The sequence below is a fragment of the Streptomyces sp. NPDC014676 genome (genome assembly GCF_043084105.1).
Lineage (GTDB): Bacteria > Actinomycetota > Actinomycetes > Streptomycetales > Streptomycetaceae > Streptomyces.
This window is the reverse complement of sequence record NZ_JBIBZI010000002.1, coordinates 857731-913656: the sequence shown is the minus strand read 5'-3', so window position 1 is coordinate 913656 and position 55926 is coordinate 857731. Positions and strand designations below refer to the sequence as shown.

Sequence of the window (55926 nt, the reverse complement as noted above, 5' to 3'; positions counted from 1 at the left end):
CCCCGGGGAGAACGACGCCGCGCCGGATCTGACGATCGTCGACTTCGATGCCGAACGCCGGAAGAACAGCTACTCGTGTCTTGACGTGCTGGCGGTGGTCGAGGTCCCGTCGGAACCGGAGGACGAGAAGGACTACGTCCGGAACGTCCGGAAGTATGGTCGCTTCGGGATCGACTTCTACATGATCGCTGATCCCTTCAAGAAGATGGTCACCTTGATGTCGGAGCCGCACGCCTCGGGATACGGGCGGGTCGCCGAGATCCCGTACGGCGAGCCGGTCGGCTTCACACTGGCCACCGGGGAGCGGGTCGTGATCGACACGGGGACCTTCCCGACGCGCGATGCGGGTGGAGCGTGACGTCGGGCTGGTCCCGGGCCGACGCGGGTAGTTACGACGATGTCGTCAGGGTGAGCCCTCGGACACGAAAGATGTGGCTGAGAGGGCGGGGCCACGTGGCAGTGAGCACATCCGGGGCCAGTGCGGGCGTCCGGCGGCAGGCCCTCGTGCCGGACCGTGTGCGAGGGACGATGCCCGAGCACCCATCGGCCGTTGGACTTGCAGGCCAGGCTCGATCAGCCCGCTTGCGGTGTCGCCGCGAATTCCTCGGCGGCCGGGAGTAGGTCGGTGACCAGTTGCCAGACCTCCTTGGCGGAGGGGCCGAACGGTGATGGCTCGAAGTCGTCAGAAGGTCACTGGAAGATCTCCAGCCAGTTCAGCGACCTGTTGAGGAAGGCGCGAACGGCCCCGCCCCGGGTGAGGTTTCGGGTGTTGACGCCGACCAGCACGGCGGCCAGCGCGAGATCGGTGGCGTCGGCCGGACCGAGGACGGTGAAGGTGGCCTTCTTCCGCGCACCGCTGCCCTGCCGGCCGGTCCGGATCTCCACCCCGTCGCGGACCAGGGCGCGGTCCCGGTGCCGACGGCCGGTCGCGAGATAGCGGTACTCCCGTCCGGCGACCCGCAGACGCAGGGCCCGTCCGGCTCTGGTCTGCGCCCAGCGGTTGCGCTGGATACGGATTCCGGATCCGCCGACGCTGAGCTGTGCCATGTGGAGGGACGGCTTGCGTCCGTAGGCCCAGCCGTCGAAGGAGATGGCGGGGACGGTGTCCCCGCTGACCTCGGTGACATGACGGTCGCCGTGCCGCCTCGCCGGGTAGACCACCTCGATCCGCCCGAACTCACCTGCCGTTCCCCGGTACCCGAACCTCCAGGACAGCCGGTCGCCCGACCGGTCCTCCCAGTGTTCGAGTACGTAGGTGTGCCGCTGCATGGTTCCTTCCCCTCGCGCCGCTCGGCGCGGATGTGCCGTCACCGGCGTCAGTCGAACGGGTTGAGGGCGCTGCCGAGTTTCTTCGCGCCGTCGGATATGGCCTCGCCTGCCTTCTCGGCCTTGTCCTCCTTCCACGCCTTGCCGTGGTCCATGGCCGCCAGGTTGGCGACTCCCCAGGCGGTGGCGCCGGCGGAGCCGACGATGCCGGCGCCGCGGATCCATCCGGCGGCCTTCACCGCGTTGGCGAGACCGCCGCGCTGGGCGACGCGGGGCAGGTTGGCCTCGGTGGAGGTGGGCAGTCAGAAGGGCCCCTTGCGCATGTATCCGGCGAGCATCGCCGCCTCGTCGGAGCCGGCGAGCGCGCTGGTCGGCACCCGGGTCAGCCAGCTCCCGGCTTTGGGAATCCGGGACAGTTTGTCCCAGTGGCCGTTGATCATGCGGGCGGTGAAGGTGCCCGGCACGTTCAGCACCTTGGATGCCTTGAAGTACGAGATGAGCGACTTGCCGCCGAGCAGCGCCGTGGTCGACGACGTGAAGAACGCGGACAGGTTGGCGGCCCCCTCAATCCGAACCGACCTTGACTCCGGCCGAGGCTACCCATCGCCCGCGACAACACGTGAGGCACGTGAGCGACGTGGCGGGAGGAGGTGATCGTGGCGTGGGCAGACGGACCGGAGTCTCGGTTCAACGGTTGACGGCCTGAATTTCTTGGACGGTGACCGCCTGGTCGTTGCCGAACGTGCCGTCGGGCAGGTCGCCGCCCGCGCCGCCGGTGCCGGTCCAGGCGATCTCCCAGGTGATGGTGGCCTGGAGGTTGTAGGTTCCGTCGCCGGAGGAGCGGAGGTAGGTGATTCCGCAGGGTGGAGTCCGGTCGGCCTTGCCCTTGGCGTAGGGCTCGCCGATGGAGCCGTCGGCGTTGATGGTGCACTCGCCCGAGGCGGGGTAGGTCTCGGCGTCGTCGGTGCCCGGCTCCAGTTTGAGGGAGACCGGCTTGGCGGTCGTCGTGGCCTGGAGGGCGAAGCCGGGGGCGGCGATGGACGCCGTGGCCTGGACCTCGTCGAAGACGGCCTTGTCGAGCCAGGCCCAGGTCGGCAGGTTCACCTTGGTGGTTCCCTCGGGCTTGAGGCTGACCTCGGTGTCGGGCAACTGCATGTGCTGGTAGGCGAGGGCGGCGAGTATCTCCGGGGTGATGGCCTCCTCGTACTGGGGCGGCGGGGCCTCGCCGTTGTCGACCCAGAAGGGCAGGTCGGTGCAGGAACTCCGCTTGAGGAGGTCGGGTTCGTCCGGGTTCTCGACGGCGGCCCAGAACATCCCCTCGCCGTCCTTCTCGACGTTGTAGTCCTTGTAGCCGGGGGTGTCGGTCCAGCCGTAGTCGTCCTCGTAGTGGCGCTGCAACTCGCTGAGCGCCGCGCCCGCGTGGCCACCCATGCCGGGTGCGCTCATCTGGCTCTCGATGTCCTTGGACATCTTCTTCTTGAAGTCCTTGGCGCCGAGGTACGGGGCGTACCAGCAGGGCGGTGGCGTCCAGTTGACGTCGGAGGACGTCACGTTCCCGGTGCCGCCGTTCTTGGCGACGGAGCCGGAGTACTGAATGCGGGCGGCGGCGTAGATGCCGGTGTCGTTGCTGCCGCCCGACTGCTCGGTGGTGGCTCCCTTGTCGGAGCCCACCGGTTTTGCCGCGTACGCGGCTTCTGGGAGAACAATGGTGCTGAGGACCAGCGACAGCATCGCGGTGCCGATGAATGTGCGAAGTGATCCCCTCACTGGCACTTCGCCGCCTTCGTCTCGACGAACACCTTGGACGCCTGCCACAGGCCGGTGCCGGTGGGGTACTTGACCATAATGATCTTGTAGTGGTCGAAGTCCTCGATGCTGGGCTCGGTCTTGAGGACCTTGTCGGTCTTGATCTCCTTGCCGTAGAACTTTCCGGCGTCCGCGCAGAATGCCACCTCCACCGACTTGCCGTTCGCGGCGGACCGAGTGGTGGCGTCGTAGTGGCGCAGTGTGCCGGTGGCGGTCCAGCCGCCGTCGATCCAGGCGTTGATCTGCGTTTCTGCGTACTTCAGCCCGTCACCGGTGGCATACGCTGCGACGGACGCGTCCTTGGACGTACGTTTGTCGACGCCCCGGTAGATGGCCCGGAAGAAGTTTGCGGCGTCGTCCATGGCGGCCGCCTCGTTCTTGTCCTTCGGCTTCTCCCAGTCGAAGACCAGGTTCATGTCCGCGGGCAGGGACACGTCCACGCCGTCCGGCTTGTCCTCCGCCGGTGCTCCCGAGGGCTCCGCCGACTTGGTCGGCTTCTCCGTCTTTTGGTCGGCGCCGGTGATCTTGTCGCTGTCACCGGACTTGTCGTCCCCGCCTCCGCAGGCCGTCAGCATCAAGGTCGCGGCGGCGGCGAACGCGGCGGCAACGGGCAAAGTACGACGCTTCACAGTGGGCTCCCCGTGGGACGAGACGTTTCCAGTGCGGTGACGATATCGGTGGGGTTCTCGGTTTCACCAACGCGAACTGTCCAATGAGCGGACCGAAATGACAGTCGCCGGGTGCCTGGACGGGGCGTACGGCGGAGAGCCGCTCCGTCTACGCTGCGGTCGTGGTCTTCATCTCGCACCGCGCTCTCCAGGGCAGCCGTGGGCACCGGTTGGCCGTCGGCGTCATGCTCTTCCTCTTCTGGGTCTTCCTGGCCGTCGGACTCACCGCCGCGGCGGTCGCGAGCCGGGTCGGGTGGCCGGCCCGGCTGGGGTTCGGTGCCGGAGCCGTCTCCGCGTATCTGCTCGTGTGGTGGAGCGCCCGGTTCTGGTGGTCGGCCTTCTGCCAGGGGCGGCGTGAGGAAGCGGTGGCCGAGCCGGACGCCTGGCCCTGGCTGTTTCCCCCGGTGGTCGGCGGTGTCGCCCTCGCTGTCTCCGGAGCGGGGATGCTGAGTCGCGGGGACGGCAGTGGGTGGTTCGGGCTGGGGTTCGGCCTGGTGCTCGGTGGTCCTTCCCTCACGATGATGGTCCTGCAGGTGGGGGAGTGGTTCTCCGGGCAATCGCGCCGCGACCCGGTCGTGCCCGCCCGGCCCGTCGAGCCGCCACGACCGCGACGGGACTGGGGGCCGATCGGGAGGTGAGCCCGGGTGCGAGGACGGCCTCCGCGGCTCTCCGCGGTCAGGCCGCGTGGTCCTCGAAGCGGAATTCGGGGCTGGTGCGCGGGTCGATGCGGGCTCCGGCCTCGAGCGCTGTGGCCAGGCGCTCGATCAGCTCAAGAGTGGGGTCGACGGCGCTTTCCTCGATGGCTTCGATGTCCTCTTCGGGGAGCGCCGCACGTCGGGCCAGCTCCGCTGTTGTCCAGCCGAGGGCCGAGCGCCGGTCGTAGACCGCTTGGGCGAAGTCCATGCGGCGGCCTGCGGCACGGTACGCGGGGCCCTCACGGTGTTCCGGCGGGACCTTCCAGCTGGTGTGGTATCCGCTGCTCATCAGGCCTCCTCGTCCCTGCTGTAAACGTCGTGCTCACCGGCCGGTGCGTGTTCCGCCTCGCATTCCTTCCTTGCTCGCTGCGCACGCACGGTTTCGTCCCGCTCCCGCATCCTGGTCTTGCGGAAGACCGTGAGGAGGATCGCGCGGCGTTCCCGAGCAAACCAGTAGGTGACGCGCACCGGCCCGATGCGTAGCTCTCGTAGGCCGTCGCCGAGGTGGCCGGCGAGAGGGAAGGGCAACGCGGGGCCGTCGGTGGCGAGCCGGTCCGCGAAGCGTTCGACGGCTCGGTAGTCCGCATGCGAGAGGGTTTCCAGCCAGGCGCGCACCTCCGGCTCCACTTCGATGATGCAGAGGCCCGGGGCCGGTGGTTCCGACATGACCGTTCCGTTCGTGGCGTGGGTTCGTGGACACGTACGGCGTCCACGCAATCGGGTGACCGTCGACCTGAGGGCCGGATTACCCGACAATCACCCGATCAGGGATCAGTCGACCGTCCCCGCCTTCCGTGCGTTCACCACGAGCCGCGTGAGTCCGTTGGAGCAGAGGTGACTGCAGGCCGTCCGAAGCCCCGTCGATGTGTCAGCTCAGCTTTTTGTTCTGCGCCTTCACCACCGCCGGCGGCAGTTTCGCGTCGCTGGGCCTGCTCTGGGCGATGGAGAAGCCGTTGACCGAGGAGTAGACGGCGACTGACGTGGTGCGGTTCAAATGGAGGGCTCCTCAGGGTGTTTGTGTGGTGTTGTCCCGTGCGTCCCGTCGTCACCGGTCCGGGCGGAGTTCATGGCATGACCGTCCGGCGTCCTCGTGAGTGAATCGTGCAGGGCTCATGTGCGGTGCGTAAGGGGCCGTATGTCATGCGTGTTCGGCCGGGTGGGCCGGCGGTTCGCTCGAGCACAGGTGGTGGGCCGGTCCCAACTGGGTTGTTCAACAGTGAAATTGCAGATGGGTAACGGTGTGCGGAGTGAGGTCCGTGAGGTGGGCTCCGCCTTGAGGGGCTTATGTGTGGCTGATACGGTGCGATGGCTTGACACTCACCACAGCGTTGGCTATTTGCCCTGGTCGGGCAGGTAGGTCCGACCCGTCGTGCATGTCCGTGCGCGAGTGGACGTGGGTGAAGTGTCGGGAATCTCAGGGAACGTGGCAGACATCGTCTTGGGTGTACGGGGAGCGGTTGCGTGAAGATCCAAGAGCGTACGGGGGCGGGCGCCGGCCGTTCCGCGGCACCGGCCGGGCCGGCGGTCGGTGACCGGCTTCCCACTCCGCCCCGCGAGCGCAAACCGGCGTTGGCCGCGCTGGCGGTGCTGCTGATCCTGGTCGGTGCGCTCGGTGCCACGATGCTCGTGCTGCAGGCCGGGGACCGGATCGAGGTCGTGAAGATCACCCAGGAGATCCCGGCCGGGCAGAAGGTCACCGATGCCAACACCACGTCGGTCATGGTCGCCGAGGACCCGAACATCCACTACGTGGAATGGAATCAGCTCGACGCCCTGAAGAAGCTCAAGGCCGTCAGCACGATCCCGGGCGGCGTCGTCGCCGTCGGTGAGATGTTCGGCGACGAGGCCAAGGTCCCCGAGGGCAAGGCCCTCGTCGGGCTCTCCCTCAAGAAGGGGCAGTACCCGGCCGATCTGGAGAACGGTGACACCGTCGCCGCCTACCGCGTCGGCGGTACCTCCGGCTCCGGCTCCGACTCCGACGCCGGCAACGGTTCCTCCGGCTCCGCCGGCGGTGGCAACGCCCTGATCGTGGACGAGGCGCGGGTGAACTCCGTACCGGCAGAGCAGAGCGGCGACCTCGTCAGCAGCACCGACAAGCCCGTGACGGTGCTCGTCGACAGCGCCGACGCCGCGGCGCTCACCCAGGCCGCCTCCAACGGCGAGGTGGCTCTCGTCCTCGTTCCTGGCAACTAGAAGGCGGCACCCGACCCATGGCCCTCATCGCCCTCGCCGCCGACAAGGGTTCCCCCGGCGTCACCACCGCGGCCGTCGCTCTCGCGGCGGTCTGGCCGCGGAGGGTGCTGCTCGCCGAGACCGACCCGGCGGGCGGTGACCTCGTGTACCGCAGTGCCGCCGCGCACGGCGGGCCGCTGAACCCGAACACCGGGATGCTGTCCATCGCCGCGACCGCGCGGCGCGGGCTGGTGCCCGACCAACTCTGGGACCATGTGCAGCCGTTGAGCGGTGGGCTCGATGTGCTCGTCGGGCTCGGGATCGCCGAGCAGGCCGCCGGGCTCGCCGGGCTGTGGCCGACGCTCGGGCACGCCTTCGCCTCGCTCGGCGACTCCCCGCACGCGCCCGCCGACGTCATCGCCGACTGCGGGCGGATCAGCGGGGACACCCCGGCCGTGGAGCTGTTCCCGCACGCCTCCCTCGTCCTGCTCGTCTCGCGTACCGAGCCGGAGGCGCTCGCCCGCGTACGGGACCGGGCCGCCGCTCTCGCCAACAAGTTGCACGGCGGGCCGCGCGGTGCCGCGAACCTCGGCAACCCGGTGATCGGCGTCGTCCTCGTCGCCGACACGGGCAACGCGGCCAAGCTCGCGTCCCAGGTCAACGACATGCTCGTGCACGCGCAGACCGGTGCCCGGGTGGTCGGCACCCTCGCCGACGACCCGGCCGGTGCCGAGCAGTTGGCCGGGCGCAGGCGCGGCCGGCTCGACAAGTCGCTGCTGATCCGTTCGGCGCGCAAGGTGACGGCCGACGTGTACCAGCAGTACGGCGCCGCGTGGGCGGCCCAGGCCCAGGCGCAGGCCCAGGTCCAGCAGCCGCCCCAGGCGCACGGGGCCGGGCGATGACCGCTGTCGACCATCAGCTGGTCAAGCGGTTCCGTCAGGAAGCCGGTGACCGGATCGCCGAGCAGCGCCGCCTCGACCAGGTGGGCGGCGTCACGCCGATGTCCACCGAGGACGAGCGGCAGTACGCCCGTGCCGTCATCGCCCAGATACTGGAGGAGTACGCCCGCGCGGAGATCAACGCGGGCCGTACCCCGCCGGACGCCGAGACCGAGGAGCAGTACGCGGCCGCCGTGCACGCCGCGCTGTTCGGGGTCGGGCGGCTCCAGCCGCTGCTGGACGACCCCGAGGTCGAGAACATCGACATCAACGGCTGCGACCAGGTGTTCGTCGGCTACTCGGACGGGCGCGAGGTGCGCGGTGACGCCGTCGCCGAGACCGACGAGGAGCTCATCGAGCTGATCCAGGTGCTGGGCGCGTACTCCGGTCTGTCGTCCCGGCCCTTCGACTCCGCCAATCCCCAGCTCGACCTGCGGCTGCCGGACGGTTCGCGTCTGTCGGCCGTCATGGACGTGACGCGACGGCCCGCGCTGTCCATCCGGCGTGCGCGCATGGGCAAGGTGTTCATCTCCGACCTCGTCGGCAACGGGACGCTCACCCCCGAGCTGGGCCACTTCCTCGCCTGCGCCGTCCGGGCCCGCAAGAACATCATGATCGCGGGCGCGACCAACGCCGGCAAGACGACCCTCCTGCGCGCCCTCGCCAACGAGATCGCGCCGCAGGAGCGGCTCATCACCGTCGAGCGGGCGCTGGAGCTCGGGCTCGACACCTTCCCCGACCTCCACCCCAACGTCGTGGCGTTCGAGGAGCGGCTGCCCAACTCCGAGGGACAGGGCTCCATTTCCATGGCGGAGCTGGTGCGCCGGTCGCTGCGCATGAACCCCTCCCGCGTCATCGTCGGTGAGGTGCTCGGCGACGAGATCGTGACCATGCTGAACGCGATGTCCCAGGGCAACGACGGTTCGCTGTCCACGATCCACGCCAACAGTTCCAGCGAGGTCTTCAACCGTATTTCCACCTACGCGCTGCAGGCGACGGAACGGCTGCCCATCGAGGCCAGCCAGATGCTGATCGCGGGCGCGGTGAACTTCGTCGTGTTCATCCAGCGGCGCAACGACTACCAGAGCGGCGGCCGCCTCCAGCGCATGGTCACCTCCGTGCGCGAGGTCAACGGCGTCGACGGACGCGTGCTGTCCAGCGAGGTGTTCGCTCAGGCCCCCGACGGGCGGGTCACCGCGCACGCCCCCATAGCCTGCCTGGAGGAACTGATGGCCCACGGCTACCGGCCCAGCGGAACGTGGGGGTGAGCCGGTGATGCGTACGACCACCGAACTCGCCGCGCTCGACTCGCTCGGCGCCATGGGCGGGTTGTTCTCCACCACCGTGCTGTACGCCCTCGGGTGCGGCGTCGCCGTCGGCGGCGGACTCGCCCTGCTCGCCGTCGCCGTACGCGGACTGCCCGCCAAGCCCGAGCACGAGAGGCAGAAGGCGAGCGAGCGGGCGAACGAGCTGGTCCGGTTCGCCGGCCGGCGCGGCTCCCTCGCCGCGCTCGTCGGCCTCGCCGTGCTGCTGCTGACCCGCTGGACGGTCGCCGGCATCGCCGCCGCCGTCCTCGTCTTCTTCTGGGACCGCCTCTTCGGCGGGGCCGGGGAGGAGAAGGCCGCGATGCGGCGCGTGGAGGCGCTGGCCTCCTGGACCGAGTCGCTGCGTGACACCATCGCCGGCGCGGTGGGCCTGGAGCAGGCCATCCCGGCGTCCGCGCGGGCCGCCGCGCCCGTGCTGCGCCCGCACCTCGACGCGCTCGTCGACCGGCTGCGCTCCCGCACCCCGCTGCCCGAGGCGCTCCAGCAGCTCGCCGACGAGATCGACGACGCCTCCGCCGACATCATCGTCGCCGCCCTCATCCTCAACGCCCGGCTGCGCGGACCCGGTCTGCGGCAGGTGCTGGGCGCGCTCGCCAAGTCGGCGCGCGAGGAGGTCGACATGCGGCAGCGCGTGATGGCGCAGCGGGCGTCGACCCGGCGCTCGGTGCAGATCGTCGTCGCCGTGTCGATCGCGTTCGTGCTCGGACTGTCCATCTTCAACCGGGATTTCGTCGAGCCGTACGGTACGGCGGTCGGACAGCTCGTACTGGCCTGTGTCTGCGGCCTGTTCGCGCTCGGCTTCTGGTGGCTGCGCAAGCTGTCCACCATCGAGACGCCCGAACGGTTCCTGGTGCGTGACGAGTCGGCGGTGCGGTTCGTGCGTCCGCGTACGCCCGCTGCCGTGCCGGGTCAGCAGCAGGCGCCGCTCCAGCCGGAAGAGGGGGTACGCCGGTGAGTGACGAACTGACGATGCCGGTCGTCGTCGGCGCGGTCCTCGGACTGGGCGTCTACGTCCTGGTCCGCGCGCTGATGCCGACCAAGCGCAGTGCGCTCTCCCAGGTCGCCCGGATCGACGCGATGCGGGCGCGCGGTACGGCGTACGAGTCGGCCCGGACGACGGAGCGGGACACCGGCCGTTTCGGCTCGCTGCGGGCCGAAGTGGGCGCGCGGGTCGCCGAGTTGTATCTGCAGCAGGGGTGGGAGCAGCGTTCGTTGCGCGCGGACCTCGCCGTGCTGGAGCGCAGCTGGGAGAAGTTCCTGGCGACCAAGGTGCTGCTGGCGGTCGCGGGTCTGTTCTTCGGGCCGTTCCTCTTCGCCATCGTCTGGACGCTCGCCCTCGCCGACAGCCCGATCATCCCGGTCTGGCTGGCCCTGCTGTGTGCCGCGCTGTTCTTCTTCCTGCCCGACCTGGAGGTACGCCGGGACGCCGCCGAGAAGCGGCGCGATCTGCGCCGGGTGATCGGCGCGTACCTGGACCTGGTGTCGATGAGCCTGGCCGGCGGGCGGGGCCTGCCGGAGGCGCTGATGGCGGCGGCCGAGGTGTCCGACGGCTGGGCGACGCAGCGCATCCGCAACGCCCTCGCCGACGCCCGCATCACCGGCATCAGTCAGTGGCAGGCGCTGGGACAGCTCGGGGAGGAGCTGGGTGTGGAGGAGCTCAAGGACCTCTCCGCGTCGCTGGCGCTGGTCGCGGACGACGGCGCCAAGGTGCGCGAGTCCCTCGCCTCCCGCGCCGAGACCATGCGGCACCGCGAACTCGCCGAGATCGAGGGCAGCGCGGGTGAGAAGTCCCAGTCGATGCTCGTGGCACAGCTCCTGCTGTGCGCGGGGTTCCTCGTGTTCCTGATCTTCCCGGCGGCGATGCGGGTGTTCCAGGTGTGAGAACCGCGACCCCTGAGCCGTACGTCAGAACTTCCGTGAACCGAATTCGAGAGGACAACGCGTCATGAACGGACGTACCTTCCACACCGGCATCCCTGCCGTGGACTTCCTGGTCACCTTCATGCGGGCCCGCGTGGAGCGCGCCCGCTCCGGCGAACTGGACCGCGGCGCCTCCGCGGTGGAGTGGGTCATCATCTCGGCGGTCGTCGTGGCGATCGTCGGTGTGGTGGCCGCCATCATCAACACCGCGCTGAGCGACGGCGCCAACAAGGTCGGCGACTGCATCAAGGGCGCCAACGCGAGCGGCACCTGCTGACGGCCGTCACTTCTCCCACGGGGATGTCGGTGCGCGTACGCCGCTGGGTACGCCGACGGGTGGAGGCCGCCTCCGCCCGCGGCGATTCCGGCATGACCGCGATCGAGTTCGTGTTCCTCACGCCCGTCCTGTTCTTCATGATCTTCGCGACGGTGCAGTTCGCGCTGTACTTCTTCGCCGATCACGTCGCCCAGGCGGCGGCGCAGGCGGGTGCGCGCAAGGCGCGTGCGACGGCGGACGCCCAGCCGGGCGGCTGGCGGGGCGAGGCACGGGGCGTGGTGGACAGCTACATCCAGCAGCTCGGCCCGCAGCTGGTGCTGGGCCCCGACGTGAAGATGCTCCAGCCGGAGCAGAACACGGTGGGCGTGGAGATCACGGCGCGCATCCCGACGGTGTTCCCGGGCCTGGATCTGACGGTGCACGCGCAGTCGGTGGGGCCGGTGGAGCGGTTCGTGCAGGAGGGGGAGAACTAGATGGGGTTCCCCCTGGGGGACGGGCGGCGGAGAGAAGCGGACGACCGTGGGCTGTCCACGGTCGAGGTGGTCATCCTCGCACCGGTGATGATCATGTTCATTCTCGTCCTGGTGGCGTTCGGACAACTGGTCGACGGACGTGGCGCGCTGGACGGTGCGGCGCGGGACGCGGCCCGTGCGGGCTCGATCCAGAAGGACCACGGTACGGCGATGGCTCAGGCACGTGCGGTGGCGGAGGCGAACCTCGCGGACGTCTGCTCCGGTCCGGTGAGCGTCGTACAGACCAGCCAGGGCTTCGAGCCGGACACCATCTTCACGGTCGAGGTGAGCTGCGAGGTGCGGGGCCTCGCCATGCTGGGCCTGGACATCCCGACGACCCTGAGCGCGAGCTTCAGCTCACCGCTGGACCCGTACCGGAGGACGGCGTGAGAGCGGCGCGCGCACGTATGCGGAGCTGGCTGTCGGACCGCCGTACGCGGCTGGACGACCGCGGCTCGGGCGCCGGCGCGGTCATCATCTTCGCGCTGGTGTTCCTGTCCCTGGCGGCCTTCGTCATCGACGGCGGGATGTCCATCTCCAAGCGGGAGCGCGCGGCGGACATCGCGGAACAGGCGGCCCGCTACGCCGCCCAGGACATCGACCGCGAGGCGCTGTACGACGACGTGGGCGGCCCGGCGCCGATCAACTACGAGAACTGTGACGCCCGGGTGAAGGCGTTCGCCCGCGAGATGGACATGTCCGGTGCGGACATCGCGGCGACCCGCTGCGTGGCGGCGACCGTGGACGCGGTGGAGGTCGAGGTGCAGCTGACGTACGCGCCGGTCTTCACGGGTGTGTTCTACGGCGGGGACGTGGTGGTGCGCGGGCAGGCGGTCGCGGAGAACGAGGTCGGCTGAGGCCGCGGCCGGCGCCGCCGCCAAACCTCCCGCGGACCTGCACACCGTTCACCGCGGGGCCGCACGGAAAAGGGACGGAGCGCGCGGATCGGCCCGGGCGCGGGGAGCGTGCCACCGGAAGCCCTCCGTGACCGGTGGGTAACGTGAAGGTACGGGCCTTTTCCATGACCGCATTCCCACATTCATGGATTCGACGGCGCGGCGGGGGTGTGCGTCGGTCGTGCGCCGCTGGTCGGCCGTTCCACGGCGTGCTTGGATCAGTGCGCGGCTCCCCGATCCCATTGTTCCGGATTCCCCCACCCCGGATTTCGGGCGTGCCTTTCCGCTCCCGTTCGTCGAAACAGAAGGGAAAGACCTGTCATGAACTTCGTCCCCCAGGTCGAAACTGCCGAGATCTCCGACGCGGACCTGGACAACGTCTCCGGTGGGCAGTCCGTCTCCGCCGGCATCGACGCCGGTGTGGCCGTCGTCGCGGACCACGGGTCCTTCGGCGTCGGCGTGTACGCCGAGACGGGCCCGCTCTGCGTCTCCGCCGGTCTCGGCGCCTCGGTGGCCCACGAGGGCGCCGTGCGCACCACGATGCTCTGAGTACCGCTTCCGACGTGAGCCGGGGCCCGGTCTGTTCGCAGACCGGGCCCCGGCTCATTTGTCTCCGAGCCCGTCCCTGCTGCCTGACTTGAGGGATTCGACGAACGTGTGGAAAGCGGGGGTCGGGAAGGAGAGGGGGCCGTGGGTGGGGTGTTTGGAGTCGCGTATGGCGATTCGGGTGTGCAGCGGTGCGATCTCCACGCAGGTGTTGCCGTCGCCGCCGCCGGAGAAGGAGGACTTCCGCCAGTGCAAGGGCTCGGTCATGGCTCGTCTCACAGTTCCTTCGACAAGTGGTGGATGAGCTCCAGCGAAGCCGCGGGGTCCAGCGACGCCCTCTCCACTTTACGGAACAGTGTTCGAAGTTGGTTGAGTTGAGGTTCTGCGTCGATGAAGGCGGTACCGGTAGGGAAGTCCCGCAGCACGGTGTCCAGTTGGGGCACGGGACCGCATGCGTGCATCATCGAGGCGTCGGTACCGGCGAAACCGTCCTGGTCGGTGGGAATGACGCGTACGGTCGCGTGACCGTCCTCGATCTGCGTCAGGATCCGGCGGAGCTGCGCCTGGGCCACCCGACGGTCGGCCACGCGGACCCGGAGGGCGAACTCATGAACGATCGTTTCGTACGGTGTCGGGTTGTCGCCCTCGATCACGGCGCGCCGTCGCATCCGGTGTTCCACGCGAGGCACCAGTTCGCTCTCGGGTAGGCCCGGCATCATGTAGGTGTACACCGCGCGGGCGTAGTCAGGGGTCTGAAGCAACCCGGGAACGTGCGTGATCACGATTTCGCGCAGGGCCGTGGCGTGGTGCTCGACCTCGGCGGTGTCCAGGAACACCGGGGGCAGTACACCCCGGTACTCCTCCCACCATCCGCGCGTGCGGTCGGTGGCCATCGCGACGAGTGCGTCGATCAACCCTTCGTTCGTGCAGGCGTAGTGCGCCGCGAGGCGACGTACGCGCTTTTCGCTCACACCCGCGACACCGGACTCGATCTGGCTCATCTGTACGGAGTCGGCGCCGAGCAGCTCCGCGACCTCTTTCGACTTCATGCCCATCGCCTCGCGCAGTTTGCGCAGCTCGGCGCCCAATCGCACCCTGCGGGCCGTGAGGTGTCTCTTCGGTGGCAACTCATGCCTCCTGGTCCCAAGTGCCTGGCCCACGTACCTCGTTCGAGGGTCAGAATACGGCAGGCGCTTGCAAGTTCCTAAAGTTAGGAAATACCGTCGGTGACGTGCCGTACACGGTGCGGAACTGTCCGGTGCCGGAAGTGCACCGCTTCGTCACGCCTTGACGGAGCGGCGGTGCCACCGGTCGACATCCTCTTCTTTGAGCGGAGTTCACGCATGCCCGAAAGCGAGCCCATCGACTCGGCGACCTCCTGGGAGTACACCCTGTCCATCCCCAACGACCCACGTGCCGTGACCATCTGCCGCCGCACACTGCGGCTGATCCTCACGATGCACGGCCTGATCGGCCTCGTCGACACCGCCGAACTGCTGGCGACGGAGCTGGTCGCCAACTCCGTACGGCACACGAAGGGGCCGGCGGCGCTGCGCGTGCGCTGGGCGGACGGTGTGCTGCGGATCGGCGCGTGGGACACGGACCCGGAACCGCCCGAGCCGCCGGTGTGCTGGGAGCGGCTCGCCGAGGCGGAGGAGGGGCGGGGGCTCGCTCTGGTGCGGGCCTGCGCGGACCTCTGGGGCTGGCAGCCCCACGCGCGGGACGGCAGCCGAGGCAAGTACGTGTGGTGTGACCTCGCGGCGGCCTGACACGTTGATCACACAGGCCGGGAAGAGGGTCGGGAAGAGGGCCGGATCGAGGATCGTGCCGTGATGACGCTGCGCATCCTGGAGTGGCGGGGAATTCCCGTGCCCGACGTCGTACGGGAGCGGGTCCAGGCCTGTACCGACCTCGATCAGCTCGAACTCCGGGCCCAGCGGGCCGTTCACGCCACCCGGGCCGAAGACCTGTTCAGCGGTTGAGCGACCGGTCCTGTGGTGCCGTCGGGGAAGTTGCGGCGGGAGGAGGCCTTCGACTGGGGCCGTTCGAGTCAATAAGATCCCCGTAGGCTCAGCAGACCCTCCTCCCACACGACCCCAGGACACCCGCCATGCCGCGACGCCGCAGTCCCAGCCCGTCCAGCTCGACGGCTCCGAGGAACCGGACGCCGCAGCCGGTGCGGGTGCGGCGACGGTCGTTCGGGGACTTCGTCAAGGCGTTCCTCGCCTTCGTGGCGCTGGTCGCGCTGCTCGTCGGGGTGCCGTTCGCGCTGGCCGTGACCGCCGGCTGGCCACTGCCGGGCACGTTCGAGCCGATGGAGTGGCTCAAGCAGGACATCTCCGTCCAGACCTTCCTCTCCATCCTGACCTTCGTCGTCTGGCTCGCCTGGGCGCAGTTCACCGCGTGTGTGCTCGTCGAGATGAAGGCCGCGCTGTCGGGGGTCGGGGTGCCGGGGCGGATGCCCGGGGCCGGGCCCAGTCAGCTGCTCGCCCGGCAGCTCGTCGCCGCCGTGCTGCTCGTCGGCGCGACCGCCGCCAGCTTCACTCCGGGGATCGGCCAGCTCGGGCAGAGTCTGGAGGGGAACCAGCGGCCCGCCGTGGCCGCCGCCCAGCAGACCCCCGGGTTCTTCGCCCAGCAGCAGGAGCAGGCGGCCGGTACCGCCGCCGCGCTCACCGAGCAGGCGTCGCACGCCGAAGCCGCCGCGAGCAGTGGTGCCAAGCAGCGGGGCGACACGAAGTTCTACCGGATCCAGCCGCCCGAGGGACGTCACCACGACTCCCTGTGGGAGATCGCCGAACGGCACCTCGGCGACGGGCGCCGGTACAAGGAGATCTTCGAGCTCAACAAGGACCGCACCCAGCCCGACGGTTCCAAGCTGTCCGAGGCCAGTCTGATCCGGCCCGGCTGGATCATGGAGATGCCCGGCGACGCGCGCGGCGGCGACCTCGTCGAGATGCCGGACGAGGCACCCGAGGTCTCGCCCGAGGTGCGGCAGCAGATCCGTGACTACGACAGGACCGGGGAGCACGCGCAGGACGGTGGTGGCAGCGGCGGCGGTGCCGCCCATGTCTCCGTTCCCGAGCAGCGGCCCGCCCCCGCCCCCGCGAACGACGACGCCGGTCACCGGCAGCACGCCACCCCCGCCCAGGACTCCTCCTCCTTCGGCCTCCCCGAAGCCCTCCTCGCCGCGCCCCTCCTCGCCGCCGGTCTCCTCGGCGCGCTCGGGCACCGGCGCCGCCAGGCGCTGTGGCAGTCGGCGTTCGGCGGCATCGGCGGGCGGCGCGGGATGGAGCCGCCCACGCCGACCGGGGACGCCCTGGACGTCCAGGACGCGCTGCTGGTCGGCGCCGACCCCGAGGGCGTACGGCTGCTCGACCGGTCGCTGCGCGGGCTCGCCGCGTCCCTCGCCGCCGAGTCCCGCCCGCTGCCCACCGTCTACGCGGCCTGGCTCACAGGCGGCGACCTGCACCTCCAGCTCGCCCAGCCGTCCGGGAAGCCGCCGGCGCCCTGGCAGCCCGGACAGGACCAGACGTTCTGGACGCTCGCCAAGGACGACGCCGCACGGTACGAGGACGTCGACACCGCCGCCCCCTACCCCGGCCTCGTCAGCCTCGGCACCATGGACGACTCCCGGCTGCTGCTCAACCTGGAGTCCGTCCCCGGCATCGTCTCGCTGAGCGGCGCCGAGGCCGACCGGGCCGCCGTGTTCGCCTCCGTCGCCGCCGAGCTGGCCACCAACGGCTGGTCGGACCGGATGACCATCACCCTCGTCGGATTCGGCGAGGACCTCACCCCGCTCGCGCCCAGCCGGCTGCGCCACCTCGACGGCATCGAGGCGCTGATCGAGACCATGGAGGCCGAGACACGGCAGCGGCGCGGCGCGCTGGGCGCGGCCGGGCACGACTCCGTGCTCACCGGACGCACCGGCCCGGCCCAGCACACCCGTTGGGCCCCGCACCTCGTACTGCTCGCCGCCGAGCCGTCCGCCGAGGACGCCGTCACGCTCGCCGAACTCGCCGCCGACGCGAGCCGCCTCGGCATCGGCTACCTCGTCGGCACCGGCAGCGGCGAACTGCCGGGCGCCGCCTGGGAGATGGAGATCACCGGCGACGGCAGGCTGCTCGCCCCCCTCCTCGGTCTCGAACTCGACGCCCAGTTGCTGCCCGCGGCCCAACAGCGCGCGGTCGCCGAGCTGTTCTCCGACGCCGACCCCGAGCGCGGACCCGACGGACCCGGTGACACCCCGCCGTTCCTCGTCGACATCAGCGAGCAGGGGCGGCCCGCCGTCTACGCGCGCCTGGTCGGACCGTACGAGATCATCGGCCTGGACACCCCCGACGGCGAGCGCAGCGCCCTGCTCCACGAGGCGCTCGCGCTGCTGCTCCTGCACCGCGAGGGCGTCCACCCGCGCGTGCTGTCGTCCGCGCTGTGGCCGCGCGGCGTCACCGACGACGTGCGCGAGGCGCTGATCGAGCGGCTGCGCGCCTGGCTCGGCACCGACCCCGACGGCACCCCCCGCCTCGGCACGGACTCCACCGGACGGCTCACCCTCGCCAAGTCCGTCGTCTCCGACCTGGACGTGCTGCGGTCGCTGTACCACGAGGCCACCCAGGGCAGGGGCGTCGACAGCCGGGCCGTACGCGGCCGGCTGCTCACCGACGCACTGGTGCTGGTGCGCGGTCCGCTCCTCGCCGACCGGCCCGAGGGCCGCTACCGCTGGCTCACCCACGAGATCGTCGACGCCCAGCTCCCGCTGCTCGTCGCGGACACCGGACTCGCGCTCTCCGAGTTCCACCTGGAGAAGAACCGCGCGGAGAAGGCCATCGAGGCGCTGAACGCCGCGCTGCGCACCGCCCCGGCCGACGAGCGGCTGTGGAACGAGCTGCTGCGCGCCACCCACGCCCTCGACGACCCCGCACGGCTCACCGCCCTCGCCGCCGACCTCGTCGGCCGCGCCGGCGCCCGCGGGCTGCCGCCGCGCACCGAGGCGCTGCTCGACGAACTGCTGCCCACCTGGCGCGACACGGTCGCGGCGGCCGGATGACCGAGCATCTCGACGCCCTGCTGACCGTCGCCGCCGCGCTGTGGGGCGCGGTGGCCGGTGCGGTGCTGCCCCGCGCGGCCTACCGGTTCTCCGTCCCGTCGGGGGAGGAGTGGCGGACGGCCTGCCCGGCGGGGCACCCGGTCGGCGGCTGGCTCGGGCGGGCCCGGTGCGGGCCGTGCGCGGGACCGCCGTACGGACCCGGCACCGCTCCCGCCGTCGTCACCGCCCTCGTCTGCGCCGCCCTCGCCGCCACCACCGGCACCCGGCCCGAGCTGTTCGTCTGGCTGCTGCTCGCGCCCGTCGGCGTGCTGCTGGCGGTGGTCGACTTCCGGGTGCGGCGGCTGCCCGACCCGCTCACCCTCCCCTTCGCCGGGGCCGCCCTCGTCCTGCTCGGCCTGGCCGCCCTCGCCCCCGAGCACGCGGGGGAGTGGACCACCGCCCTGCTGGGCGCGCTCGCGCTGGGCGCCGGCTACTTCGTGCTGTTCCTCGTCAACCCGGGCGGCATGGGCTTCGGCGACGTGAAGCTCGCCCTCGGCGCGGGCGCCGTCCTCGGCTGGTACGGCTGGCCGACCGTGATGCTCGGCACCCTCGCCGGGTTCGTGTTCGGGGCGCTGTACGGGGGTGCCCTCGTCGTCGCCCGGAAGGCGGGACGCAAAACCGCGATCCCGTTCGGTCCCTTCCTGATCAGCGGGGCCTTCGCGGGGCTGCTGATCGGCGCGTACGCGGCCTGACGTCAACCGGCACAACCGGCTGACGTACGCTGGATCGGTCCGTCCACAACGCTTCCGAAAGGGACGCCGGTGACCGAGAAGGCCGACCTTCAGACCGTCCTCGACCGTGCCGCCGCCGGTGGGCGGATCACCCCCGAGGAGGCCCTCGACCTCTACCGCGACGCTCCGCTGCACGCGCTGGGCGCCGCCGCCGACGCCGTGCGCAGGCGCCGGTACGCCGGTACGGAGCACATCGCGACGTACATCATCGAGCGGAACATCAACTACACGAACGTGTGCGTCACGGCGTGCAAGTTCTGCGCCTTCTACGCGGCCCCCAAGGACACCGCCAAGGGCTGGACCCGCGACCTCGACGACATCCTGCGCCGGTGCGCGGAGACCGTCGAGCTCGGCGGCACGCAGATCATGTTCCAGGGCGGGCACCACCCTGACTACGGCGTCGAGTACTACGAGAAGCACTTCGCCGCCATCAAGAAGGAGTTCCCGCAGCTCGTCATCCACAGCCTGGGGGCGAGCGAGGTCGAGCACATGGCGCGGATCTCGGGCGTGAGCGTCGACGAGGCGATCACCCGGATCCACGCGGCCGGCCTCGACTCCTTCGCCGGCGCGGGCGCCGAGCTGCTCCCCGCCCGCCCCCGCAAGGCCATCGCGCCGCTCAAGGAGTCCGGCGAACGCTGGCTGGAGATCATGGAGATCGCGCACAACCTCGGCGTCGAGTCCACGTCCACCATGCTGATGGGGACCGGCGAGACCAACGCCGAGCGGATCGAGCACCTGCGCATGATCCGTGACGTGCAGGACCGCACGGGCGGCTTCCGCGCGTTCATCCCGTACACCTACCAGCCCGAGAACAACCACCTGAAGGGCCGCACCCAGGCGACCCTCTTCGAGTACCTGCGCATGATCGCCATCGCTCGGATCTTCCTGGACAACGTGGCGCACATCCAGGGCTCCTGGCTGACCACCGGCAAGGAGGTCGGCCAGCTCTCCCTGCACTACGGCGCGGACGACCTCGGCTCCATCATGCTGGAGGAGAACGTCGTCTCCTCCGCCGGCGCCAAGCACCGCTCCAACCGGCTGGAGATCATCGACCTGATCCGCAAGGCGGGTCGGGTCCCGGCCCAGCGGTCGACGACGTACGAGCACCTCGTCGTCCACGACGACCCGGCGAACGACCCCGTCGACGACCGCGTGGTCTCCCACATCTCCTCCACCGCCATCGAGGGCGGCACGGCCCACCCGGAGCTGAAGCTCCTGGCCTCCAACTGACGTCCCCGTGCTGACCCTTCACACCGCCGACGCCTCGCCCGAGGCCTCCGTCCTGGTCGACGGCGCGCACATCGCCGCCGTCGGCCCGTACGAGCGGTTGGCCGCCGGTCATCCGGACGCCCGGCTGCGGCGGTGGCCCGGCATCCTGACGCCCGGTCTGCTCAACCCCTACGGTCCGGAACTGCTGGAGCAGGCGTACCACCCCGACCCGCGCGAGGCGGACCGGCTCGGTACCGAGCCGGTGTTCGGGGAGCGCGCACGGACGCTCCTGGCCGCCGGACCGTCCGCGCGGGGCGCCAGCGCACGCCGCGGAGTACAGCGCATGCTGGCGCACGGAACGGTCGCGGTCGCCGGTGAGCTGCGCGGCCGCGAGGCCCTGGACGCGGTGCGCAGGGCCGGGCTCGCCCTGGCGGGGCGTCCGCCCGCACTGCCGGGGCCCGCGGCGCTCTCCCCGGTCCCTCTCGTGCTGCTGCCGGGCCTCGGCGCCGGGAAACCCGCGCGGTTCGCGGTGTTCGACGTGCCCGACCGGGACGCCCTCGTGCGGGACGGCGCGTCCACGTGCGTGGCCACCGTCGTGGGCGGCCGCCTGGTGTACCGGCGGCGCTGACCCGTGGTGACGCCGGCTCCGTGGTGACGCCGGCTCCGTAGGGGCGTGGCCCTCACCCCGCGAACGTCTCCCCGAACGCCCCGTCCTCCTGCTCCACCCCACTGCAATTGGTCAACGCGTCATCCGCGGAGGCGTCTTCCCCGCACTCCGTGTCCCGGAACGTCGACCACATCGACACCCACGCGATTCCCTTCTCCTCCGCGAACGCCCGCACCTCCGCCGCGTCCGCGAGCGTGAACGTCTCCCCCTCCACGTCGTTGACGCCGATCATCGAGGTGAGCGCCATGCCCCGCCAGACATCGGCCTCCGACAGCCCGAAGACGTCCTGGAGCTGGGCGTTCGCCGCCTCGGCGGAGGTGAGGGCGTACTCGCCCATGTCACCGTCGTAGGACTCGCCGTAGTTCATCGTCATGAGGTTGACGGTGGTGACCTGGGCGCCGTGGTTGTTCGCGGACTCCAGCAGGGCCAGTCCGTCCTCGTCGAGCCCGGACGGCATGACCGGAAGGGTGAACGACACCTCCAGGTCCGTACGTTCCTCCTGGAGCAGCGCGATCGCCTCCGAACGCAGGTCCACGGAGGCGGAGTCGGCGAGTTCGTCGCCCTCGATGTCGAAGTCGGCGCGGGTGGCGCCGGCCGCGTCCAGCGCGGTGCCGTACGCCTCCGCCAGTTCCTCCGCGGTGTCGCAGGTGGCCGCCAGTTCGTCCCCGGAGGCGCCGCCGAAGGAGACCCGGACGTCGGCGCCGGACCCGGTGAGCCCCGCGATCCGGGACGTCACGCTCTCGTCGTCGATGTCCTGGGTGCCGTTCCAGTACGGGGTGCAGCCGCTGCCGGAGGAGATCACGAACGCCAGGTTGTACGTCGTGGGGGAGCCCGCCGAGTCGGTGCCGGAGGCCGCCGAGACACTGACGTACGGGGCGTACGCGGTGACCGGCGCGGACGACGACGAGGCGGAGGGGGCGGGATCCGCCGGGGCCGCGTCCGTCGTGGTGCCCCCGGCGGAACAGCCGGCGGTGGCCGCGGCCAGGGCCAGGGCCGGGAGGAGGGCGAGCCCGGCAACGGACTTCAGTGGACCGCGCATCGTGCTCGTTCCCTTCATGAGACATCGGGTGGACGGCCAACGTGGCACACGGGTCTGTGCGCTTTCTGAGGATGTACGCCCGGTTCCCGGACCATTCTCAGGGGACGGAGAGGTTCGCGGCCTTCCCACGGGAGACTCACAGGGAACACCAGGTTTTCCCTGCACAACGGCCTCTACCGTCCGGGCCATGCATTCCGATCCCGCCATCGAAAGCCGCGCCGACGTGCGCGGCCGTCGCCGCAAACGCCGCAACGGGTCCGGCGAAGGGCCCGTCTTCGTCGACTCCTCCGGACGCCGGGCCAGGCTGCTGCGCCGGATCGGCCTGCTCCTGGGAACCGTCTGCGCCGGCTACGCGGTCGTGCTGGGTCTGACCTTCATGGGCATCGGCACCTCGGTCACGCCGGCCTCGCTGCTGCCGTTCGGAGGCGGACAGGGGCAGGCAGAACCCGGTGGCGGCGCGGGCCCGAGGAACGGGGTGGCCCCGACCGGCACCCCGCCGTCCCCGCCGGCCGGCACCCCGGGCGCCACCGCCGTCCCCACCCCCTCGGCGACGTCATGACCGCCGCGCCCCCCGCGCGCGGCCGGCGCCGCGCCCCCACCCGCATCGAGCGCGCCGCCGGGCGGGCCGCCGCACTGCACCGGCCGCGGGTCCTCCTCGCGCTGCTGCTCCTGCTCGCCCTGACCTGCGTGATGCTGCTCGACGGCTATCTGCGCGCCGAGGTCGGCGACGACCAGCGGGTCCGCACCGGGGCCTCGGCCTCCGAGGTGCCCGACGAGATCCTCGACGGCGGCCCGATCCTCTCCTTCCCCGGCGGGCAGGCCGAGACCGTCTCCGTCCCGGACAAGACGATCGTGCTCACCTTCGACGACGGACCGGACCCCACCTGGACGCCGAAGGTCATGGAGGTCCTGGAGGAGTACGACGTGCCCGGCACGTTCTTCGTGGTCGGCTCGATGGTGTCGCGCCACCCCGACATCGTGAAGGACCTGGTCGACCAGGGCCACGAGATCGGCGTCCACACCTTCACCCACGTCGACCTGTCCTACCAGAGCGCCTCCCGCGTCACCCGCGAGATGGAGCAGACCCAGCTCGCGCTCGCGGGCGCGGCCGGGATCACCACCACGCTGTTCCGGGCGCCGTACTCCTCCAAGCCGGACGCCATCGACAACTACAGCTGGCAGGTCTACCAGCAGCTCGGCGAGGACGGTTACACCAGCGTCTTCATCGACACCGACAGCGAGGACTGGAAGGAGCCGGGCGTCTCGAAGATCGTCGAAGGGGCCACCCCGGAGGACGGGGAGGGCGCCTCGGTGCTCTTCCACGACTCCGGCGGCGATCGCACGCAGACCGTCGCGGCGCTGGCGACGTACATCGAGAAGATGCGGGCGGAGGGGTACACCTTCACCACCGTCAGCGGGGCCATGGCCGAGCAGCAGTCCGCCGGCGGGTCCGGAGCGGGCGGGTCCGTAGCGGGCGGTCCCGGTGCCGCCGCCGGCGCTCCGTCCGGCACCGGCAATCAGCTCCAGGCCTCCCACCGCACAGCCACCGGCACCACCCTCTACGAGGGCAAGGCGCTCATCGCGGCCGTCACCGTCGCCGAGTGGACGGTGCCCGCGCTCTCGGCCGGCCTGGTGATCGTGGGCGTGGCCGTCATGGGGCGGTTCGGTCTGATGCTCGTCCTCGCCCGGCGCCACTACCGCCGGCGCAACAGACGCCGCTTCGGCTGGGGACCGTCCGTGACCCGGCCGGTCAGCGTGATCGTCCCGGCGTACAACGAGAAGGAGTGCATCGAGAACACCCTGCGGTCGCTGGCCGGAAGCACCCATCCGATCGAGATCGTCGTCGTCGACGACGGCTCCACGGACGGCACGGCGGAGCTCGCCGAGGCGCTCGGTCTGCCCAACGTCCGGGTGATCAGGCAGGAGAACGCGGGCAAGCCGGCCGCCCTGAACAACGGCATCCGCAGCGCCCGGCACGACATCGTCGTGATGATGGACGGCGACACCGTCTTCGAACCGGACACCGTGGGCCGTCTGGTGCAGCCCTTCGCCGACCCGTCGGTGGGCGCCGTCGCGGGCAACGCCAAGGTCGGCAACCGCTCCACGCTCATCGGCGCCTGGCAGCACATCGAGTACGTGATGGGCTTCAACCTCGACCGGCGCATGTACGACCTGCTGCGCTGCATGCCGACCATCCCCGGAGCGATCGGCGCGTTCCGCCGCGAGGCGGTGCTCCAGGCGGGCGGGATGAGCGAGGACACCCTCGCCGAGGACACCGACATCACCATCGCGCTGCACCGCGGGGGATGGCGGGTCGTCTACGAGGAGCACGCCCGCGCGTGGACCGAGGCCCCCCGGTCGCTGCGGCAGCTCTGGTCGCAGCGCTACCGCTGGTCGTACGGCACCATGCAGGCGCTGTGGAAGCACCGCGGATCCCTCACCGACAAGGGGCCCTCGGGACGGTTCGGGCGGGTCGGCATGCCGCTGGTGGTGCTCTTCCAGATCGTCACGCCGGTCTTCGCGCCGCTCATCGACGTGTTCACCGTGTACTCGATGCTCTTCGTCGACTTCAAGGCCGCCCTGCTGGCCTGGCTCGCGGTCCTGGGCGTGCAGCTGGTGTGCGCCGCGTACGCCTTCCGGCTCGACCGGGAGAAGTACCGGTACCTGCTGATGATGCCGCTGCAGCAGTTCGCGTACCGGCAGATGATGTACCTCGTCCTCATCCATTCCTGTGTCACCGCGCTGACCGGCGGCCGGCTGCGCTGGCAGAAGCTGAAGCGGACGGGTGAGGTCGGGATGCCGTCGGCGGGGACGGGCGGCTGATGGGGGCGCACCGCAAGGGGGCCGCACGGGACACACGGGCCGCACGGGCCGGACGCCCGGAACCGGCGGCCCCGGCCGGCCCGGCGGCCGCCCCGTCGTCCCCGGCCGGCCGTGACGGGTACTTCGACCTCCTGCGCGCGGTGGCCCTCGTCCGGGTGGTCGCGTACCACACCTTCGGCTGGGCCTGGGCGGGGATGGTCTTCCCGTCGATGGGGGTGATGTTCGGGCTGGCCGGCACCCTGATGGCCAGGTCGCTGCGGCGCCCCGCGCTCACGGTGATCCGGGGCCGGGTCCGCCGCCTGCTGCCGCCGTTCTGGTTCTGGGGCTTCTTCGTGGTCACCGCGATGCTGGTGCACGGCTGGGTGCCGGGGTGGCGGATCGTGTACTGGATCGTGCCGCTCGGCGACCCGCCGGGCAGCGCCTGGGCCGAGCAGGCCTGGGAGATCGTCTGGTACCTGCGGACGTACCTGTGGTTCGTGCTGCTCTCCCCGCTGCTGCTGCGGGTGCTGCGGCTGTCGCCGGTCGTGGTGCTGGTGCTGTCGCTCGCCCCGGTCGTCGTCCTCACGTACGTGTGGCAGCCGCCGGAGGGGCGGCTCGGCAGCGCCCTCACCGACCTCGCGACGTTCCTGTTCTGCTGGCTCCTCGGCTTCGCCCACCACGAGGGGGTGCTCGCGCGGCTGCGCCCCCTCGCCGTCGCCGTGGCGTCGCTCGCCGCGCTCGCGTACGGCGGCTGGTACGCCCTCGCCCACCAGTCGGAGTACGGCGGCACCTACGACCTGGACGACAACCCGCTCGCGCAGGCCTTCTGGTCGGCCGGGTTCGTGACGCTGCTGATGTACGCCAAGGAGTACGCGGGCCTCGTGGGACCGTCCCGCTCCCGGCTGGTCACCGTGTTCAACGCGCGTGCCGTGACGATCTACCTCTGGCACGAACTGGCGCTGATCCTGGCCGTGCCGCTGATCGACCGGTTCTGGGAGGTGCCCGCGTTCGAGAAGTACCTGCCGCTGGAGAGCCAGTGGTTCCTGTTCGGCGTCGGCTGGGTCCTGATCGGCGGCTTCGTCCTCGCGTGCGGCTGGGTCGAGGACGTCGCCGCGCGCCGGAAGCCGACGCTCCTGCCCGGTGGGCGGGCTGCAAGAATGGGCGCGTGACCCGCGCATCCCTGGACAAGCAGCCGCACGAAGTCGCCTCGATGTTCGACGACGTCGCGGAACGATACGACCTGACGAACGATGTGCTGTCCCTCGGCCAGGACCGGCGATGGCGCAAGGAGGTCGCGAAGGCCGTCGACGCCCGGCCCGCGCAGAAGATCCTGGACCTGGCGGCCGGCACGGGCACCTCGTCGATGCCCTTCGCCCGCGCCGGCGCCTACGTCGTGCCCTGCGACTTCTCCCAGGGCATGCTCCGGGTCGGCAAGCGGAACAACGCCTGGCTGCCGTACACGGCCGGCGACGCGACCCGGCTGCCCTTCAAGGACGACGTCTTCGACGCCGTCACCATCTCCTTCGGGCTGCGCAACGTGCAGGACACGGACGCGGCGCTGCGCGAGATGCACCGGGTGACCCGGCCCGGCGGGCGGATCGTCATCTGCGAGTTCTCGCACCCGACGTGGGCGCCGTTCCGCACCGTCTACACCGAGTACCTGATGCGCGCGCTGCCGCCGGTCGCCCGGTCGGTGTCGTCCAACCCGGACGCGTACGTCTATCTCGCCGAGTCCATCCGCGCCTGGCCCGACCAGCCCGCGCTGGCCGGACGGCTCCAGGGCGCCGGCTGGTCGAGGGTGGCGTGGCGCGACCTCACGGGCGGCGTGGTGGCGCTGCACCGGGGGTTCAAGGAGAGCTGAGCAGCACCGCGTGGGGCGGGGCGGGCTCCTCCAGTTCCCGCTGGAGTCCGCCCGTAGGGGGCACCGGCCCGCGCGGCTCGCGCACCCCTCCGCCGCCCTCGCCCTCACCGAAGTCGAACCACACGTGGACCACGGAGTCCCGCGGCACCTCGGTGCCGGGCTGCGGATACTGCCGTACGACGTAGTCGACGACGACGCGTTGGAAGTCCGCCCGGTCCGGGGCGTGCACGGACAGGCCCCGGGCCCGGGCCGACTCGCGCGCGTCCACGGCCATCAGTCCGACCAGGCGCGGCACGCGCACTTCGGGCGTCGGTGTCCTGGGTGTCATACGCACGGACGTCACCCCCAAGCGGTACCGGCAGAGTAGACCCGGTGCCGTGCCCGCCGGAAGCAGAAAGTGGCTTTCCGTGACAATTGATTACCCTGAGTGACTATAGGGTGTCGGGGTCAAGGTCCAGCCGGTAGCAGTGGCCCTCCTGTCGGGAGGACGGGATCGTGAACGTCTCGGCGAGGCGCATCCCGAGCCGCCGGGTGACCGCTATGGAACGGGAGTTGCGGGCGTCCACCATCGCCACCACGCCCGTCAGGCCCGCCGCCGTCACCCGCTCCAGGGTCTGCCGGGCCGCGGCGGTGACGTACCCCTTGCCCCAGTGCTCCCGCGCGAGCCGCCAGCCGATCTCGATCTCGCCCGTCGGGCCCCAGTCGCGCTCCCACGGCTGGGCGCCGGTGAAGCCGATGACCCGGCCGGACTCGTCGAGCATGGTCCACAGACAGAAGCCGAGCTGGGCGTCGTGCCGGCGCTGGCGGGCGGTGAGCTCCTCGTAGACCGACAGCTCCGCCGGCGCGCCGCCGTGGAACTCCATGACGTCCGGGTCGTCGAAGATCCGGTGCCAGGCGAAGGCGTCCTCGTGGGTGGGGACGCGCAGCCGTACGACGGGGAGAGCTCGGTTCACGGGGGCAGCCCTTCAGCCGGGTGATCACTCGTGCTGAATAGACTGCCCGTGTCCAGTGCCGGTCGGCACGCAGATTTCGAACTTGGGGAGATCCCGCCGTGACCGAGCCCCTCTCCGACAACACCGCCGATGTGATCGTCGTGGGCGCGGGGCCAGCCGGCTCCGCCACCGCGTACCACCTGGCCCGGTCCGGACTCGACGTGCTCCTGCTGGAGAAGACCGAGTTCCCGAGGGAGAAGGTCTGCGGCGACGGCCTCACCCCGCGCGCCACGAAGCAGCTCGTCGCCATGGGCATCGACATCTCCGAGGAGGCCGGCTGGCTGCGCAACAAGGGCCTGCGCATCATCGGCGGCGGGGTCCGCCTCCAGCTCGACTGGCCGGAACTCGCCTCCTTCCCCGACTACGGCCTGGTCCGCAAGCGCGACGACTTCGACGAGCAGCTCGCCCGGCAGGCCCAGAAGGCGGGCGCCCGGCTGCACGAGCGCTGCAACGTGAGCGGGCCCGTCATCGACGACCGCACCGGGCGCATCACCGGCGTGAAGGCCAAGCTCGGCGAGGACAAGCGGGAGGTCACCTTCCACGCCCCGCTGGTGGTGGCCGCCGACGGCAACTCCACCCGGCTGTCCCTGGCGATGGGGCTGCACCGGCGCGAGGACCGGCCGATGGGCGTCGCGGTGCGTACGTACTTCACCTCGCCCCGCCACGACGACGACTACCTGGAGTCCTGGCTGGAACTGTGGGACCGCCGCGGCCCGCAGGACCGGCTGCTGCCCGGCTACGGCTGGATCTTCGGCATGGGCGACGGCACCAGCAACGTCGGCCTCGGCGTGCTCAACACCACCGACTCCTTCAAGGAACTGGACTGGCGCGAGGTGCTCAAGGCCTGGTGCGCCTCGATGCCGGAGGACTGGGGCTACACCCCGGACAACATGACCGGCCCGATCCGCGGCGCCGCGCTCCCCATGGCCTTCAATCGCCAGCCGCACTACACGCGCGGCCTGCTGCTGGTCGGTGACGCGGGCGGACTGGTGAACCCCTTCAACGGCGAGGGCATCGCCTACGCCATGGAGTCCGGGCAGATCGCCGCCGACGTGATCGTCCAGGCCCACGCGCGGGCCACCCCGGCCCAGCGGGAGATCGCCCTCCAGCGCTATCCGCGCGTGCTGAAGGACACCTACGGCGGCTACTACACGCTCGGCCGGGCCTTCGTGAAGCTCATCGGCAACCCGAAGATCATGCAGATCGCCGCCCAGCGCGGACTGACGCACCCGATGCTGATGAAGTTCACCCTGAAGCTGCTCGCCAACCTGACCGACCCGACGGGCGGCGACGCGATGGACCGCATCATCAACGGCCTGAGCAAGGTGGCACCGAAGGCGTGACCGGCCGGACGGTTCTGACGGGGCGTCCGATCGTGATCATCGCGTAATACGCCGGTGGACAACTGACCGGCCGCGGCCGGGGTCGTACGGGACGTAACCACTCAGGCACGTCCCGTACGACGAAAGAGCCTTCCATGACACAGCAGGCACAACGGCGGACCGGGCCGCTCAGAGCCCTGGGGCTGGTGGCCGCCGCGAGTCTGGTCGCGGCCGGTGCCGCGGGCACCGCCCGGGCGGCCGACGAGCCCCTCCCCGTGACCATCACCGGCGAGGACCGGGTCGACCTGTCGCTGGGGTCCGGCAGCGGCGACTCCCCGGAACCGCAGATCGACCTGCGGCTGAATGTCCCGGGGGAGGAGTTCGAGGGCGACGGCGTCGTCCCGCCCGTGTTCACCGGCGACTACACGATCCGCATCGACGCCACCGGGCTGGAGGGCGTCGCCTCGGTGGACCTCCCCTGCGACGCCGACGGCCTCGTCGCCACCTGCACGGGCCGGGAGCTGTACGCCGGTCAGCAGTACAACCGCGTCGGCAAGATCCGGCTCGACCTCGACGACGACAGCGAGGCCGGGGACTTCGGCAGCATCAAGGTCACCGGCGAGGGCGAGGGGCTGGACTTCACACCGCTGGACATCGACGTGCTCGTCGGCGGCCCCGAGTTCCTGAACCGCACGCTGCCCCTGCCCGGTGATCTGAAGGCGGGCGACACCTACAAGGCCCCCGTGGGCCTGCGCAACGTGGGCACCCTGCCCGCCGAGGGCGCGGTGCTGCGGTTCCACGGCTCGCGCGGGGTGTCCTTCCCCGACTCGTTCGGCAACTGCGCCTACTCCGAGGTGACCACCGGCCCGCTGCTGCGGCAGGGCACCGACGTCATCTGCACGTTCCCGGACACCATCGACGCCGGTGCGGCGTACGCGCTCGCCCAGCCGTTGAAGGTGGGCACCGCCGACTTCGCGCTGCGCGACATCTTCACCTACTCCTTCACGGCCGTACCGCCGGGCGAGGCGGACGGCCTGCGCGAGGGGGAGGAGTACCGGCAGGGCAACGGAGTGGACCTGGAGCTGAGGCAGGTCTCCGACGCCGACCCCGCGGACTACACCCGGTACGCGGAGCTGGACCTGCCCACGACGAACACCTACGACCTGGAGCTGACCGGCGCCTCGCTGGACGCCGGGGCCGGCGACACCGTCACGGCGGAGATCGGCTTCCGCAACCACGGGCCGGCCTGGATCAGCGCCCTGCGGTCCGGCGGTGAGTCCTTCTCCTTCACGGTGGAGGTTCCCGAAGGGGCGACCGTCACCAAGGCCCCGGAGAAGTGCCGGGAGACCACCCTCGCCGAGGACGAGAAGGGCTACCGCTGCCGGGTGAGCACCCCGCTGCTGGAGGACGCCGAGTTCACCTACCCGTTCGAGCTGCGCGTCGACCGGGTCGTCGAGAACGCCAAGGGCGAGGTGGCGCTGCCGGAGTCGGGCGACCCTGCCGAGCCGAATCGCGCGAACAATTCGGCCTGGATCGTCCTGAACGGCTCAGATGGGCAGACGGACGGCGGAACGGGTCAGGACGGCGGCGGCGCCACGCCGTCCGCTTCGCCTTCGCCCTCGTCCTCGTCCGGTTCCGGGCAGGACGGCGGTACCGGTTCCTCCGGTTCCGGTGCGAACGGTACGTCCGGCGGCGTCCAGGGCGGTCTGGCGTCCACCGGCGCCGGCGGGACGGCGCTGATCGGCGGGGCGGCACTGCTGGCGCTGGGCCTCGGCGCGGGCGTGACCGTGCTGCTGCGCCGCCGGGCGCGGCGGACGGGCGGGGCCATCGCCTGAGAGGCGTGAGCGAGCGCCCACGCGGCGCGAAGCCGTGAGCGGCGCTGTGGGCGGCCGGGGTCCGGAGGGCGGACTCCGGCCGTCGGCGTCCGTACCGGGGCCCCGTGAGGGGCCGTCACGGGGCCGTACGACGCCCGGTGGGTGCGTATCGACGCCGCCAACCCGCCCGAGCAGCGGGATGATTCGGGCAATCGGGCGATCTCGGCCCGGTGTGCGGGAACACCGGAGGGCCGCTGCCCCCGAGCGGCAGCGACCCTCCGGCCCATGACGGGGCGCGGCTCAGAGCACGCGCACGGCACCCGACGCGGGGTAGCCGGAGAGGTCCTGGATGACGACGCCCTTGGAGGGGTTGGCCGCGTCCAGGTACTGGCCGCCGCCGATGTAGACACCCACGTGGTACGCGGAACCCTTGCCGCCCCAGTAGAGGATGTCGCCGACCTGGATCTGGGACAGCGGGATGTCGGTGCCGGCCATCGACTGGTCCTGCGAGACGCGCGGCAGGTCGACGCCGACCTGCTTGAACGCGGCCTGGACCAGGCTGGAGCAGTCCCAGGCGTTGGGGCCCGAGGCGCCCATGACGTAGGCGTCGCCCACCTGCGCCTGAAGGAAGGCGATGACCGTCGCGACGCTGCCGCTGGCCGGCGCGGAGGCGGTCGTGGTGGCGGCGGCGGTGGTGGTGAGGGTGGTGCGCTCGGCGCTGCGGGTGGCGCGCTCGGCGGCGGCCTTGCGGGCCTCCTCGGCGGCCTTCTTCTTCGCCTCGGCCTTCTTCTTGGCCACCGCGAGGTCGGCCTTGGCCTCCTTGGCGGCCTGCTCCGCGGCCGCGTCACGCTCGGCCCGCAGCTGGTAGTTCGCGGCGGCCTGCTGGGTGGCGTCCGCGGACTGGGCGACCTGGGCGGCCAGGTCAGCCGTCAGGGTCGGCAGTTCGAGGGTCTGCGTCACCGGCTCGGCAGCGTTCGCCGAACCCGACGCCCCGGCCACTGCCAGGGTGCTGAGGACGCCACCGGCAACGCCGGCCCGCATCGCCATCGTGGACTGGGCGGTGCGGCGGGGCTTCCGGTGGCTGCGTATGTGAGCGGTGTGGGACATGGGAACAACCGGTACCAGGGACTGCTTCATACCTTCAAGAAACGTGTGCTGCGCCACAGTTGTTCAATCGGGACTCCGAATCCCGGGCGTGTCGCTTTTTATTGACGCCCTAACGGACATTGCGGGCGTCCGTGATCGGCCCGTGATCACGTACTTTCATCGTTACGTCCGAATTGCCCCGCGCCTACCACTGGTGGGACTGGTTGGCCAACCCCTCCTCTCAGGCGCCTCTCGTGAATGTGGCGGAGGTCACGGAACGATTACCCGCACCGTCGCGTCCGAGAGCGCCGGCCGCGCCTCGGCCGGCCGCCGGGATCGACGTCCGGATCGATGCGGGCGTCGATGCGGACGTCGCCGGCCGGAGCGGCGGCCGGAGCGGGCTCGGGTCGGCGGCCGGATCGACGGCGGGACGGTGGCCGGGGCGGCGACCGGAGTGCGGGTCGGATCGCGCCGCCGGGACTTCGTGAACGCGTGCACACGTCCACATCCCGCCCCTGATCCCCCCCTGATGTGTGAACGCTCCTCTATCAAGAGATCGAGTCCAGCGCCAATTTGCATGCGCGGGAAGCCTCTTGATATGGAGACGGCTGCTCTGAGCTGCGCCGACGAGGCAAAATGTCACCTTTGGTGATCGCCTGGATGCTTGGCGTGTGAAGATCACCGCTCATCCGACTTCATGATCGTTCGTCAGGTGGTGGAGATCACAAAGCTTGTGCGATACCCCGTGTCGCAGATCACAGACCCGCAGGCATAGGATGCGGAGCGGTTGGGCTTGTGACCTGCTTCACATGTTCTCGATCTTCGCCGGGGCGGGCGTGGTTCGTGGGGCTGTTGAGGCGGGGCGAGCCCGACGCACCACCTCCCCCAGGGGCTCGGCTTCGCTCACCCCCGGGGGGACCCCATTGCAGTCAATGCCGACTGAGAGGAGCGAGGAGCGGTGAACGCGTATGCGCCCATCCTCGTACTGGGAGCCCTCGGGGCAGGCTTTGCGATCTTCTCCGTGGTCATGGCCACGCTGATCGGTCCGAAGCGGTACAACCGCGCCAAGCTCGAGGCGTACGAGTGCGGTATCGAACCGACCCCCACGCCGGCCGGCGGCGGGCGCTTCCCCATCAAGTACTACCTGACGGCGATGCTCTTCATCATTTTCGATATCGAGATCGTCTTCCTCTACCCCTGGGCCGTCACCTTCGACGCCCTGGGGATCTTCGGGCTCGTGGAGATGCTGCTCTTCGTGCTCACCGTCTTCGTCGCGTACGCGTACGTATGGCGGCGCGGCGGCCTGGAATGGGACTGAGGGGCCACTAGTCATGGGACTCGAAGAAAAGCTGCCGAGCGGATTCCTGCTCACCACCGTCGAGCAGGCCGCGGGCTGGGTGCGCAAGTCGTCCGTCTTCCCCGCCACGTTCGGCCTCGCCTGCTGTGCCATCGAGATGATGACCACCGGCGCCGGCCGCTACGACCTGGCGCGCTTCGGCATGGAGGTCTTCCGCGGATCGCCGCGGCAGGCGGACCTCATGATCGTCGCCGGGCGGGTGAGCCAGAAGATGGCGCCGGTGCTGCGGCAGGTCTACGACCAGATGCCGAACCCCAAGTGGGTGATCTCCATGGGGGTCTGCGCCTCCTCGGGCGGCATGTTCAACAACTACGCGATCGTGCAGGGCGTCGACCACATCGTCCCGGTCGACATCTACCTCCCCGGCTGCCCGCCCCGCCCCGAGATGCTGATGGACGCCATCCTCAAGCTCCACCAGAAGATCCAGACCTCCAAGCTCGGCGTCAACGCCGAGGAGGCGGCCCGTGAGGCGGAGGAGGCGGCGCTCAAGGCCCTGCCCACGATCGAGATGAAGGGGCTGCTGCGATGAGCGACGCGAACGGCGCGGGCGGGGCGAACGGGGTGAACCCCGAGAAGGACCTCTCCGCCGAGAACCTCCCCGGCCGGCGCGGTCAGGGCGGCGAGGAGATCCGCGTCCAGCGCGGCATGTTCGGCGCCGCGGGCGGCGGCGACACCTCCGGCTACGGCGGACTGGTCCGCTCGGTCCGGCTCCCGGGACCGGCGTCCCGCCCCTACGGCGGCTGGTTCGACGAGGTCGCCGACGAGCTGGAGGGCGCGCTGGAGGAGCAGGACCTGCTCCCGGAGAACGCCATCGAGAAGACGGTCGTCGACCGCGGCGAACTCACCTTCCACATCGAGCGCGAGCACCTGGTCCGGGTCGCGAGGACCCTGCGCGACGACCCCGCCCTGCGCTTCGAGCTGTGCACCGGCGTCAGCGGCGTGCACTACCCGAACGACAAGGGCCGCGAGCTGCACGCCGTCTACCACCTGCGCTCGATCACCCACAACCGGCTGATCCGCCTGGAAGTCAGCGCCCCCGACAGCGACCCGCACATCCCGTCGCTGTTCTCCGTCTACCCGACGAACGACTGGCACGAGCGCGAGACGTACGACTTCTTCGGCATCGTCTTCGACGGTCACCCGGCCCTCACGCGGATCATGATGCCGGACGACTGGCAGGGCCATCCGCAGCGCAAGGACTATCCCCTCGGCGGCATCCCCGTCGAGTACAAGGGCGCCCAGATCCCGGCTCCGGACCAGCGGAGGTCGTACTCATGAGCACTTCGCACGCCTCTCCTCGGGAGACCACCGAGGGCACCGTGTACACGGTCACCGGCGGAGACTGGGACGAGGTCGTCGAGACCGCGGCCCGCGCCGACGACGAACGCATCGTCGTCAACATGGGTCCGCAGCACCCGTCCACCCACGGAGTGCTCCGTCTGATCCTGGAGATCGACGGCGAGACGGTCACCGAGGCCCGCTGCGGCATCGGCTACCTCCACACCGGCATCGAGAAGAACCTCGAGTACCGCACGTGGACCCAGGGCACCACGTTCGTGACGCGCATGGACTACCTGACGTCGTTCTTCAACGAGACGGCGTACTGCCTGGGCGTCGAGAAGCTCCTCGGCATCGAGGACCAGGTCCCGGACCGGGCCACCGTCATCCGGGTGCTCCTGATGGAGCTGAACCGGCTCTCCTCCCACCTGGTGTGCATCGCCACCGGCGGCATGGAACTCGGCGCCACCACGATCATGATCTACGGATTCCGTGATCGTGAACTCATTCTCGACCTCTACGAGCTCATCACCGGGCTGAGGATGAACCACGCGTACATCCGCCCCGGCGGACTCGCCCAGGACCTGCCGCCCGGCGCGGTGGACCGGATCCGCGAGTTCGTGAAGACGATGAGGAAGAACCTCCCGGAGTACGACAAGCTCGCCACCGGGAACCCCATCTTCAAGGCCCGCATGCAGGACGTCGGCTACCTCGACCTGGCCGGCTGCATGGCCCTCGGCGCCACCGGTCCGATCCTGCGCTCCACCGGCCTGCCGCACGACCTGCGCAAGGCACAGCCGTACTGCGGATACGAGACCTACGACTTCGAGATCCCGACCGCCGACACCTGTGACTCCTACGGCCGCTTCCTGATCCGGCTGGAGGAGATGCGCCAGTCGCTGCGCATCGTCGAGCAGTGCCTGGACCGGCTCCAGCCCGGACCGGTCATGGTCGCCGACAAGAAGATCGCCTGGCCCGCCCAGCTCGCCCTGGGACCGGACGGACTGGGCAACTCCCTCGACCACATCAAGAAGATCATGGGCACCTCCATGGAGGCCCTGATCCACCACTTCAAGCTGGTCACCGAGGGCTTCCGGGTCCCGCCGGGACAGGCGTACGCGGCGGTCGAGTCGCCCAAGGGCGAGCTCGGGGCGCACGTCGTCTCCGACGGCGGCACCCGCCCCTACCGGGTCCACTTCCGCGACCCGTCCTTCACCAACCTGCAGGCCATGGCGGCGATGTGCGAGGGCGGCCAGGTCGCCGACGTCATCGTCGCCGTCGCGTCCATCGACCCCGTGATGGGAGGCGTCGACCGGTGACCACCTCTTCTTCGGAGCGGTCCGAGCGGGGCGTCAGCCTGGGCATGCCCGAACTGCCCGCACCCGCCTACCCGGACGACGTCCGGGCCCGGCTGGAGGCCGACGCGCGCGAGGTCATCGCCCGCTACCCGGACTCCCGGTCCGCCCTCCTGCCGCTGCTGCACCTCGTGCAGTCGGAGGAGGGCCACGTCACGCGCACCGGGATGCGGTTCTGCGCGGACATGCTGGACCTGACCACGGCCGAGGTGACCGCGGTCGCCACCTTCTACACCATGTACCGGCGCAAGCCGAGCGGTGACTACCAGGTCGGGGTGTGCACCAACACCCTGTGCGCCGTCATGGGCGGTGACGCGATCTTCGAGGAGCTCCAGGAGCACCTGGGCGTCGGCAACGGCGAGACCACCGACGACGGCAAGGTCACCCTGGAGCACATCGAGTGCAACGCGGCCTGCGACTTCGCGCCCGTGGTGATGGTGAACTGGGAGTTCTTCGACAACCAGACCCCCGAGAGCGCCAAGCGCATGGTCGACGACCTGCGCGCCGGCCGCCCGGTCGCCCCCACCCGCGGGGCGCCCCTGTGCACCTTCAAGGAGACCGCCCGCATCCTGGCCGGTTTCCCCGACACGCGCGAGGGCGCCGTCGAGGCCACCGGCAGCGCGGGCCCCGCCTCCCTGATCGGCCTGAAGCTGGCCAAGGGGGAGGCCGCGCCCGCGCGCGTGGTGCACCCGCGCGGGGAGGCGCCCCGGGACACCCCGCCGCACGAGCCGTCACCGACGGAGCACCTCAGCTCGCACGACGCGCCGCAGGACACATCGGCCTCCGACCCGGCGCACCCCGCCGGGCCCACCGCCGAGGAGGGGGAGTGATGACCTTGGCACCCGAACTCAAGGACATGAGCCCACAGAAGCTGCTCGCACCCGTGCTGTCGGCCTTCTGGGACGAGGACGAGTCCTGGACGCTGGACGTCTACAAGAGGCACGAGGGGTACGAGGGGCTGCGCAAGGCGCTCGCCATGTCACCGGACGACGTCATCGCGTACGTCAAGGAGTCCGGTCTGCGCGGGCGCGGCGGCGCCGGCTTCCCGACGGGAATGAAGTGGCAGTTCATTCCCCAGGGGGACGGGAAACCCCACTATCTGGTGGTCAACGCCGACGAGTCGGAGCCCGGAACGTGCAAGGACATTCCGCTCCTCTTCGCGAACCCGCACAGCCTCATCGAGGGCATCGTCATCGCCTGTCATGCCATCAGGTCGTCTCATGCCTTCATCTATCTGCGTGGTGAAGTCGTCCCCGTTCTGCGGCGGTTGCACGAGGCCGTGCGCGAGGCCTACGCGGCCGGCTTCCTCGGCGAGAACATCCTGGGCAGCGGACTCGACCTCCAGCTCACCGTGCACGCGGGCGCGGGCGCGTACATCTGCGGTGAGGAGACCGCACTGCTCGACTCGCTCGAAGGCCGCCGGGGTCAACCGCGGCTCCGTCCCCCCTTCCCTGCCGTCGCGGGCCTCTACGCGTGCCCGACTGTGGTGAACAACGTCGAGTCGATCGCGTCGGTTCCCGCCATCATGAACCGGGGCAAGGAATGGTTCCGCTCGATGGGAAGCGAGAAGTCCCCCGGCTTCACGCTCTATTCCCTCAGCGGCCACGTCGCCAACCCCGGACAGTACGAGGCGCCCCTCGGCATCACCCTGCGCCAGCTGCTGGAGATGAGCGGCGGGATGCGCCCGGGCCACCGGCTGAAGTTCTGGACGCCGGGCGGCTCCTCGACACCGATGTTCACCGACGAGCACCTCGACGTCCCCCTCGACTACGAAGGAGTGGGCGCCGCGGGTTCCATGCTCGGCACGAAGGCCCTGCAGTGCTTCGACGAGACGACCTGCGTCGTCCGCGCCGTCACCCGCTGGACCGAGTTCTACGCCCACGAGTCCTGCGGCAAGTGCACCCCCTGCCGCGAGGGCACGTACTGGCTGGTCCAGCTGCTGCGGGACATCGAGGCCGGCAAGGGGCGGACGGCCGACCTCGACAAGCTGAACGACATCGCCGACAACATCAACGGCAAGTCCTTCTGCGCCCTCGGCGACGGCGCCGCCTCGCCGATCTTCTCCTCGCTCAAGTACTTCCGCGAGGAGTACGAGGAGCACATCACGGGCCGTGGCTGCCCCTTCGACCCGGCCAGGTCGACGGCCTGGGCCGACCACCGTACGGAGGTGAACGCATGACGGTGACCACGAGCGCTCCCTCCGGAGGCGGAGAGGCGGCGGTCCCGCCCGAGGACCTCGTGACGCTGACCATCGACGGCGCCGAGATCAGCGTGCCCAAGGGCACCCTGGTCATCCGGGCCGCCGAGCAGCTCGGCATCGAGATCCCCCGGTTCTGCGACCACCCGCTCCTCGACCCGGCCGGCGCCTGCCGGCAGTGCATCGTCGAGGTCGAGGGCCAGCGCAAGCCCATGGCGTCCTGCACCATCACCTGCACCGACGGGATGGTGGTGAAGACGCAGCTCTCCTCGCCGGTCGCGGAGAAGGCCCAGAAGGGTGTGATGGAGCTGCTGCTCATCAACCACCCGCTGGACTGCCCGGTCTGCGACAAGGGCGGCGAGTGCCCGCTGCAGAACCAGGCGATGTCGCACGGCAACGCCGAGTCCCGCTTCGAGGGCAGGAAGCGCACCTACGAGAAGCCCGTCCCGATCTCCACCCAGGTGCTGCTCGACCGCGAACGGTGCGTGCTGTGCGCCCGCTGCACCCGGTTCTCCAACCAGGTTGCCGGCGACCCGATGATCGAGCTGGTCGAGCGGGGCGCGCTCCAGCAGGTCGGCACCGGCGAGGGCGACCCCTTCGAGTCGTACTTCTCCGGCAACACCATCCAGATCTGCCCGGTCGGCGCGCTCACCTCGGCGGCGTACCGGTTCCGCTCCCGTCCCTTCGACCTGATCTCGTCGCCGTCGGTGTGCGAGCACTGCTCCGGCGGCTGCGCCACCCGCACCGACCACCGGCGCGGCAAGGTCATGCGGCGGCTCGCCGCGCACGACCCCGAGGTCAACGAGGAGTGGATCTGCGACAAGGGGCGCTTCGCGTTCCGGTACGCGCAGATGCCGGGCCGTCTCGACACGCCGCTGGTGCGCAACCCGGAGGGCGAGCTGGAACCGGCGTCCTGGCCGGACGCGCTGCGGATCGCGGCGCAGGGACTGCTGGCCTCGCGCGGCCGCACCGGTGTCCTGACCGGCGGCCGGCTCACCGTCGAGGACGCCTACGCGTACAGCAAGTTCGCGCGGGTGGCGCTCGCCACCAACGACATCGACTTCCGCGCGCGCGTGCACAGCGCCGAGGAGGCCGACTTCCTCGCCGCGCGGGTGGCGGGCCGCGGCCGCGATCTCGACGGTACGGGCGTCACGTACACGTACTTGGAGAAGGCACCCGCGGTCCTGCTGGTCGGGTTCGAGTCCGAGGAGGAGGCGCCCGGCGTCTTCCTGCGGCTGCGCAAGGCCTGGCGCAAGCACGGACAGAAGACGTTCGCCCTGGCCACGCACGCCACGCGCGGGCTGGAAAAGGCCGGCGGCACGCTGCTGCCGGCGGCTCCCGGCACCGAGACCGAGTGGCTGGACGCCCTGGCCGGCGGCGTCGGCCTGGAGGGCGACGGGGCCAGGGCCGTCGAGGCGCTGCGGGGCGAGGGCGCGGTCGTCGTCGTCGGCGAGCGGCTGGCGGCCGTACGGGGCGGCCTGACCGCGGCCGTCCGGTTCGCCGCCGCGACCGGCGCCCGGCTGGTGTGGATCCCGCGCCGGGCCGGGGAGCGGGGCGCCGTGGAGGCGGGGGCGCTGCCGGCGCTGCTGCCCGGCGGCCGCCCGTCGACCGACCCGCGCGCACGTGAGGAGGTCGCCGCCCTCTGGGGCATGGCCGAGCTGCCGCACCGCTACGGCCGCGACACCGGACAGATCGTCGAGGCGGCGGCACGCGGTGAGCTCCAGGCGCTGCTGGTCGCGGGCGTGGAGGTCGCCGACCTGCCCGACCCGGCACGCGCGCGTGCCGCGCTCGCCGAGGCCGGGTTCGTGGTGTCGCTGGAGCTGCGGCCCAGCGAGGTCACCGCACTCGCCGACGTCGTCCTGCCGGTCGCCGCGGTCGCGGAGAAGGCCGGCACCTTCCTCAACTGGGAGGGCAGGGTCCGCATGTTCGAGGCGGCGCTCAAGCCCGACCAGATGACCCGGCGGGTCGCGCCCACCGACGCGCGCGTGCTGCAGATGCTGGCCGACGCCATGGACGTCCACCTGGGGCTGCCGGACCTGCGCACCATCCGCGCGGAGCTCGACCGGCTCGGTGCCTGGGACGGCCCCCGGGCCACCGACCCGCTGGAGACCGCGGGCGCGCTGCCCCGGCCGGCCGCCGGGGAGGCCGTGCTCGCCGGGCACCGGCTGCTGCTCGACCACGGCCTCCTGCAACGCGGCGACGAGGCGCTCGCCGGTACCCGGCACGCCGCCCACGCGCGCGTGTCGGCCGCCACGGCCGCCGAGGCCGGCGTCAAGGACGGCGACCTGCTCGCGGTGACCGGCACCGCCGGAACGGTCCGGCTGCCGCTGGCCGTCACCGAGATGCCCGACCGCGTGGTGTGGCTCCCGCTGAACTCCGTCGGCGGCGGCGTCGCCTCCGGCACCGGGGCACTGCCCGGCTCACTCGTCCGTATCGGCCCGGCGACGCCCGCCGACGAGGCCACCGAGGAGGTGGAGGCATGAGCCCGTACCTCGCCGCTGAAGACCTCTCGATGTTCGGCACCGACCCCTGGTGGCTGGTCGTCGTCAAGGCGGTGTTCTGCTTCGCCTTCCTGATGGTGACCGTGCTGATCTCCATCGTCATGGAGCGCAAGGTCGTCGCCTGGATGCAGCTGCGCATCGGCCCCAACCGGCACGGCCCCTGGGGCATGCTCCAGTCGCTCGCCGACGGCGTGAAGCTGATGCTCAAGGAAGACGTCGTCGTCAAACGCGCGGACAAGGCCGTCTACGTCCTCGCGCCGATCGTCGCGGCCGTCCCGGCCTTCATGGCGTTCGCGGTGATCCCCTTCGGCCCGGCCGGCAACGAGGTCTCGATCTTCGGCCAGCGCACCACCATGCAGCTCACCGACCTGCCGATCGCGATGCTGTACATCCTCGCGGTCGCCTCGGTCGGCATCTACGGCATCGTCCTGGCGGGCTGGAGCTCCGGCTCCACCTATCCGCTCCTGGGCGGCCTGCGCTCCTGCGCGCAGATGATCTCGTACGAGATCGCCATGGGCGCCGCGTTCGCCTCCGTGTTCCTGTACTCGGGGTCGATGTCGACGTCGACGATCGTCGGGGCGCAGACCGACCGCTGGTACGTCCTGCTGCTGCCGGTCTCCTTCCTCATCTACATCGTGACGATGGTCGGCGAGACCAACCGCGCCCCCTTCGACATGCCCGAGTCCGAGGGCGACCTGGTCGGTGGCTTCAACACCGAGTACTCGTCGATCAAGTTCGCGATGTTCATGCTCGCCGAGTACATCAACATGGTGACCGTCTCGGCCGTCGCCGTGACCCTCTTCCTGGGCGGCTGGCGGGCCCCGTGGCCGATCAGCACGTTCTGGGAGGGCGCGAACCACGGCTGGTGGCCGATGCTCTGGTTCACCGGCAAGCTCCTTTCCCTGCTGTTCGGCTTCGTGTGGCTGCGCGGCACGCTCCCGCGCGTGCGCTACGACCAGCTGATGAAGCTCGGCTGGAAGGTCCTCATCCCGGTCTCCCTGGTGTGGCTGATGCTCGTCGCCACCGTGCGGGCGCTGCGGAACGAGAACTACGACTTCGCCGACATCGCCCTCTACATCGGCGGTGCCGTCCTCGCCCTCCTGCTGCTGTCCTTCGTCGCCGACCTGTTCCGCGGCAAGGGGAAGGAGGCCGGGCAGCCCGCCGAGGGCCCGCCCGCCTTCGACCCCATGGGCGGCGGATTCCCCGTACCGCCGCTGCCGGGACAGGAGATGCCGCCGGTCCCGCGACGCCGCTCGCGCCGGGAGCGGGAGCTGATTGTCAGTGGTGCACCCGATACTCAGAGTGACGGATCTCCGGTCGGATCCACGGATGGAAAGGAGGCGTCCGATGGCTGAGGAGCCCAAGGGGACCGAGCCCGGTTTCCTGAACCCCGTGGCCGGCTTCGGCGTGACCTTCAAGGCCATGTTCAAGAAGCGGCTGACCGAGCAGTACCCGGAGCAGCGGAAGACCACCGCTCCGCGTTTCCACGGACGGCACCAGCTCAACCGCCATCCGGACGGCCTGGAGAAGTGCGTCGGCTGCGAGCTGTGCGCCTGGGCCTGTCCCGCCGACGCGATCTACGTCGAGGGCGCGGACAACACCGAGGAGGAGCGCTACTCGCCCGGCGAGCGGTACGGCCGCGTCTACCAGATCAACTACGCCCGCTGCATCCTGTGCGGGCTGTGCATCGAGGCGTGCCCCACGCGCGCGCTCACGATGACCAACGAGTTCGAGCTGGCGGACTCCAGCCGCGCCAACCTCATCTACACCAAGGAGCAGCTGCTCGCCGGTCTGGAGGAGGGCATGGTCGACTCCCCGCACGCCATGTACCCGGGCACCGACGAACAGGACTACTACCGGGGCCTGGTGACCGAGGCCGCGCCCGGTACGGAGCAGCAGGCGGCCCACTCCAAGGGAGAGGTGGTCCAGGAGGCCGCCTCCACCTTCGGCCCGGAGGAACCGGCGTCGGAGAAGGTGATCGGGCGATGACCGGGCAGCTCGCCGCCGCGGCGGCTCTCTCCGCGGGCACCTCCACCGGAGAGGCCGTCCAGTTCTGGATCCTCGGCACGGTCGCCGTGATCGGCGCCCTGTGCACCGTCTTCATGAAGCGGGCCGTGCACAGCGCGCTCTGCCTCGCCGGCACCATGATCATCCTGGCGGTGTTCTACCTCGCCAACGGCGCCTACTTCCTGGGCGTCGTCCAGATCGTCGTCTACACCGGCGCGATCATGATGCTGTTCCTGTTCGTGGTGATGCTCGTCGGCGTCACCGCGGCGGACTCCCTGAAGGAGACCATCAAGGGCCAGCGCTGGCTGGCCCTGCTGTGCGGGCTCGGCTTCGGCGTCCTGCTGATCGGCGGGATCGGGAACGCCTCGCTCAGCGAGTTCAACGGCATCGGCGAGGCGAACGCGGGCGGCAACGTGGAGGGCCTGGCGGCCCTCCTCTTCACCAAGTACGTCTTCGCCTTCGAGATCACCGGCGCCCTGCTCATCACGGCCGCCGTCGGCGCCATGGTGCTCACCCACCGCGAGCGCACCGAACGCGCGAAGACGCAGCGGGAGCTGGCCGAGCGGCGCGTCCGCGAGGGCACGTACCTGCCGCCGCTGCCGGCACCCGGTGTGTACGCCCGGCACAACGCGGTGGACATCGCGGGCCTGCTGCCCGACGGCACCCCGTCGGAGCTCACCGTCAGCAAGACGCTGCGGGAGCGCGGCCAGATCCGTGACGTGTCGCAGGAGGCGATCAACGACCTGCGGGCGATGGAGCAGCGCGCCGAGGAGCGCCTGGAGCGCACCGCGATCGACGCGCCGACCTTCAAGCGGGCCGAGGAGGCGTCGAAGTGAACCCCGTGAACTACCTCTACCTGGCCGCGCTGCTGTTCACGATCGGCGCCACCGGCGTACTGATCAGGCGCAACGCGATCGTCGTGTTCATGTGCGTCGAGCTCATGCTCAACGCCTGCAACCTCGCGTTCGTCGCCTTCTCCCGGATGCACGGCAACCTCGACGGCCAGATCATCGCGTTCTTCACGATGGTCGTCGCCGCCGCGGAGGTCGTGGTCGGGCTGGCGATCATCGTGTCCCTGTTCCGTTCCCGCCACTCGGCCTCGGTCGACGACGCCAGCCTGATGAAGCTGTGAGGGGCTGCTGAATCGTGGAGAACCTGATTGCGCTGCTGGTGGCGGCGCCCCTGCTCGGAGCGGCGGTCCTGCTGTGCGGCGGACGCCGGCTGGACGCCGTGGGCCACTGGATCGGCACGCTGCTCGCGGCCGTCTCCTTCGCGCTCGGCCTGGTGCTGTTCACCGACCTGCTCGGCAAGGGCGCCGGGGAACGCACCGTCACGCAGCACCTGTTCAGCTGGATCCCGGTGGAGGGATTCCAGGCCGACGTCGCCTTCCGGCTCGACCAGCTGTCGATGACGTTCGTCCTGCTGATCACCGGCGTCGGCTCGCTGATCCACCTGTACTCCGTCGGGTACATGGAGCACGACGAGCGGCGCCGCCGCTTCTTCGGATATCTGAACCTGTTCCTCGCGGCGATGCTGATCCTCGTCCTCGCCGACAACTACCTGCTGCTGTACGTCGGCTGGGAGGGCGTCGGTCTCGCCTCCTACCTGCTGATCGGCTTCTGGCAGCACAAGCCCAGCGCGGCGACGGCGGCGAAGAAGGCCTTCCTGGTCAACCGCGTCGGCGACATGGGCCTGTCCATCGCGATCATGCTGATGTTCCTGTGGTTCGGCACCTTCGCCTTCGGGCCGGTGCTCGGCACCCTGGAGGAGCCCGGTCTCGCCGGGCAGGCCGGCGAGGGCAAGCTCACCGCGATCGCGCTGATGCTGCTGCTCGCCGCCTGCGGCAAGTCCGCCCAGGTGCCGCTGCAGTCCTGGCTCGGGGACGCGATGGAGGGCCCGACCCCCGTCTCGGCCCTGATCCACGCCGCGACCATGGTGACGGCGGGCGTGTACCTGATCGTCCGCTCCGCGGCCGTCTTCAACGGCGCCCCGGACGCCCAGCTGGTCGTCACCATCGTCGGCGCGGTCACGCTGCTCTTCGGTGCGATCGTCGGTTGCGCGAAGGACGACATCAAGAAGGCGCTGGCCGGCTCGACCATGTCGCAGATCGGCTACATGGTGCTCGCCGCCGGCCTCGGCCCCATCGGCTACGTCTTCGCGATCATGCACCTGGTGACGCACGGCTTCTTCAAGGCCGGGCTGTTCCTCGGCGCCGGCTCCGTGATGCACGGCATGAACGACGAGGTCGACATGCGGCGCTATGGCGGCCTGCGGAAGTACATGCCGGTCACGTTCGTCACCTTCGGTCTCGGCTACCTCGCCATCATCGGCTTTCCGGGCCTGTCCGGCTTCTTCTCCAAGGACAAGATCATCGAGTCGGCGTTCGCCAAGGGCGGTACCGAGGGCTGGATCCTCGGCGCCTGCGCCCTGCTGGGCGCGGCCATCACCGCGTACTACATGACGCGCGTGATGCTGATGACGTTCTTCGGCGAGGAGCGCTGGCGCAACGCGCCGACGCCGTCCCCGGCCGCTCCCGACGTGGAGCCCGCCGCCGAGACGCGGGGCGAGTACACGCCGCCGCACCCGCACGAGTCCCCGAAGGTGATGACGATCCCGATGATCGTGCTGGCCGTCGGGTCGGTCGCGGGCGGTGCCTTCTTCAGCATCGGCGACCGCTTTATGCACTGGCTGGAGCCCGTCACCGGCCACGACCACGGTCACGCGCCGATCAGCGCGATGACGGTGACCGCCTCCACGGTCGCCGTGATGGTCATCGGCGTGGCCATCGCCTGGGCCCAGTACGGGCGCCGTCCGGTGCCGGCCGTCGCCCCGCGCGGGTCGCTGCTCACCCGGGCCGCCCGGCGCGACCTGCTGCAGGACGACTTCAACCACGTGGTCCTGGTCCGCGGCGGTGAGCACCTCACCCGCTCCCTGGTCTACGTCGACCACACCCTGGTCGACGGGGTCGTCAACGGCACGGCGGCCTCCATGGGCGGCCTGTCCGGGCGGATGCGCAGGCTGCAGAACGGCTTCGCGCGGTCCTACGCGGTCTCGATGTTCGGGGGAGCGGCGGTCCTGGTCGCCGCGACCCTGCTGATGAGGGCGGTCTGATACCGATGTCCTTTCCTCTGCTGACGGCGACGGCGGCGCTCCCGGCCATCGGGGCGATCGCCACGGCCGCCGTACCGGCCGCGAAGCGCACGGCCGCCAAGTGGCTGGCCCTGCTGTTCTCGCTCGCCACACTCGTGCTGGCGATCACCGTCCTGGTGCGGTTCGACCCGGACGGCGACCGCTACCAGCTCACCGAGTCCCACGCCTGGATCGCGGACTTCGGCGTGCGGTACGAGCTGGGCGTGGACGGCATCGCGGTGGCGCTGATCGCGCTGACCGCCCTGCTGATCCCCTTCATCGTCCTCGCGGGCTGGCACGACGCCGACCCGCTGGAGACGGGGAACAAGAGGTGGCGGCCGACGCAGGGCTTCTTCGCCCTGATCCTGGCCGTCGAGGCGATGGTGATCCTCTCCTTCGAGGCCACCGACGTCTTCCTCTTCTACATCTTCTTCGAAGCCATGCTCATCCCGCTGTACTTCCTCATCGGAGGCTTCGGGGACCGTGCGCACGAGCACGGCGAGGAGAAGGCGGCGACGCAACGGTCGTACGCGGCGGTGAAGTTCCTCCTCTACAACCTGGCCGGCGGTCTGATCATGCTGGCCGCGGTGATCGGGCTGTACGTGGTCGCCGGGAACTTCTCGCTCACCGAGATCGCCGAGGCACGGGCCGACGGCTCGCTGGACATGGCGACCAGCACCGAGCGCTGGCTGTTCCTCGGCTTCTTCTTCGCCTTCGCGGTGAAGGCGCCGCTGTGGCCGCTGCACACCTGGCTGCCCAACGCCATGCAGGAGTCCACCGCCCCGGTGGCCGTGCTGATCACGGCGGTCGTCGACAAGGTGGGCACCTTCGCGATGCTCCGCTTCTGCCTCGGGCTGTTCCCGGAGGCCAGCGAGTGGGCGACGCCGGTCGTCCTCGTCCTGGCGGTCGTCAGCATCATCTACGGGGCGCTGCTCGCGGTCGGCCAGCGCGACATCAAGCGGCTGATCGCGTACGCGTCGATCTCGCACTTCGGCTTCATCATCATGGGCATCTTCGCGATGACCAGCCAGGGCCAGTCCGGGGCGACGCTCTACATGGTCAACCACGGCATCTCGACCGCCGTGCTGATGCTGATCGCCGGATTCCTGATCTCGCGGCGCGGCTCCCGGCTCATCGCCGACTTCGGCGGTGTGCAGAAGGTCGCCCCGGTGCTCGCCGGCACCTTCCTGATCGGCGGGCTCGCGACGCTCTCGCTGCCGGGGCTCGCGCCCTTCGTCAGTGAGTTCCTGGTCCTGGTCGGCACGTTCACGCGCTACCCGGTGATCGGCATCGTCGCCACCTTCGGCATCGTCCTCGCCGCGCTCTACACCCTCGTCCTGTACCAGCGGACGATGACCGGCCCGGTGAGGCCCGAGGTCTCCGCGATGCCCGACCTGCGGGTGCGGGAGATCGCGGTGGTGGCGCCGCTGGTCGTGCTGCTGGTCTTCCTGGGCGTCTACCCGAAGCCCCTCACGGACGTCGTGAACCCGGCGGTGAAGCACACCATGTCCGACGTACAGAAGCAGGACCCCCGGCCCGAGGTGGAGGCGGCCAAGTGAGCGCAACAGCCGTCCACAGCCTGTGGACAACGGCGGTCGACCCGATCTCCAAGATCGACGCGCCGAAGATCGAATACGGGCAGCTCGCGCCCACCCTGATCATCGTCGGCGCGGCGGTCCTCGGGGTGCTGGTCGAGGCGTTCGTCCCGCGCAAGTCGCGCTACTACGCGCAGATGTTCGTCTCCGTGGTCGCGCTGGTCGCCGCGTTCGCCGCGGTCGTGGCGCTCGCCGCGGACGGCTACGGCACCACCAAGGCGGGCATCGCGGCGATGGGCGCCGTCGCCGTCGACGGGCCGGCCCTGTTCCTCCAGGGCACAATCCTGCTGACGGCCCTGGTCGGCCTGTTCACCTTCGCCGAGCGCCGGCTCGACCCGGAGGCGCACGGCAACCGGGTGGACTCCTTCGCCGCGCAGGCCGCGTCCGTACCGGGCAGCGACAGCGAGAAGAAGGCGGTCAAGGCCGGGTTCACCACCACCGAGGTGTTCCCGCTGCTGCTCTTCGCGGTCTCCGGCATGCTGGTCTTCCCGGCGGCCAACGACCTGCTGACGCTGTTCGTGGCGCTGGAGGTCCTCTCGCTCCCGCTGTACCTGCTGTGCGCGCTGGCCCGCCGCAAGCGGCTGATGTCGCAGGAGGCGGCGGTCAAGTACTTCCTGCTCGGCGCGTTCGCCTCCGCTTTCACGCTGTTCGGCATCGCCCTGCTGTACGGCTACTCGGGCTCGATGTCGTACGCCACGATCGCCCAGGTCGTCGACGGCACCGTCCCGGAGGTCACCCCGGCGCTCGCCGACACCATGGGCAACGACGCGCTGCTGCTGGTCGGCGCCGCGCTGCTGGTCATGGGCCTGCTGTTCAAGGTCGGCGCCGTCCCCTTCCACATGTGGACGCCCGACGTGTACCAGGGCGCCCCCACGCCGGTGACGGGCTTCATGGCGGCGGCGACCAAGGTGGCGGCGTTCGGCGCGCTGCTGCGGATCCTGTACGTCGTGCTGCCGGGCCTGCGCTGGGACTGGCGGCCGGTCATGTGGGCCGTCGCCATCGTCACCATGCTGGCCGGTGCGGTCGTGGCGATCACCCAGACCGACATCAAGCGGCTGCTGGCGTACTCGTCGATCGCGCACGCGGGCTTCATCCTCGCGGGTGTCATCGCGACCACGCCGTCCGGCATCTCGTCCGTCCTCTTCTACCTGGCGGCGTACTCGTTCGTGACGATCGGCGCGTTCGCGGTGGTCACGCTCGTGAGGGACGCCGGCGGCGAGGCGACGCACCTGTCGAAGTGGGCGGGGCTCGGCCGACGCTCCCCGCTGGTGGCGGCGGTGTTCGCGGTGTTCCTGCTGGCCTTCGCGGGCATCCCGCTGACCTCCGGCTTCTCCGGGAAGTTCGCCGTGTTCAAGGCGGCGGCGGAGGGCGGGGCGGCCCCGCTGGTCGTGGTCGGTGTGATCTCGTCGGCCATCGCGGCGTTCTTCTACATCCGCGTGATCGTCCTGATGTTCTTCAGCGAGCCGCGCCCCGGGGGCCCGACCGTCGCGGTGCCGTCACCGCTGACGATGACGGCGATCGCGGTCGGCGTGGCCGTCACGGTGGTCCTGGGCGTCGCACCCCAGTACTTCCTGGAGCTGGCGGGGGACGCGGGAGTGTTCGTGCGCTGACCCGGCCCGCCGACGGCGGCCCGGCACCCTTCGGGGAGCCGGGCCGCCGTTGTCGTACGGACGGGCCTGTGGACAACTCCGGGGGCTGTCGGTGCGGACCCCTATCGTGGAGGCAGTGGTCGAGGGACGGCTCACGGGGGCACGGTGACGGGCGGTAGTGACGGGATGACAGTGACGGAGAGCGAGGCACTGGCCACGCTGCACCGGGTGTTCGGGTACGACGCCTTCCGCGGTGAGCAGGAAGCGGTCATCGAGCACGTGATCACGGGCGGCGACGCCGTCGTGCTCATGCCGACCGGTGGCGGCAAGTCGCTCTGCTACCAGATTCCGGCCCTGGTCAGACCGGGCACGGGAGTCGTCGTCTCCCCGCTCATCGCGCTGATGCAGGACCAGGTGGACGCGCTGCGGGCGCTGGGCGTACGGGCCGGGTTCATGAACTCCACGCAGGACTTCGACGAGCGGCGCGTCGTCGAGGCGGAGTTCCTCGCCGGCGAGCTGGACCTGCTGTACCTCGCCCCGGAGCGGCTGCGGCTGGACAGCACCCAGGACCTGCTCTCGCGCGGCAAGATCTCCGTCTTCGCGATCGACGAGGCGCACTGCGTGTCCCAGTGGGGGCACGACTTCCGGCCGGACTACCTCATGCTGTCGCTGCTCGGCGAGCGGTGGCCGGACGTGCCCCGCATCGCGCTCACGGCGACCGCCACGCACGCCACGCACCGGGAGATCACCGAGCGGCTCGGCATGCCGGACGCCCGGCACTTCGTGGCGAGCTTCGACCGGCCCAACATCCAGTACCGGATCGTGTCCAAGGCGGACCCCAGGAAGCAGCTGCTGAGCTTCCTGCGCGAGGAGCACACCGGGGACGCGGGCATCGTCTACTGCCTGTCGCGCAACTCGGTCGACAAGACCGCCGAGTTCCTCTCCCGCAACGGCATCGAGGCGGTGCCGTACCACGCGGGCCTCGACGCGGGGACGCGCGCCGCGCACCAGGCGCGGTTCCTGCGCGAGGAGGGCCTGGTCGTGGTGGCGACCATCGCCTTCGGCATGGGCATCGACAAGCCGGACGTCCGGTTCGTCGCCCACCTCGACCTGCCCAAGTCCGTCGAGGGCTACTACCAGGAGACGGGCCGCGCGGGGCGCGACGGGCTGCCGTCCACGGCCTGGATGGCGTACGGGCTCAACGACGTCATACAGCAGCGCAAGCTGATCCAGTCCGGCGAGGGCGACGAGGCGTTCCGGCGGCGGGCGAACCAGCACCTGGACGCGATGCTCGGCCTGTGCGAGACCGTCCGGTGCCGGCGCGGCCAGCTCCTCGCCTACTTCGGCCAGGACCCCGACTCGGGGGCCTGCGGCAACTGCGACACCTGCCTCGCCCCGCCGGAGACCTGGGACGGGACCGTCGCGGCGCAGAAGGTGCTGTCCACGGTGGTGCGGCTGCAGCGGGAACGCGGGCAGAAGTTCGGCGCGGTGCAGATCGTCGACATCCTGCTGGGGCGGCGCACGGCCAAGGTCATCCAGTTCGACCACGACCAGCTCTCCGTGTTCGGCATCGGCGAGGAGCTGACCGAGGCGGAATGGCGGGGCGTGGTGCGCCAGTTGCTCGCCCAGGGGCTGCTCGCCGTCGAAGGGGAGTACGGCACGCTGGTGCTGACCGAGGCGAGCGGGGCGGTGTTGCGGCGGGAGCGGGAGGTGCCGTTGCGCAAGGAGCCGAAGAAGCCGGTGACCTCCCGGTCGGGCGGGTCGGGTTCGGGACGGGGCGAGCGCAAGGCCAAGGCCGCCGCCGCCGAGCTGCCCCCGGAGCTCGTCCCCGCGTTCGAGGCGCTGCGCGCCTGGCGCGCCGAGCAGGCCCGGGAGCAGGGGGTTCCGGCGTACGTCATCTTCCACGACGCCACGCTGCGGGAGATCGCCACGGTGTGGCCCACGTCGGTGGCCGAGCTCGGTGGGATCAGCGGGGTGGGGGAGAAGAAGCTGGCGACGTACGGGGAGGGCGTGGTGGCGGTGCTGGCCGGACTGGAGGGGCCCGACGGAGCCGCTTCCGGCCCCATGAACGCGGACGCGCCCGGCCCGGACACCGGTGGTCCCGGCACGCCCGGCCCGGACACCAGCGGTCCGCACGCTCCCGGTCCGGACGACTGGCCCGAGGAGGAGCCGGAACCGGACTGGACCTAGGCCGCCGGGACCGGGCACGAGCCGGCCGGGCTGCTCCGCACCCGTCCCGAACGCTCGCTCACGCCGCCACCGGAGGCGGCGTGCCACCGGGCGCGGTGCGCGGCCGGGCGGTGGGACGAAGAGTCCGGCGAGGTCCTCGCTCGCGTTGACCGGACGGCCCTCCGGCGCCGGACGCGTGCCGGACCCGTGCCGGCCGCGGGACCCGGCTCTCGGGGAGTGTCGGAACGGAAATCAGCGGTAGCGGGAAGATCTTGATTCCGGTTCGGTGACGTGCCCGTTCTGCCTCGCGGCTCGATGCCGGTGCCCTTGACCGCCTTGGCGGACCCAGTGTCACACCGCTGCCTGCCGACCTCATGCCGGGTGGATGAGGCGGCTTTCGTAAGCGAAGATCACGGCCTGTATCCGGTCGCGGAGTTCGAGCTTGTGCAGTATTCGCCCCAGATGGGACTTCACGGTCGCCTCCGCGAGGTACAGGGTGGCCGCGATCTCGGTGTTGGACCGGCCGCAGCCGACCTGGATGAGCACCTCGCGCTCACGGGCGCTGAGCCGGCTCAGCCGCTCGTCGCGGTCGGCGCTGCCGCCGTCGGGGATGTGCGGGCGGAAGTTCTCCAGCAGGCGGCGGGTGATGCGCGGGGAAACCACCGCGTCGCCCGCGGCCACGCTGCGTATCGCGGTGAGCAGTTCCTCGGGCCTGGTGTTCTTCAGCAGGAAGCCCGAGGCGCCGGCGTTGAGTCCGGCGAAGGCGTATTCATCCAGGTCGAAAGTCGTGAGGATCAGTACTCTGCTCTGCGGGGAGATCCGGATGATCTGCCGGGTCGCCTCGATCCCGTCGGTCCCGGGCATCCGGACGTCCATGAGGACGACATCGGGGCGCAGCTCGCGGGCGACGCGTACGGCCTGGATGCCGTCCGCGGCTTCGCCGACCGGTGCCATGTCGGGCTGGGCCTCCAGGATGGTGCTGAAGGCCATCCGGAGCAGTGCCTCGTCGTCGGCGATCAGGATTCGGATCGTCATGCGGACGCCGTCCCGCCGCTGTCGAGGAAGAGGCGGGTGTGGACTCCCCAGCCGCCGCCCGGAAGCGGTCCGGCCCGCAACTTCGCCCCGTAGGCGGCCGAGCGCTCGCGCATGCCGGGGATGCCGTGGCCGGATGGTGTGGCGCCGGGAAGCGGCGGGCAGGGGCCGTTGTCGGTGACGTCCACGGTGACGGTCTCGGCTGAGCACCGTATCCGGACCTTCGCGTGCGTGCCGGTGGGTGTGTGCTTGAGGGTGTTGGTCAAGGCTTCCTGCACCAGGCGGTAGACGGTCAGTTGTGCGGTGGCGGGTATGTGGGTGTGGCCACCCTGGACCTCGAGTCCGGTCGGCAGCCCGGCAGCGCACATCTGGTCGGCGAGGGCGGCCAGTTGTGCGATGCCGGGCAACGGGTGGCGCTCCGCGTCCGGTTCGTCGGTCCGCAGGATGCCCAACGAGCGCCGCATGTCGGTCAGGGCCTGGCGGCCCGTCTCGGAGATCTGGAGCATCGCGGTGGTGGCCTTGTCGGGCGACCGGTGCTGCGCGTAGACGGCGGCGTCGGTGAGCGCGACCATGACGGACAGGTTGTGGGTGACGATGTCGTGCATCTCCCGGGTGATACGTGTCCTCTCCTCGGCGACGGCCAGGCGCGCCTGCTGGTCCTGTTGTTGCTCCAGGCGTGCGGCCCGTTCCTCCAGGGCCGCGAGGTAGGCGCGCGTGGTCCGCACATTCACCCCCAGGACGGCCGCGGCGACGACCATCGCGGTCACCGCGACGAAGGGCGTCAGGAACGCTCCTTCCGTCGCCCAGCGCAGGCAGGCCAGCAGGGCTCCGCCCTCCACGACGGCACCGGCGACAAGCGTGCCGCGCCGGCCCGAGTTCGCGGCCACCGTGTAGAGAGCCACCAGCAAGGCGATGTCCGCCGGCAGTTGGACGTCCATCAGCCACTGGACGAAGGCCGCGGCTGCCACGGCGCCGAACACCGTGAGCGGGGCCCGGCGCCGCCACACCAGGGGCAGCGCAAGGGCGGCGGTGAGGGCCACGGCCACCGGGAGCTCCTGCGGGGCGCGCGTGGTCATGATGTTGAGCAGGAGCAGCGCCGGAAACAGCGAACCCCACACCACGGGCGGCAGCCGGAGGCCCCGGCGCCGGGCGGCTCTCCCCCGTCGCGCCGCTCGCACGGAGGCCAGGTCGGCGTACCTCGTCAGCCGTACGGCCGTCCTCGTCCGCCGCACGCGGTCCCGGCAGCGGGCCGGGTGGGCACTGCCCGGCTCCGAGGCCACCTCGGTCATGACACGTCCCTGTCGGTCTCAGCATCGTGGCGGCCCCGACCGGGGCCACCACCGTGTACAGCCGGGTCGGGTACAAGGAGCGCACACCCCGCGCCCTCCGGCGTGCACCGCGGCCCTGCCACGCTAGGCCGCGGGCCCGCGAAGCACATGAGCCCACCGTCTGACGGCACCGCGCCGACGTACGACCGCAGGATGAGTCCTGCTGCCTTCCACGGTCGCAAAGCGACCGTTCACCTGGCGTGCTCGACTGCGACTCCGGCCGCACACGAGGGCGACCCGGGACCGATGCGGCAGCGCGTACCCCGCGCCGAGGATGGCCGGGTGACAGAGATCATCACGGGACTGCAGATGTCCCCCCTGGAAATCCTCGCCTTGCTGGGTGCTGCCGCGCTGGTGGTGGCGCGCTGGCTTCCCCCCGCTGCCCGCCCACGCGTCACGATCGCGGCGGGGGCGGTTCTCGTGCTGTCCGCGATCGTGCTGAGTGTGGTGGGGATCCGCTGGCAGATGCTGCCGGTACTGGCGGGCGCCGCCTTCGCGTTGCCGTTCGCCGTCTCTCCTCTGCTGCGACGACGTACCGGCCGGCCGGCGTGGCGGGCCCGATGGTGGCTGGCGTTGCCGGGATCGGTGGCCTGCGTCGGCCTGATCGCCACGGGCCCGTCGGCCGCCTGGGCCTTTCCCGTCCCCGTGTTCCCCGAACCGTCCGGCCACTTCGCGGTCGGCACCCGCGTGACGCAGTGGACCGATCCGAACCGCCCCGAGACCGCCACCGCCGACCCGCACGACCGGCGCACGCTCGTGGTCCAGCTCTGGTACCCCGCGCGGAAGAGCCCCGCAGGCACGCAGCGGGCCCGGTACGTCGGACGCACGGAGCGCGAGGCGCGCACCGTCTCCGACGCCCTCGCGCGCTATGCAGGACTGCCCGGCTTCCTGGTCGACGGCGTCCCGCGGGCCCGCACCCACGCGGTCTTCAACGCTCCGGTGGCCGACAAGGGCGGACGGTTCCCGGTCGTGCTGTTCTCTCCCGGACTGGGCGGAGTGCGCACCCAGAACACCGCCTGGGCGGAGGAACTGGCCAGCCATGGCTATGTGGTCGCCGCCCTCGACCACCCGTACGACTCCGCCGCCGTTGTCCTCGCCGACGGCCGAACGGTCAACACCGAGATCGTCTCCACCGGCGACGACGACGAAGACAACGAACGGGCCGTCGAGACGACGGGAATCCGGGCCGCGGACCTCAGCTTCGTCCTCACCCAGCTGGGCCGTCCGGACCAAGGTGGGATCGCGGGCCCGCTGGCCGGACGCCTGGACACCGGCCGGGCCGCGGTGACCGGCCACTCCCTGGGCGGCGCCGCCGCCCTGCAGGCAGCCCGCCAGGACCGCCGGTTCGACGCCGTCATCAATCTGGACGGCTACCCCCGCGACCCCGATCCGCGCTCCTACCGCCAGCCGGCGCTCGTGCTCACCCAGGCCATCACCCCGGACACCGACCCGCGCTACATCCCCCGCCTCACCCAGGTCCTCAAGCTCAGCACCGCGACGAGCTACCGGCTCACCGTCCCCGGCGCCGCACACCTCACCTTCATGGACGCCCCCCTGTACCTGCCGCCTGTGCCCTCGATGGTCGGGTCCCTGGGCCGCGCCGAGAGCCCGCACGTCGTCGCTGCGACCACGCTCGCCTTCCTGGACACCACCCTGCGGCACGGACCCGGCGATCCGGCCGCCGTTCTGTCGGCCTACGGCGACCTCAGCGTCTACCGCCCGGACGACAGCCACTGATCCGCTGCGCCGCGGCAGCCGCGGCACGGCCGTTCCCCTTCCCGGCCGGAGCGCAGTCCGCTGCGCCGAGCTGGATCCCGCCGAGCGGGCCGCCCTCGACCACGGCGTGACCGTACGGCGCGGCCAGGGTTGCGCGCTCCGCGTCAGCGCCACCCCTTCCGTGCACCGCGGACTTCTCGCCCGCTGCCGATTCCTCGACGCCGCCCAGGACGCCCCGGTGGTCCCGCCTCAGTACAAGGCCCGCCGCGCGTACGAGAACTGCGTCAGCGTCCTTGTGGCCGCAACCGGATCATGACCTGGGCCGGCGGCTACCGCTTGTTTCCGTTCGGGTGCTCCCGGGTGCCGACCCGTCCGCCGTAAGCTCCCGCGCCGGGGCCGGGATCCGTACCGGTTCCGGTTCCGGCGCGGGCCGGGCCGGGCTTTCGTCGGCCCGTGCCCCCGGGAGCCCACGTCCTCACTATCTTGTTCGCACCCGGCGTCTGAACTCCTGCACCGCCGATGGACAGAAGGATGCGCGATGCAGATCCTGGTACCCGACGACCCCGTGTTCATCAGCAAGTTCACCGCGATCGAGCAGCCCCTGCTGCACCACCTGTACTACTTCTGCCTGCCCGACCTCGACAGCACCGAGGCCAAGCTCATCCGCACCGCCTACGACAGCTGGGACCGGATTCGGCAGTGCCTGCCCGCCCCCCTGCGGTGGCCGGAGACCACCGCGGCGGTCGGCCCGGAGCAGCACACGAGCGTGGGTTACGCCCTTCACGGCCCCGACGGCCGTGAGCTGCCCAGCCTGTACGCCGTGAAGCTGCCACTCGGTCACCTGTGCACCCTGCGGGCCTGCTGCGACCTGTTGCGGGAGGCGCGGACGAGGACCGACGACCCTCTGGCGGAGGCTCTCGACGAAGTGGCCGACCACGGGCCGGACCTCGTCGACGACTTCCGGCGTGCGGTGGAGGTGATGGAACTCAGTGCGCCCCGGCGTCTGCTGGAGCTGCTCCAACGGGTCTCGCCAGCCGGGCCGGTCA

The 55926-nt window shown here is 70.8% G+C and carries 56 protein-coding genes and 1 pseudogene (2 of these 57 cut by a window edge); 41 read left to right on the top strand and 16 right to left on the bottom strand.

Annotated features, from left to right (window positions below; genetic code table 11):
- A protein-coding gene (locus ACF1DX_RS08690; RefSeq protein ID WP_391790436.1) for a Uma2 family endonuclease crosses the window boundary here: on the top strand, positions 1-358 show its 3' portion. It extends 191 nt beyond the left edge of the window; the window shows 358 of its 549 coding nt (coding positions 192-549); the start codon falls outside the window, past its left edge; its stop codon occupies positions 356-358.
- A gap of 332 nt (positions 359-690) precedes the next feature.
- Here the strand turns inward: ACF1DX_RS08690 and ACF1DX_RS08685 are convergent, their stop codons facing one another.
- From ACF1DX_RS08685 to ACF1DX_RS08665, 5 genes are all read right to left on the bottom strand, one after another.
- Entirely contained in the window at positions 691-1269 is a 579-nt protein-coding gene (locus ACF1DX_RS08685) for a hypothetical protein (RefSeq protein WP_391790435.1), read from the bottom strand.
- 47 nt (positions 1270-1316) lie between these two features.
- Positions 1317-1505, bottom strand: a complete 189-nt coding sequence (locus ACF1DX_RS08680; protein ID WP_391790434.1) for a hypothetical protein — start codon at positions 1503-1505, stop codon at positions 1317-1319.
- 63 nt (positions 1506-1568) lie between these two features.
- Positions 1569-1730, bottom strand: coding sequence for a hypothetical protein (locus ACF1DX_RS08675; protein ID WP_391790433.1), 162 nt, complete (start codon positions 1728-1730; stop codon positions 1569-1571).
- Positions 1731-1953: 223 nt separating this feature from the next.
- Positions 1954-3033: a hypothetical protein gene (locus ACF1DX_RS08670; RefSeq protein ID WP_391790432.1), complete on the bottom strand. Its 1080-nt coding sequence runs from the start codon at positions 3031-3033 to the stop codon at positions 1954-1956.
- A complete protein-coding gene (locus ACF1DX_RS08665; protein ID WP_391790431.1) occupies positions 3030-3701 on the bottom strand; it encodes a hypothetical protein in 672 nt (223 codons plus the stop codon). The genes ACF1DX_RS08670 and ACF1DX_RS08665 overlap by 4 nt, the downstream gene beginning before the upstream one ends.
- Positions 3702-3862: 161 nt before the next feature.
- On the opposite strand from ACF1DX_RS08665, the gene ACF1DX_RS08660 reads away from it, so the two are divergent.
- Complete coding sequence (locus ACF1DX_RS08660) at positions 3863-4378, top strand: hypothetical protein (RefSeq protein WP_391790430.1); 516 nt, start codon at positions 3863-3865, stop codon at positions 4376-4378.
- Between the two features lie 37 nt (positions 4379-4415).
- On the opposite strand, the gene ACF1DX_RS08655 is transcribed toward ACF1DX_RS08660, so the two are convergent.
- From ACF1DX_RS08655 to ACF1DX_RS08645, 3 genes are all read right to left on the bottom strand, one after another.
- Positions 4416-4724 (bottom strand): helix-turn-helix domain-containing protein, encoded by a 309-nt coding sequence (locus tag ACF1DX_RS08655; RefSeq protein ID WP_391790429.1) that lies wholly within the window; start codon positions 4722-4724, stop codon positions 4416-4418.
- Positions 4724-5101 (bottom strand): type II toxin-antitoxin system RelE/ParE family toxin, encoded by a 378-nt coding sequence (locus ACF1DX_RS08650; protein ID WP_391790428.1) that lies wholly within the window; start codon positions 5099-5101, stop codon positions 4724-4726. Before ACF1DX_RS08650 ends, ACF1DX_RS08655 begins: the two co-directional genes overlap by 1 nt.
- Positions 5102-5303: 202 nt before the next feature.
- Positions 5304-5429 carry a hypothetical protein gene (locus ACF1DX_RS08645; RefSeq protein WP_391790427.1) on the bottom strand — a complete coding sequence of 42 codons (126 nt, stop codon included), beginning with the start codon at positions 5427-5429 and terminating at the stop codon, positions 5304-5306.
- 467 nt (positions 5430-5896) lie between these two features.
- Here ACF1DX_RS08645 and ACF1DX_RS08640 point away from each other — a divergent pair, with 467 nt between their 5' ends.
- The 10 genes from ACF1DX_RS08640 (at position 5897) to ACF1DX_RS08595 (ending at position 13024) form a co-directional block, all read left to right on the top strand.
- Complete coding sequence (locus ACF1DX_RS08640; protein WP_391790426.1) at positions 5897-6628, top strand: hypothetical protein; 732 nt, start codon at positions 5897-5899, stop codon at positions 6626-6628.
- 17 nt (positions 6629-6645) lie between these two features.
- Entirely contained in the window at positions 6646-7509 is an 864-nt protein-coding gene (locus ACF1DX_RS08635) for a hypothetical protein (protein WP_391790425.1), read from the top strand.
- Positions 7506-8813: a CpaF family protein gene (locus ACF1DX_RS08630; RefSeq protein WP_391790424.1), complete on the top strand. Its 1308-nt coding sequence runs from the start codon at positions 7506-7508 to the stop codon at positions 8811-8813. Before ACF1DX_RS08635 ends, ACF1DX_RS08630 begins: the two co-directional genes overlap by 4 nt.
- A 7-nt stretch (positions 8814-8820) precedes the next feature.
- On the top strand, positions 8821-9825 hold the full coding sequence (locus ACF1DX_RS08625; protein ID WP_391790423.1) for a type II secretion system F family protein: 1005 nt from the start codon (positions 8821-8823) through the stop codon (positions 9823-9825).
- A 14-nt stretch (positions 9826-9839) separates the two neighbouring features.
- Positions 9840-10751 carry a type II secretion system F family protein gene (locus ACF1DX_RS08620; RefSeq protein WP_391790482.1) on the top strand — a complete coding sequence of 304 codons (912 nt, stop codon included), beginning with the start codon at positions 9840-9842 and terminating at the stop codon, positions 10749-10751.
- Between the two features lie 64 nt (positions 10752-10815).
- Positions 10816-11067 (top strand): hypothetical protein, encoded by a 252-nt coding sequence (locus ACF1DX_RS08615; RefSeq protein WP_391790422.1) that lies wholly within the window; start codon positions 10816-10818, stop codon positions 11065-11067.
- A gap of 23 nt (positions 11068-11090) precedes the next feature.
- Positions 11091-11540: a TadE family protein gene (locus tag ACF1DX_RS08610; RefSeq protein ID WP_391790421.1), complete on the top strand. Its 450-nt coding sequence runs from the start codon at positions 11091-11093 to the stop codon at positions 11538-11540.
- Complete coding sequence (locus ACF1DX_RS08605; protein ID WP_391790420.1) at positions 11541-11969, top strand: TadE/TadG family type IV pilus assembly protein; 429 nt, start codon at positions 11541-11543, stop codon at positions 11967-11969.
- A gap of 17 nt (positions 11970-11986) precedes the next feature.
- On the top strand, positions 11987-12436 hold the full coding sequence (locus tag ACF1DX_RS08600; RefSeq protein ID WP_391790481.1) for a pilus assembly protein TadG-related protein: 450 nt from the start codon (positions 11987-11989) through the stop codon (positions 12434-12436).
- 360 nt (positions 12437-12796) lie between these two features.
- The gene (locus ACF1DX_RS08595) at positions 12797-13024 is read left to right on the top strand and encodes a hypothetical protein (RefSeq protein WP_391790419.1); all 228 of its coding nucleotides are present in this window, start codon (positions 12797-12799) and stop codon (positions 13022-13024) included.
- 54 nt (positions 13025-13078) lie between these two features.
- Here ACF1DX_RS08595 and ACF1DX_RS08590 read toward each other — a convergent pair whose 3' ends face one another.
- A complete protein-coding gene (locus tag ACF1DX_RS08590; RefSeq protein ID WP_391790418.1) occupies positions 13079-13288 on the bottom strand; it encodes a DUF397 domain-containing protein in 210 nt (69 codons plus the stop codon).
- A gap of 8 nt (positions 13289-13296) precedes the next feature.
- Entirely contained in the window at positions 13297-14148 is an 852-nt protein-coding gene (locus tag ACF1DX_RS08585) for a helix-turn-helix domain-containing protein (protein ID WP_391790480.1), read from the bottom strand.
- 216 nt (positions 14149-14364) lie between these two features.
- Between ACF1DX_RS08585 and ACF1DX_RS08580 the strand changes: the two genes are divergently transcribed.
- The 6 genes and pseudogenes from ACF1DX_RS08580 to ACF1DX_RS08555 all read left to right on the top strand — a co-directional run bounded on the left by ACF1DX_RS08580 (position 14365) and on the right by ACF1DX_RS08555 (position 20672).
- Positions 14365-14790, top strand: coding sequence for an ATP-binding protein (locus tag ACF1DX_RS08580; RefSeq protein WP_391790417.1), 426 nt, complete (start codon positions 14365-14367; stop codon positions 14788-14790).
- Positions 14791-14805: 15 nt separating this feature from the next.
- Positions 14806-15003, top strand: a pseudogene (locus ACF1DX_RS08575) (hypothetical protein); the annotation flags it as partial.
- 128 nt (positions 15004-15131) lie between these two features.
- Complete coding sequence (locus ACF1DX_RS08570; RefSeq protein WP_391790416.1) at positions 15132-18065, top strand: BTAD domain-containing putative transcriptional regulator; 2934 nt, start codon at positions 15132-15134, stop codon at positions 18063-18065.
- Positions 18062-18796 (top strand): prepilin peptidase, encoded by a 735-nt coding sequence (locus ACF1DX_RS08565; protein ID WP_391790415.1) that lies wholly within the window; start codon positions 18062-18064, stop codon positions 18794-18796. Before ACF1DX_RS08570 ends, ACF1DX_RS08565 begins: the two co-directional genes overlap by 4 nt.
- A 69-nt stretch (positions 18797-18865) precedes the next feature.
- Positions 18866-20065 carry a cyclic dehypoxanthinyl futalosine synthase gene (gene mqnC / locus ACF1DX_RS08560; protein ID WP_391790414.1) on the top strand — a complete coding sequence of 400 codons (1200 nt, stop codon included), beginning with the start codon at positions 18866-18868 and terminating at the stop codon, positions 20063-20065.
- A gap of 7 nt (positions 20066-20072) precedes the next feature.
- Positions 20073-20672, top strand: a complete 600-nt coding sequence (locus ACF1DX_RS08555; protein ID WP_391790413.1) for a hypothetical protein — start codon at positions 20073-20075, stop codon at positions 20670-20672.
- Positions 20673-20724: 52 nt separating this feature from the next.
- Here the strand turns inward: ACF1DX_RS08555 and ACF1DX_RS08550 are convergent, their stop codons facing one another.
- Entirely contained in the window at positions 20725-21750 is a 1026-nt protein-coding gene (locus ACF1DX_RS08550; RefSeq protein ID WP_391790412.1) for a chitinase, read from the bottom strand.
- Between the two features lie 187 nt (positions 21751-21937).
- On the opposite strand from ACF1DX_RS08550, the gene ACF1DX_RS08545 reads away from it, so the two are divergent.
- The 4 genes from ACF1DX_RS08545 to ACF1DX_RS08530 are packed head-to-tail and all read left to right on the top strand — an operon-like array spanning position 21938 to position 26413.
- Positions 21938-22309 (top strand): hypothetical protein, encoded by a 372-nt coding sequence (locus tag ACF1DX_RS08545; RefSeq protein WP_391790411.1) that lies wholly within the window; start codon positions 21938-21940, stop codon positions 22307-22309.
- The gene (locus ACF1DX_RS08540; RefSeq protein WP_391790410.1) at positions 22306-24573 is read left to right on the top strand and encodes a bifunctional polysaccharide deacetylase/glycosyltransferase family 2 protein; all 2268 of its coding nucleotides are present in this window, start codon (positions 22306-22308) and stop codon (positions 24571-24573) included. Before ACF1DX_RS08545 ends, ACF1DX_RS08540 begins: the two co-directional genes overlap by 4 nt.
- On the top strand, positions 24573-25721 hold the full coding sequence (locus ACF1DX_RS08535) for an acyltransferase (RefSeq protein WP_391790409.1): 1149 nt from the start codon (positions 24573-24575) through the stop codon (positions 25719-25721). The genes ACF1DX_RS08540 and ACF1DX_RS08535 overlap by 1 nt, the downstream gene beginning before the upstream one ends.
- Complete coding sequence (locus ACF1DX_RS08530) at positions 25718-26413, top strand: demethylmenaquinone methyltransferase (protein WP_391790408.1); 696 nt, start codon at positions 25718-25720, stop codon at positions 26411-26413. Before ACF1DX_RS08535 ends, ACF1DX_RS08530 begins: the two co-directional genes overlap by 4 nt.
- Here the strand turns inward: ACF1DX_RS08530 and ACF1DX_RS08525 are convergent.
- Complete coding sequence (locus ACF1DX_RS08525; protein ID WP_391790479.1) at positions 26400-26741, bottom strand: PASTA domain-containing protein; 342 nt, start codon at positions 26739-26741, stop codon at positions 26400-26402. The genes ACF1DX_RS08530 and ACF1DX_RS08525 overlap by 14 nt on opposite strands.
- Positions 26742-26844: 103 nt before the next feature.
- Entirely contained in the window at positions 26845-27366 is a 522-nt protein-coding gene (locus tag ACF1DX_RS08520; RefSeq protein WP_391790407.1) for a GNAT family N-acetyltransferase, read from the bottom strand.
- Positions 27367-27464: 98 nt separating this feature from the next.
- Here ACF1DX_RS08520 and ACF1DX_RS08515 point away from each other — a divergent pair, with 98 nt between their 5' ends.
- Together ACF1DX_RS08515 and ACF1DX_RS08510 are read left to right on the top strand one after the other, a co-directional pair.
- Entirely contained in the window at positions 27465-28748 is a 1284-nt protein-coding gene (locus ACF1DX_RS08515) for a geranylgeranyl reductase family protein (RefSeq protein ID WP_391790406.1), read from the top strand.
- A gap of 134 nt (positions 28749-28882) precedes the next feature.
- Positions 28883-30562, top strand: coding sequence for a hypothetical protein (locus tag ACF1DX_RS08510; protein ID WP_391790405.1), 1680 nt, complete (start codon positions 28883-28885; stop codon positions 30560-30562).
- Positions 30563-30841: 279 nt separating this feature from the next.
- Here the strand turns inward: ACF1DX_RS08510 and ACF1DX_RS08505 are convergent, their stop codons facing one another.
- A complete protein-coding gene (locus ACF1DX_RS08505; RefSeq protein WP_391790404.1) occupies positions 30842-31678 on the bottom strand; it encodes a C40 family peptidase in 837 nt (278 codons plus the stop codon).
- Positions 31679-32585: 907 nt separating this feature from the next.
- Here ACF1DX_RS08505 and ACF1DX_RS08500 point away from each other — a divergent pair.
- The 15 genes from ACF1DX_RS08500 (at position 32586) to recQ (ending at position 50825) form a co-directional block, all read left to right on the top strand.
- Positions 32586-32945 carry an NADH-quinone oxidoreductase subunit A gene (locus ACF1DX_RS08500; RefSeq protein WP_003974383.1) on the top strand — a complete coding sequence of 120 codons (360 nt, stop codon included), beginning with the start codon at positions 32586-32588 and terminating at the stop codon, positions 32943-32945.
- Between the two features lie 13 nt (positions 32946-32958).
- Positions 32959-33513: an NADH-quinone oxidoreductase subunit B family protein gene (locus ACF1DX_RS08495; RefSeq protein ID WP_010041554.1), complete on the top strand. Its 555-nt coding sequence runs from the start codon at positions 32959-32961 to the stop codon at positions 33511-33513.
- Positions 33510-34262 (top strand): NADH-quinone oxidoreductase subunit C, encoded by a 753-nt coding sequence (locus tag ACF1DX_RS08490; protein ID WP_391790403.1) that lies wholly within the window; start codon positions 33510-33512, stop codon positions 34260-34262. The genes ACF1DX_RS08495 and ACF1DX_RS08490 overlap by 4 nt, the downstream gene beginning before the upstream one ends.
- On the top strand, positions 34259-35581 hold the full coding sequence (locus ACF1DX_RS08485; protein WP_391790402.1) for an NADH-quinone oxidoreductase subunit D: 1323 nt from the start codon (positions 34259-34261) through the stop codon (positions 35579-35581). Before ACF1DX_RS08490 ends, ACF1DX_RS08485 begins: the two co-directional genes overlap by 4 nt.
- A complete protein-coding gene (gene nuoE / locus ACF1DX_RS08480) occupies positions 35578-36447 on the top strand; it encodes an NADH-quinone oxidoreductase subunit NuoE (protein ID WP_391790401.1) in 870 nt (289 codons plus the stop codon). The genes ACF1DX_RS08485 and nuoE overlap by 4 nt, the downstream gene beginning before the upstream one ends.
- Positions 36447-37796, top strand: a complete 1350-nt coding sequence (gene nuoF, locus ACF1DX_RS08475; protein ID WP_391790400.1) for an NADH-quinone oxidoreductase subunit NuoF — start codon at positions 36447-36449, stop codon at positions 37794-37796. The genes nuoE and nuoF overlap by 1 nt, the downstream gene beginning before the upstream one ends.
- On the top strand, positions 37793-40297 hold the full coding sequence (locus ACF1DX_RS08470; protein WP_391790399.1) for an NADH-quinone oxidoreductase subunit G: 2505 nt from the start codon (positions 37793-37795) through the stop codon (positions 40295-40297). Before nuoF ends, ACF1DX_RS08470 begins: the two co-directional genes overlap by 4 nt.
- A complete protein-coding gene (gene nuoH, locus ACF1DX_RS08465; protein WP_391790398.1) occupies positions 40294-41670 on the top strand; it encodes an NADH-quinone oxidoreductase subunit NuoH in 1377 nt (458 codons plus the stop codon). Before ACF1DX_RS08470 ends, nuoH begins: the two co-directional genes overlap by 4 nt.
- A complete protein-coding gene (gene nuoI, locus ACF1DX_RS08460; protein WP_391790397.1) occupies positions 41663-42304 on the top strand; it encodes an NADH-quinone oxidoreductase subunit NuoI in 642 nt (213 codons plus the stop codon). The genes nuoH and nuoI overlap by 8 nt, the downstream gene beginning before the upstream one ends.
- On the top strand, positions 42301-43158 hold the full coding sequence (locus ACF1DX_RS08455; RefSeq protein WP_391790396.1) for an NADH-quinone oxidoreductase subunit J: 858 nt from the start codon (positions 42301-42303) through the stop codon (positions 43156-43158). Before nuoI ends, ACF1DX_RS08455 begins: the two co-directional genes overlap by 4 nt.
- Positions 43155-43454 carry an NADH-quinone oxidoreductase subunit NuoK gene (nuoK, locus tag ACF1DX_RS08450; RefSeq protein ID WP_004927567.1) on the top strand — a complete coding sequence of 100 codons (300 nt, stop codon included), beginning with the start codon at positions 43155-43157 and terminating at the stop codon, positions 43452-43454. Before ACF1DX_RS08455 ends, nuoK begins: the two co-directional genes overlap by 4 nt.
- A gap of 14 nt (positions 43455-43468) precedes the next feature.
- The gene (nuoL, locus tag ACF1DX_RS08445; RefSeq protein ID WP_391790395.1) at positions 43469-45433 is read left to right on the top strand and encodes an NADH-quinone oxidoreductase subunit L; all 1965 of its coding nucleotides are present in this window, start codon (positions 43469-43471) and stop codon (positions 45431-45433) included.
- 5 nt (positions 45434-45438) lie between these two features.
- The gene (locus ACF1DX_RS08440; RefSeq protein ID WP_391790394.1) at positions 45439-47010 is read left to right on the top strand and encodes an NADH-quinone oxidoreductase subunit M; all 1572 of its coding nucleotides are present in this window, start codon (positions 45439-45441) and stop codon (positions 47008-47010) included.
- On the top strand, positions 47007-48656 hold the full coding sequence (gene nuoN / locus ACF1DX_RS08435; RefSeq protein WP_391790393.1) for an NADH-quinone oxidoreductase subunit NuoN: 1650 nt from the start codon (positions 47007-47009) through the stop codon (positions 48654-48656). Before ACF1DX_RS08440 ends, nuoN begins: the two co-directional genes overlap by 4 nt.
- A 165-nt stretch (positions 48657-48821) precedes the next feature.
- Positions 48822-50825: a DNA helicase RecQ gene (recQ, locus tag ACF1DX_RS08430; protein WP_391790392.1), complete on the top strand. Its 2004-nt coding sequence runs from the start codon at positions 48822-48824 to the stop codon at positions 50823-50825.
- A gap of 351 nt (positions 50826-51176) precedes the next feature.
- Here the strand turns inward: recQ and ACF1DX_RS08425 are convergent, their stop codons facing one another.
- Both ACF1DX_RS08425 and ACF1DX_RS08420 read right to left on the bottom strand, forming a co-directional pair.
- On the bottom strand, positions 51177-51839 hold the full coding sequence (locus ACF1DX_RS08425) for a response regulator (RefSeq protein WP_391790391.1): 663 nt from the start codon (positions 51837-51839) through the stop codon (positions 51177-51179).
- Entirely contained in the window at positions 51836-53125 is a 1290-nt protein-coding gene (locus ACF1DX_RS08420) for a sensor histidine kinase (protein ID WP_391790390.1), read from the bottom strand. Before ACF1DX_RS08420 ends, ACF1DX_RS08425 begins: the two co-directional genes overlap by 4 nt.
- A 285-nt stretch (positions 53126-53410) precedes the next feature.
- Between ACF1DX_RS08420 and ACF1DX_RS08415 the strand changes: the two genes are divergently transcribed.
- On the top strand, positions 53411-54901 hold the full coding sequence (locus ACF1DX_RS08415) for an alpha/beta hydrolase family protein (RefSeq protein WP_391790389.1): 1491 nt from the start codon (positions 53411-53413) through the stop codon (positions 54899-54901).
- A gap of 517 nt (positions 54902-55418) precedes the next feature.
- Positions 55419-55926 carry the 5' portion of a hypothetical protein gene (locus ACF1DX_RS08410; protein WP_391790388.1) on the top strand. It continues 122 nt past the right edge of the window, so only the first 508 of its 630 coding nucleotides appear in the window; its start codon is at positions 55419-55421; its stop codon lies off the right edge, out of view.

Coding starts and splice junctions, on each gene's coding strand:
- ACF1DX_RS08685 (WP_391790435.1), bottom strand. CDS start 1,269: ATGCAGCGGCACACCTACGTACTCGAACACTGGGAGGACCGGTCGGGC.
- ACF1DX_RS08655 (WP_391790429.1), bottom strand. CDS start 4,724: ATGAGCAGCGGATACCACACCAGCTGGAAGGTCCCGCCGGAACACCGT.
- ACF1DX_RS08650 (WP_391790428.1), bottom strand. CDS start 5,101: ATGTCGGAACCACCGGCCCCGGGCCTCTGCATCATCGAAGTGGAGCCG.
- ACF1DX_RS08635 (WP_391790425.1), top strand. CDS start 6,646: ATGGCCCTCATCGCCCTCGCCGCCGACAAGGGTTCCCCCGGCGTCACC.
- ACF1DX_RS08630 (WP_391790424.1), top strand. CDS start 7,506: ATGACCGCTGTCGACCATCAGCTGGTCAAGCGGTTCCGTCAGGAAGCC.
- ACF1DX_RS08625 (WP_391790423.1), top strand. CDS start 8,821: ATGCGTACGACCACCGAACTCGCCGCGCTCGACTCGCTCGGCGCCATG.
- ACF1DX_RS08620 (WP_391790482.1), top strand. CDS start 9,840: ATGCCGGTCGTCGTCGGCGCGGTCCTCGGACTGGGCGTCTACGTCCTG.
- ACF1DX_RS08615 (WP_391790422.1), top strand. CDS start 10,816: ATGAACGGACGTACCTTCCACACCGGCATCCCTGCCGTGGACTTCCTG.
- ACF1DX_RS08610 (WP_391790421.1), top strand. CDS start 11,091: ATGTCGGTGCGCGTACGCCGCTGGGTACGCCGACGGGTGGAGGCCGCC.
- ACF1DX_RS08605 (WP_391790420.1), top strand. CDS start 11,541: ATGGGGTTCCCCCTGGGGGACGGGCGGCGGAGAGAAGCGGACGACCGT.
- ACF1DX_RS08600 (WP_391790481.1), top strand. CDS start 11,987: ATGCGGAGCTGGCTGTCGGACCGCCGTACGCGGCTGGACGACCGCGGC.
- ACF1DX_RS08595 (WP_391790419.1), top strand. CDS start 12,797: ATGAACTTCGTCCCCCAGGTCGAAACTGCCGAGATCTCCGACGCGGAC.
- ACF1DX_RS08590 (WP_391790418.1), bottom strand. CDS start 13,288: ATGACCGAGCCCTTGCACTGGCGGAAGTCCTCCTTCTCCGGCGGCGGC.
- ACF1DX_RS08580 (WP_391790417.1), top strand. CDS start 14,365: ATGCCCGAAAGCGAGCCCATCGACTCGGCGACCTCCTGGGAGTACACC.
- ACF1DX_RS08570 (WP_391790416.1), top strand. CDS start 15,132: ATGCCGCGACGCCGCAGTCCCAGCCCGTCCAGCTCGACGGCTCCGAGG.
- ACF1DX_RS08565 (WP_391790415.1), top strand. CDS start 18,062: ATGACCGAGCATCTCGACGCCCTGCTGACCGTCGCCGCCGCGCTGTGG.
- ACF1DX_RS08550 (WP_391790412.1), bottom strand. CDS start 21,750: ATGCGCGGTCCACTGAAGTCCGTTGCCGGGCTCGCCCTCCTCCCGGCC.
- ACF1DX_RS08545 (WP_391790411.1), top strand. CDS start 21,938: ATGCATTCCGATCCCGCCATCGAAAGCCGCGCCGACGTGCGCGGCCGT.
- ACF1DX_RS08540 (WP_391790410.1), top strand. CDS start 22,306: ATGACCGCCGCGCCCCCCGCGCGCGGCCGGCGCCGCGCCCCCACCCGC.
- ACF1DX_RS08535 (WP_391790409.1), top strand. CDS start 24,573: ATGGGGGCGCACCGCAAGGGGGCCGCACGGGACACACGGGCCGCACGG.
- ACF1DX_RS08525 (WP_391790479.1), bottom strand. CDS start 26,741: ATGACACCCAGGACACCGACGCCCGAAGTGCGCGTGCCGCGCCTGGTC.
- ACF1DX_RS08510 (WP_391790405.1), top strand. CDS start 28,883: ATGACACAGCAGGCACAACGGCGGACCGGGCCGCTCAGAGCCCTGGGG.
- ACF1DX_RS08505 (WP_391790404.1), bottom strand. CDS start 31,678: ATGAAGCAGTCCCTGGTACCGGTTGTTCCCATGTCCCACACCGCTCAC.
- ACF1DX_RS08495 (WP_010041554.1), top strand. CDS start 32,959: ATGGGACTCGAAGAAAAGCTGCCGAGCGGATTCCTGCTCACCACCGTC.
- ACF1DX_RS08490 (WP_391790403.1), top strand. CDS start 33,510: ATGAGCGACGCGAACGGCGCGGGCGGGGCGAACGGGGTGAACCCCGAG.
- ACF1DX_RS08485 (WP_391790402.1), top strand. CDS start 34,259: ATGAGCACTTCGCACGCCTCTCCTCGGGAGACCACCGAGGGCACCGTG.
- nuoF (WP_391790400.1), top strand. CDS start 36,447: ATGACCTTGGCACCCGAACTCAAGGACATGAGCCCACAGAAGCTGCTC.
- ACF1DX_RS08470 (WP_391790399.1), top strand. CDS start 37,793: ATGACGGTGACCACGAGCGCTCCCTCCGGAGGCGGAGAGGCGGCGGTC.
- nuoH (WP_391790398.1), top strand. CDS start 40,294: ATGAGCCCGTACCTCGCCGCTGAAGACCTCTCGATGTTCGGCACCGAC.
- nuoI (WP_391790397.1), top strand. CDS start 41,663: ATGGCTGAGGAGCCCAAGGGGACCGAGCCCGGTTTCCTGAACCCCGTG.
- ACF1DX_RS08455 (WP_391790396.1), top strand. CDS start 42,301: ATGACCGGGCAGCTCGCCGCCGCGGCGGCTCTCTCCGCGGGCACCTCC.
- ACF1DX_RS08440 (WP_391790394.1), top strand. CDS start 45,439: ATGTCCTTTCCTCTGCTGACGGCGACGGCGGCGCTCCCGGCCATCGGG.
- recQ (WP_391790392.1), top strand. CDS start 48,822: ATGACAGTGACGGAGAGCGAGGCACTGGCCACGCTGCACCGGGTGTTC.
- ACF1DX_RS08425 (WP_391790391.1), bottom strand. CDS start 51,839: ATGACGATCCGAATCCTGATCGCCGACGACGAGGCACTGCTCCGGATG.
- ACF1DX_RS08420 (WP_391790390.1), bottom strand. CDS start 53,125: ATGACCGAGGTGGCCTCGGAGCCGGGCAGTGCCCACCCGGCCCGCTGC.
- ACF1DX_RS08415 (WP_391790389.1), top strand. CDS start 53,411: ATGCGGCAGCGCGTACCCCGCGCCGAGGATGGCCGGGTGACAGAGATC.